This is a genomic window from Saprospira sp. CCB-QB6 (assembly GCF_028464065.1).
Lineage (GTDB): Bacteria > Bacteroidota > Bacteroidia > Chitinophagales > Saprospiraceae > Saprospira.
The window spans coordinates 2,223,527-2,281,197 of record NZ_CP116808.1 but is presented as its reverse complement, the minus strand read 5'-3'; the positions used below and the strand labels follow the sequence as shown (position 1 = coordinate 2,281,197).

At 45.5% G+C, this 57,671-nt stretch carries 42 protein-coding genes and 5 tRNA genes (2 of these 47 running past the window's edge); 14 read left to right on the top strand and 33 right to left on the bottom strand.

Features of this window, described 5'->3' with window-relative positions:
* Positions 1 to 1,239, top strand: the 3' portion of a protein-coding gene (locus tag PPO43_RS08875; protein ID WP_272616970.1) for a thioredoxin domain-containing protein. 1,068 nt of this gene lie to the left of the window's left edge; only the last 1,239 of its 2,307 coding nucleotides appear in the window; the start codon falls outside the window, past its left edge; the stop codon is at positions 1,237 to 1,239.
* A 1,396-nt stretch (positions 1,240 to 2,635) separates the two neighbouring features.
* On the opposite strand, the gene PPO43_RS08870 is transcribed toward PPO43_RS08875, so the two are convergent.
* Positions 2,636 to 3,547, bottom strand: a complete 912-nt coding sequence (locus PPO43_RS08870; protein WP_272616968.1) for a DMT family transporter — start codon at positions 3,545 to 3,547, stop codon at positions 2,636 to 2,638.
* A 75-nt stretch (positions 3,548 to 3,622) separates the two neighbouring features.
* On the opposite strand from PPO43_RS08870, the gene PPO43_RS08865 reads away from it, so the two are divergent.
* Both PPO43_RS08865 and PPO43_RS08860 read left to right on the top strand, forming a co-directional pair.
* A complete protein-coding gene (locus tag PPO43_RS08865; RefSeq protein WP_272616966.1) occupies positions 3,623 to 4,426 on the top strand; it encodes a CDP-alcohol phosphatidyltransferase family protein in 804 nt (267 codons plus the stop codon).
* Positions 4,427 to 4,561: 135 nt separating this feature from the next.
* On the top strand, positions 4,562 to 8,065 hold the full coding sequence (locus tag PPO43_RS08860; RefSeq protein WP_272616964.1) for a hypothetical protein: 3,504 nt from the start codon (positions 4,562 to 4,564) through the stop codon (positions 8,063 to 8,065).
* On the opposite strand, the gene PPO43_RS08855 is transcribed toward PPO43_RS08860, so the two are convergent.
* Positions 8,062 to 9,006: a CIS tube protein gene (locus PPO43_RS08855; RefSeq protein WP_272616962.1), complete on the bottom strand. Its 945-nt coding sequence runs from the start codon at positions 9,004 to 9,006 to the stop codon at positions 8,062 to 8,064. The genes PPO43_RS08860 and PPO43_RS08855 overlap by 4 nt on opposite strands.
* A 275-nt stretch (positions 9,007 to 9,281) precedes the next feature.
* On the opposite strand from PPO43_RS08855, the gene PPO43_RS08850 reads away from it, so the two are divergent.
* Both PPO43_RS08850 and PPO43_RS08845 read left to right on the top strand, forming a co-directional pair.
* Positions 9,282 to 9,965 carry a hypothetical protein gene (locus PPO43_RS08850; protein WP_272616960.1) on the top strand — a complete coding sequence of 228 codons (684 nt, stop codon included), beginning with the start codon at positions 9,282 to 9,284 and terminating at the stop codon, positions 9,963 to 9,965.
* 169 nt (positions 9,966 to 10,134) lie between these two features.
* Positions 10,135 to 10,461: a hypothetical protein gene (locus tag PPO43_RS08845; protein ID WP_272616958.1), complete on the top strand. Its 327-nt coding sequence runs from the start codon at positions 10,135 to 10,137 to the stop codon at positions 10,459 to 10,461.
* Here the strand turns inward: PPO43_RS08845 and PPO43_RS08840 are convergent.
* Positions 10,393 to 11,610 (bottom strand): NRAMP family divalent metal transporter, encoded by a 1,218-nt coding sequence (locus PPO43_RS08840; protein WP_272616956.1) that lies wholly within the window; start codon positions 11,608 to 11,610, stop codon positions 10,393 to 10,395. The genes PPO43_RS08845 and PPO43_RS08840 overlap by 69 nt on opposite strands.
* Before the next feature lie 81 nt (positions 11,611 to 11,691).
* Here PPO43_RS08840 and PPO43_RS08835 point away from each other — a divergent pair, with 81 nt between their 5' ends.
* The gene (locus PPO43_RS08835; protein ID WP_272616954.1) at positions 11,692 to 12,600 is read left to right on the top strand and encodes a DUF3137 domain-containing protein; all 909 of its coding nucleotides are present in this window, start codon (positions 11,692 to 11,694) and stop codon (positions 12,598 to 12,600) included.
* 229 nt (positions 12,601 to 12,829) lie between these two features.
* On the opposite strand, the gene PPO43_RS08830 is transcribed toward PPO43_RS08835, so the two are convergent.
* Entirely contained in the window at positions 12,830 to 14,263 is a 1,434-nt protein-coding gene (locus PPO43_RS08830; protein ID WP_272616952.1) for a glucosaminidase domain-containing protein, read from the bottom strand.
* A 285-nt stretch (positions 14,264 to 14,548) separates the two neighbouring features.
* On the opposite strand from PPO43_RS08830, the gene PPO43_RS08825 reads away from it, so the two are divergent.
* Positions 14,549 to 14,893 (top strand): hypothetical protein, encoded by a 345-nt coding sequence (locus tag PPO43_RS08825; RefSeq protein ID WP_272616950.1) that lies wholly within the window; start codon positions 14,549 to 14,551, stop codon positions 14,891 to 14,893.
* A 301-nt stretch (positions 14,894 to 15,194) separates the two neighbouring features.
* Here the strand turns inward: PPO43_RS08825 and PPO43_RS08820 are convergent, their stop codons facing one another.
* The gene (locus tag PPO43_RS08820; protein WP_272616948.1) at positions 15,195 to 15,608 is read right to left on the bottom strand and encodes a DUF1573 domain-containing protein; all 414 of its coding nucleotides are present in this window, start codon (positions 15,606 to 15,608) and stop codon (positions 15,195 to 15,197) included.
* 391 nt (positions 15,609 to 15,999) lie between these two features.
* Between PPO43_RS08820 and PPO43_RS08815 the strand changes: the two genes are divergently transcribed.
* The gene (locus PPO43_RS08815) at positions 16,000 to 18,411 is read left to right on the top strand and encodes an alpha-ketoacid dehydrogenase subunit alpha/beta (RefSeq protein WP_272616947.1); all 2,412 of its coding nucleotides are present in this window, start codon (positions 16,000 to 16,002) and stop codon (positions 18,409 to 18,411) included.
* Between the two features lie 292 nt (positions 18,412 to 18,703).
* Here the strand turns inward: PPO43_RS08815 and rpoC are convergent, their stop codons facing one another.
* From rpoC to panC, 20 genes are all read right to left on the bottom strand, one after another.
* Positions 18,704 to 22,966: a DNA-directed RNA polymerase subunit beta' gene (rpoC, locus tag PPO43_RS08810; RefSeq protein ID WP_272616945.1), complete on the bottom strand. Its 4,263-nt coding sequence runs from the start codon at positions 22,964 to 22,966 to the stop codon at positions 18,704 to 18,706.
* 440 nt (positions 22,967 to 23,406) lie between these two features.
* The gene (gene rpoB / locus PPO43_RS08805) at positions 23,407 to 27,237 is read right to left on the bottom strand and encodes a DNA-directed RNA polymerase subunit beta (RefSeq protein ID WP_272616943.1); all 3,831 of its coding nucleotides are present in this window, start codon (positions 27,235 to 27,237) and stop codon (positions 23,407 to 23,409) included.
* A gap of 165 nt (positions 27,238 to 27,402) precedes the next feature.
* Positions 27,403 to 27,777, bottom strand: a complete 375-nt coding sequence (gene rplL, locus PPO43_RS08800) for a 50S ribosomal protein L7/L12 (protein ID WP_272616941.1) — start codon at positions 27,775 to 27,777, stop codon at positions 27,403 to 27,405.
* Between the two features lie 73 nt (positions 27,778 to 27,850).
* The gene (rplJ, locus tag PPO43_RS08795) at positions 27,851 to 28,387 is read right to left on the bottom strand and encodes a 50S ribosomal protein L10 (RefSeq protein WP_272616939.1); all 537 of its coding nucleotides are present in this window, start codon (positions 28,385 to 28,387) and stop codon (positions 27,851 to 27,853) included.
* A 42-nt stretch (positions 28,388 to 28,429) separates the two neighbouring features.
* Positions 28,430 to 29,122 carry a 50S ribosomal protein L1 gene (gene rplA, locus PPO43_RS08790; RefSeq protein ID WP_272616937.1) on the bottom strand — a complete coding sequence of 231 codons (693 nt, stop codon included), beginning with the start codon at positions 29,120 to 29,122 and terminating at the stop codon, positions 28,430 to 28,432.
* A gap of 73 nt (positions 29,123 to 29,195) precedes the next feature.
* Complete coding sequence (gene rplK / locus PPO43_RS08785; protein WP_272616935.1) at positions 29,196 to 29,654, bottom strand: 50S ribosomal protein L11; 459 nt, start codon at positions 29,652 to 29,654, stop codon at positions 29,196 to 29,198.
* A 2-nt stretch (positions 29,655 to 29,656) separates the two neighbouring features.
* Positions 29,657 to 30,199, bottom strand: coding sequence for a transcription termination/antitermination protein NusG (nusG, locus tag PPO43_RS08780; RefSeq protein WP_272616933.1), 543 nt, complete (start codon positions 30,197 to 30,199; stop codon positions 29,657 to 29,659).
* A 56-nt stretch (positions 30,200 to 30,255) separates the two neighbouring features.
* Positions 30,256 to 30,450: a preprotein translocase subunit SecE gene (secE, locus tag PPO43_RS08775; RefSeq protein WP_015692648.1), complete on the bottom strand. Its 195-nt coding sequence runs from the start codon at positions 30,448 to 30,450 to the stop codon at positions 30,256 to 30,258.
* A gap of 24 nt (positions 30,451 to 30,474) precedes the next feature.
* Positions 30,475 to 30,547, bottom strand: a tRNA-Trp gene (locus PPO43_RS08770).
* Between the two features lie 56 nt (positions 30,548 to 30,603).
* Positions 30,604 to 31,791 carry an elongation factor Tu gene (gene tuf / locus PPO43_RS08765; RefSeq protein ID WP_272616929.1) on the bottom strand — a complete coding sequence of 396 codons (1,188 nt, stop codon included), beginning with the start codon at positions 31,789 to 31,791 and terminating at the stop codon, positions 30,604 to 30,606.
* A gap of 102 nt (positions 31,792 to 31,893) precedes the next feature.
* A tRNA-Thr gene (locus PPO43_RS08760) sits at positions 31,894 to 31,968 on the bottom strand.
* Positions 31,969 to 32,016: 48 nt separating this feature from the next.
* Positions 32,017 to 32,089: transfer RNA gene (locus PPO43_RS08755), tRNA-Gly, on the bottom strand.
* A 27-nt stretch (positions 32,090 to 32,116) separates the two neighbouring features.
* Positions 32,117 to 32,199, bottom strand: a tRNA-Tyr gene (locus PPO43_RS08750).
* A 21-nt stretch (positions 32,200 to 32,220) separates the two neighbouring features.
* Positions 32,221 to 32,297, bottom strand: a tRNA-Thr gene (locus PPO43_RS08745).
* Between the two features lie 168 nt (positions 32,298 to 32,465).
* Positions 32,466 to 32,768: a ribosome hibernation-promoting factor, HPF/YfiA family gene (hpf, locus tag PPO43_RS08740; protein WP_272616927.1), complete on the bottom strand. Its 303-nt coding sequence runs from the start codon at positions 32,766 to 32,768 to the stop codon at positions 32,466 to 32,468.
* A 526-nt stretch (positions 32,769 to 33,294) separates the two neighbouring features.
* The gene (gene kdsA / locus PPO43_RS08735) at positions 33,295 to 34,098 is read right to left on the bottom strand and encodes a 3-deoxy-8-phosphooctulonate synthase (RefSeq protein WP_272616925.1); all 804 of its coding nucleotides are present in this window, start codon (positions 34,096 to 34,098) and stop codon (positions 33,295 to 33,297) included.
* 12 nt (positions 34,099 to 34,110) lie between these two features.
* Positions 34,111 to 36,018, bottom strand: a complete 1,908-nt coding sequence (asnB, locus tag PPO43_RS08730; protein ID WP_272616923.1) for an asparagine synthase (glutamine-hydrolyzing) — start codon at positions 36,016 to 36,018, stop codon at positions 34,111 to 34,113.
* 425 nt (positions 36,019 to 36,443) lie between these two features.
* Positions 36,444 to 36,836, bottom strand: coding sequence for a hypothetical protein (locus PPO43_RS08725; RefSeq protein WP_272616921.1), 393 nt, complete (start codon positions 36,834 to 36,836; stop codon positions 36,444 to 36,446).
* Between the two features lie 13 nt (positions 36,837 to 36,849).
* The gene (locus PPO43_RS08720) at positions 36,850 to 37,479 is read right to left on the bottom strand and encodes an inorganic pyrophosphatase (protein WP_272616919.1); all 630 of its coding nucleotides are present in this window, start codon (positions 37,477 to 37,479) and stop codon (positions 36,850 to 36,852) included.
* A 44-nt stretch (positions 37,480 to 37,523) separates the two neighbouring features.
* Entirely contained in the window at positions 37,524 to 38,378 is an 855-nt protein-coding gene (gene panC, locus PPO43_RS08715) for a pantoate--beta-alanine ligase (RefSeq protein ID WP_272616917.1), read from the bottom strand.
* Positions 38,379 to 38,541: 163 nt separating this feature from the next.
* Between panC and PPO43_RS08710 the strand changes: the two genes are divergently transcribed.
* The 4 genes from PPO43_RS08710 (at position 38,542) to PPO43_RS08695 (ending at position 43,795) form a co-directional block, all read left to right on the top strand.
* Positions 38,542 to 39,357: a glycogen/starch synthase gene (locus PPO43_RS08710; RefSeq protein WP_272616916.1), complete on the top strand. Its 816-nt coding sequence runs from the start codon at positions 38,542 to 38,544 to the stop codon at positions 39,355 to 39,357.
* 423 nt (positions 39,358 to 39,780) lie between these two features.
* The gene (locus tag PPO43_RS08705) at positions 39,781 to 41,070 is read left to right on the top strand and encodes a DUF4270 family protein (protein WP_272616914.1); all 1,290 of its coding nucleotides are present in this window, start codon (positions 39,781 to 39,783) and stop codon (positions 41,068 to 41,070) included.
* Positions 41,071 to 41,073: 3 nt separating this feature from the next.
* A complete protein-coding gene (gene glmS / locus PPO43_RS08700) occupies positions 41,074 to 42,930 on the top strand; it encodes a glutamine--fructose-6-phosphate transaminase (isomerizing) (protein ID WP_272616912.1) in 1,857 nt (618 codons plus the stop codon).
* 235 nt (positions 42,931 to 43,165) lie between these two features.
* On the top strand, positions 43,166 to 43,795 hold the full coding sequence (locus PPO43_RS08695; protein WP_272616910.1) for a DUF4290 domain-containing protein: 630 nt from the start codon (positions 43,166 to 43,168) through the stop codon (positions 43,793 to 43,795).
* A gap of 286 nt (positions 43,796 to 44,081) precedes the next feature.
* Here PPO43_RS08695 and PPO43_RS08690 read toward each other — a convergent pair whose 3' ends face one another.
* The 6 genes from PPO43_RS08690 to PPO43_RS08665 all read right to left on the bottom strand — a co-directional run bounded on the left by PPO43_RS08690 (position 44,082) and on the right by PPO43_RS08665 (position 51,376).
* A complete protein-coding gene (locus PPO43_RS08690) occupies positions 44,082 to 45,974 on the bottom strand; it encodes a TaqI-like C-terminal specificity domain-containing protein (protein ID WP_272616908.1) in 1,893 nt (630 codons plus the stop codon).
* Positions 45,964 to 46,500, bottom strand: coding sequence for a DUF1697 domain-containing protein (locus PPO43_RS08685; protein WP_272616906.1), 537 nt, complete (start codon positions 46,498 to 46,500; stop codon positions 45,964 to 45,966). Before PPO43_RS08685 ends, PPO43_RS08690 begins: the two co-directional genes overlap by 11 nt.
* A gap of 304 nt (positions 46,501 to 46,804) precedes the next feature.
* Positions 46,805 to 47,956, bottom strand: coding sequence for a hypothetical protein (locus PPO43_RS08680; protein WP_272616904.1), 1,152 nt, complete (start codon positions 47,954 to 47,956; stop codon positions 46,805 to 46,807).
* Between the two features lie 14 nt (positions 47,957 to 47,970).
* Positions 47,971 to 49,683 carry an ABC transporter ATP-binding protein gene (locus PPO43_RS08675; RefSeq protein ID WP_272616902.1) on the bottom strand — a complete coding sequence of 571 codons (1,713 nt, stop codon included), beginning with the start codon at positions 49,681 to 49,683 and terminating at the stop codon, positions 47,971 to 47,973.
* A gap of 284 nt (positions 49,684 to 49,967) precedes the next feature.
* Positions 49,968 to 50,747, bottom strand: coding sequence for a hypothetical protein (locus PPO43_RS08670; protein ID WP_272616900.1), 780 nt, complete (start codon positions 50,745 to 50,747; stop codon positions 49,968 to 49,970).
* Between the two features lie 41 nt (positions 50,748 to 50,788).
* The gene (locus tag PPO43_RS08665; RefSeq protein WP_272616898.1) at positions 50,789 to 51,376 is read right to left on the bottom strand and encodes an RNA polymerase sigma factor; all 588 of its coding nucleotides are present in this window, start codon (positions 51,374 to 51,376) and stop codon (positions 50,789 to 50,791) included.
* 555 nt (positions 51,377 to 51,931) lie between these two features.
* Here PPO43_RS08665 and PPO43_RS08660 point away from each other — a divergent pair.
* Entirely contained in the window at positions 51,932 to 54,892 is a 2,961-nt protein-coding gene (locus PPO43_RS08660; protein ID WP_272616896.1) for a M16 family metallopeptidase, read from the top strand.
* A gap of 101 nt (positions 54,893 to 54,993) precedes the next feature.
* The gene (locus PPO43_RS08655; protein ID WP_272616894.1) at positions 54,994 to 55,638 is read left to right on the top strand and encodes an acetyltransferase; all 645 of its coding nucleotides are present in this window, start codon (positions 54,994 to 54,996) and stop codon (positions 55,636 to 55,638) included.
* A 1,015-nt stretch (positions 55,639 to 56,653) separates the two neighbouring features.
* On the opposite strand, the gene PPO43_RS08650 is transcribed toward PPO43_RS08655, so the two are convergent.
* Together PPO43_RS08650 and PPO43_RS08645 are read right to left on the bottom strand one after the other, a co-directional pair.
* On the bottom strand, positions 56,654 to 57,061 hold the full coding sequence (locus PPO43_RS08650) for a thiol-disulfide oxidoreductase DCC family protein (RefSeq protein ID WP_272616892.1): 408 nt from the start codon (positions 57,059 to 57,061) through the stop codon (positions 56,654 to 56,656).
* On the bottom strand, positions 57,045 to 57,671 hold the end of the coding sequence (locus PPO43_RS08645; RefSeq protein WP_272616890.1) for a GH3 family domain-containing protein. It continues 927 nt past the right edge of the window; 627 of the gene's 1,554 nt are visible here — the last part of the coding sequence; the start codon falls outside the window, past its right edge; it ends in the stop codon at positions 57,045 to 57,047. The genes PPO43_RS08650 and PPO43_RS08645 overlap by 17 nt, the downstream gene beginning before the upstream one ends.

The window sequence follows — 57,671 nt, the reverse complement described above, 5'->3', positions numbered from 1 at the left end:
CGTTACGGAGAGGCCAAAAAGGCCGCCGAGAAGTCTATTGCCCTAGGCAAAGAAAATGGCGATGATGTCAGCGAGACTGAAGCCCTGCTCAAAAAGATTGAGGAAAAAATGCCCAAATCTGCCAATGGGATCAGCTTTACCGAAGGCAGCTGGGAGGAGATCAAAGCCCTTGCCCTCAAAGAAAACAAAATGATCTTTGTCGATGCCTATGCCGTTTGGTGCGGCCCCTGCAAATGGTTGAGCAAAACGGTATTTACCCAGCCACAAGTAGGCCAGCACTTCGATGCAAATTATATTAGCTACAAGTTAGATATGGAAAAAGGCGAGGGACTAGAGTTTGCCGAAAAACATGGGGTTAAAGCCTACCCCACTCTTCTATTCTTCTCTGCCGATGGCGAACTTCTCCACAAATCAGTGGGTGCACCCGATGCCCAACAGCTCATTGCCGAAAGCCAAACGGCTTTGGACCCCAACAAACAGCTCTTTAGCCTCAAAAAACGCTATGAGAAAGGCGACCGCCAACCCGAGTTTTTACGCAATTATATCCTGGCCCTTTCTGCTGCCTATGAAAACAATAGCGAAGAGGCCCGCACTTATCTAGACCTTATTAAGGAAGAAGACTGGAAGCAAAGCGAAAACTTCGAGATTATCAGCATGACTGAAGTGGGCTATGAGCAAAAGTACTTTGACTATGTTCTGGCCCACAAAAAAGAGTTTGTCATACAAAATGGGGCCGAGACAGTTGAGGAATACCTAGAAAAAGGCCTCATGACTAAAATTCATTCGCTTGGAGAACGCCTCAATGGACAAGGTACCAAAGACGAAGAGTATAAGCAGCTAGTCGAACAACTCAATACTACCCTTTCTGAGAAATCAGCCGCTTATTATATCGCTACGCTCAATAATATTATTTATAGCGGGACCAAGAAAGAGTTTAAGTATCTCAATATTCTGTTACTCGATCATACAGACAACTGGGCAGAGCTTAATGAAGTCGCTTGGGCCTATTACCTAGCGAATAGCTCTAAAAAAGAACTCAAAGCAGCCCTCAAATGGATTGATAAATCTATTGCCCTAGAGGAAAACTACTATAATCTAGATACCAAAGCCAATCTGCTCTATGAATTGGGCAAGAAGAAAGAGGCCCTTGCCACTGCCGAAAAGGCCATAAGTTTTGCCAAATCCGCAGATATGGAAACCACGGAAACAGAGGCCTTGATTGAAAAAATTAAGGGCTAAATTATCTGCCTTTTACGCTACTGAGCAGCTTTCCCATTATGGGGAAGCTGCTTTTTTTATGTGTTTTTCCAATGATTTGGGGCTGCCCCTCCCTTCGGTCGGGTCGGGCTGTGCGCGGGCTCGCTATTCGCTCGGCCCTGCGCTTTTTCGCTGCGCTCAAAAGCTTGGTCTGGCCTTCGGCCACCCGCTACCATCCCTCAGCCGATAGGCTGGGGTTCCCCCAGCCTTGGAAGCGGTATTGCTGCTCTATCCCCTCCAATAATGACTAAAAACAAAAGAGCATTGCCGCTTTGCTGCTGATTTGGACCAAAGTTTAGCTTCCCATCTCCTCTAAGGATTTCCCCATGGCAATCGGAGGCGGCAAATTAGCGTGGGGAAATTCCCCAAGGCGTTTGGATTTTTCCGATTAGCGTGGGGAAATCCCCCATGGCGTTTGGATTTTTCCGATTAGCTTGGGGAAATTCCCCAAGGCGTTTGGATTTTTCCGATTAACGTGGGGAAATTCCCCAGGCCGTTTGGATTTTTCCGATTAGCTTGGGGAAATTCCCCAGGCCGTTTGGATTTTTCCGATTAGCTTGGGGAAATCCCCCATGGCGATTGGATTTTTCCGATTAACGTGGGGAAATTCCCCAGGCCGTTTGGATTTTTCCGATTAGCTTGGGGAAATTCCCCAGGCCGTTTGGATTTTTCCGATTAACGTGGGGAAATTCCCCAGGCCGTTTGGATTTTTCCGATTAACGTGGGGAAATTCCCCAGGCCGTTTGGATTTTTCCGATTAGCTTGGGATAGCTGTATAAGGCCCTATCTTTTTTTTCTGGACCGACCCTACAACAGTTTAGCTAAAAGGGCTTAAAAACAACATATTGAAAACCCTTGTATTTAAGCGCTTGTCATTTTACCCTAGGGGCAAGCCCCTAGGCTAATAGTAGTAGTCGCCCCCTCCTTGGAGGGGGCTTTTTGTTTGGCTCTATTGGTCAATTAGGCCCAGACATAATTTTGTGTATTGGCCCTTAGGGGCAAAGTTTCTATCCTATAGGCCTGTGGGTTAAAACCCACAGCAAAAAGGGAGGCCATGCTGGACCTAATAAAATGGGCCGAAGGTTAAAACCTTCAGCCCATAACTAGATGAAAACAGCCAGTTCTAAGGCCAAAAGATTTAAATCAATGAGGGTTTTAACCCTCATTCCATAAAACATTGCGAAGCAATAGCATCCTTGCTGTGGGTTTCAACCCACAGTATCGGCCTAGCGATGCGAAAGGGGGCGGCGAAGCCGCAGACCAAGGCCGTCAGGCCGCAGGGCCGAGCGACCCGACCAACGGGAGCCGACGCAGCGAAGCAAGTAACAGCGAGCCCTGAAGCGTAGCGCCCGCCGAAGGCGGGAGGCCCCGAAAAACACTAAGTCGCTTCCTGATTTAATTTAGGCTTCTTCTTATAAGAGATCAGGAAGAGGCCAGAGAAGATAAAGGCAGCCGAGATAAAAAGGGCGGGCCGCAGCTCGTCGGCACCGAGGAGGATAGCGATCAAGGCGGCTAGTAGGGGTTGCAAATAAATATAGCTACTCACCACCGAAGCGGGCAGGCGTTGTAGGGCCCAAGCATTGAGTAGATAGGCAAAGAAAGTCACGCCAATGAGGACAAAAGCCAGCACCGCCCATATTTCGGCAGACAACTCATGATAATCAATGGCCCAAGCGCCGGGGCCGCCAAAGGGCAAGACATAAAAACAGCCAAAGAGGAAAACCCATTTGAGCAGCGTAATGGCTTGGTATTTTTGGGCCAAGGGTTTAATCATAATCAGGTAAATCGAGTAGGCAATAGCATTGCCGCCGATAAACAAATTGCCCAGCATAGGGTTTGTCGCCTTGAAAGCCGTAGAGCTGCCCGTGTTGAGGATCAGGTAAGCCGCGCCGATAATGCCCAGGGCGATTCCGCTTATTTTCAAGCTATTGAGGCGCTCATTCAAGAAGAAAACCGAGAATAAAAGGACCACAATAGGGACCGTCAGCATAATGAGCGATGCGCTAATGGGGCTAGTCATTTCTAATCCCTTAAAAAAGAGCAACTGATTGCAAGCCACGCCAAAGGCAGAGGCGATAGCTAGACGCAGAATATCGGCCTTAGCGACCTTTTCCTTGAGCCAAAAGCTAGCGATCCAAAACAGCAGGCTAGCGGCTAGGGCCCTAAGCATAATAAAGGCGGCGGGAGGAATCGGCTCGGGCATAGCGATTTTGGCAATAGAGTAATTTGCACCATACAACAGGGCCACTGTAAAGAGGGCCAAATGGGCGGCAAAAAGGCGATTAGGCATAGACAGTCGTTTTGAGTGCGGCAAAAAATTGCGCAAAGCTAGATTTTTTTTTCTGCTATCTTTGCCTAACAGCTAATGATTAGAATTCTCTTAAAGGCCGATACCTTTTTGGGAAAAACAAAACATCAATTTATGTGGACAAGCATCAAGCAACAAATCCCCAATTCGGTCACCTTATTGAATGCCTGGGCGGGGGCGGCGGCCATCATCAGTCTATTTTCTGGACAATGGGAGGTTTTGCCCTACTGCCTCTTGGTTTCCCTAATGGCTGACTTTGGAGATGGCTTATTGGCGCGTTTGCTCAAAGCGCAATCGCCTTTGGGCAAAGAGCTCGACTCTTTAGCGGATCTGATTTCCTTTGGTTTTTTTCCGGCCGCCATGTTGTATCAGCTCTTCATGCAAGCCTTGGAGCTGCCAGAGGGATTGCAATGGGGGCAGCGGGAGAGCTACCTGCTCTTGTTGCCTTTTTTGTTGCTCTTGTTTTCGGCCCTGCGTTTGGCCAAATTCAATACGGATAGTCGGCAATCGGAAAGCTTTATTGGTTTGAACACCCCGGCCACCACCCTCTTTGTCTTTGGTTACTTTTGGACCGTACAGCAGCAGCTCTATGGATTGGAGCAATACTTACTTTGGCCGCCCTTGCTTTATGGCTTGCTGGCTTTGCTTTGCTACCTCCTCATTGCGGAGATTCCCTTGCTCAGCTTCAAGTTTAAGTCCTTGGCGTGGCAGCCCAACCGTTGGCGTTTTCTGCTCATCTTGGGCATCTTACCCTTGCTGATCTTTTTGCCCTTGGGCTTAGCCCTGCCTGCGGGGATTCTGCTCTACTTGTTGTTGTCGGTGGTGGCTATTGTGGTGGGGGACTTGCGTTTGGGGGAGTAGGGATGTGGGAAGGTAGGTTTTTAAACAGCGTCCACCCCAGGGAAGAAGCCCCGCAGCTTCTTCCCTTTCTCTTTCCCCCACCAGCCAAAAGCAGTAGTTTAGCGTTATCTTAAAGAACACCAAAACGCCATACTTTTGCGCTTACTGCTTTTATTTTGCGGTCTTTTCTTTTTTGGGCAGCTTGGGGCGCAGACATTGTCCCAGCTAGATAGTTTGCAACAGCAGCAGTTGCGGCAGTCGGACTGTTATGTCTTGGCGGATAGTATACTGCTTGATAGTTTATGGGTCTTGCCAGGCAGTTTACATTGGCGGGGGCAACCTTTAGCGGACAGTTTATATCGGCTGCAGGGCAGTTATTTTTTCCCCAAGGGAGCCTTATTGCAGCAAGATAGTCTCTGTTTGAGCTATAAGCGGTTGCCCTTGCCCATTCACCGCAGGCGGGAGCGAAAAGATCGGCGATTGTTGCAGCCTCAAATGCAGTTGGGGGAAGATATCGTTTTGGGCCAATCCTATGGCTATCAGGTACAGCGGCAGGGCGGCAAAGAAGGCGATCTGAAGGGATTGGATTATAATGGCAGCTTTGCGAGAGGGATTTCCTTGGGGAATCAGCAAGACCTCATCCTTAATTCTAGCTTCAATCTACAATTGGCGGGAGAAGTTGGGGGCGTAGAGATTACGGGGGCTTTATCGGATAATAACATTCCAGTCCAACCTGAGGGCAATAGCCAAGAGCTGCAAGATTTTGATCGGGTTTTCATTCAATTCAAGGTAGATGAACATTACCTTTTGGCTGGGGATTATGATTTGGAGCAGCCCAAAAACAGCTACTTCCTCAATCATTTCAAGCGCTTGCAGGGGGGCCAATTTGGAAGTTCGGGCCAACTGAAATCGGGGGCAAAATGGGGGGGACAAGGCAGTTTTGCCATTTCTAGAGGAACCTTTGCCCGCAATAGCTTTATGGGCCAAGAGGGCAACCAAGGTCCCTATCGTTTAGAGGGCAATGATGGCGAGCAATTACTGATTATACTGGCGGGAAGTGAGCGCGTATTTATTGATGGGCAGCAACTAGAAAGGGGCTCCGATAAAGATTATACGATTGACTATAACTTAGGGGAAATCCAATTTACCAATAAGGTCCTCATCACAAAAGACAAGCGCATACAGGTTGAATTTAGCTATTCGGACCTAGAGTATCTCCGCAGCATTTCCGCCATTAATGGCCATTATGAAGACAAAAAATGGGGGCTGCGCTTTTTTCACTATCAAGAACAAGATGCCAAAAACCAACCGACCAATCCCCTAAGTGATTCGGCCCAAGCCAGCTTGAGTCGAGCAGGGGATCAAACCGCCCAGATATGGGGCGGCCAAAGCATTAATGAAGCAGATGGATTATCGGGCTTGGTGGCTTACCAACTTATTGATAGTATTGTTAATGGAATCAACTATGATTCAGTTTTGGTTTATGCTAGCAGCAATGCCAGTGATAGCAATTTCTATTCGGTCAGTTTTAGGGCAGTGAGCCAGGGCGGCGATTATATTCGGGAAGAGGGACAAATTAATGGCAGTGTATATATTTGGATTGCTCCTGATCCCATAACTGGGCAGAGTCGCGGGCAATATGCCCCCCTTAGGCTACTCAAGGCGCCAGAGAAAAAGCAGCTATCGGAAATTAGTAGCTATTATAACTTTGGAAAAACAGGACAATTAATGGCCAATCTAGCGATTAGTCAAGAGGACCTCAACCGCTTTTCTAATATAGACAATGAAGATAATCAGGGCGTAGCTCTGCGGCTAAGCTATCAGCAGGAATTGAGCTTGGGCTATCGGTTAAAAGTAGATAGCCAGAGGGTGGACACCCTCCGAAGGAGCCTAGGCATCAACGCCCATTATGAGCAGCTCAGCGCTAATTTTAAAACCATAGAACCCTATCGGAATCGAGAATTTAGTCGAGATTGGGGACTAGATAGCAGCAGTAGCCAAGAACAACTCTTTTGGCTGGGCCTAAATGCCCAACAGCAGGGACTAGGAAATATTAGCTACAAACTAAGTGGCCTGCTCAGAGATAGCAGCCAAAACTGGCAACAGAGCGCAAACCTGCAGCTTCAGCATAAGGGCTGGGAACTAACGGGCCAAGGCAGTTACCTTTCTCAATCCAATAGCCAGTTTTGGCGCCCTCGTTTACAATTGGGCTACCGCTTCCAAAAAGGCTTGCGCATTTCGGCCTACTATGAAGAAGAAAACAAACAACAACGGATTAATACAGATAGCTTAGCCGCCAATAGTTTTCAGTATCAGCTCTATCGCTTTAGTGCGGAGCTGCCTACTACAGAGCAGTTTTCGCTGAAGCTCTCGGCTAGTCAACGACTAGACCGCCTGCCTTTGGGGGAAAATCTATTGGATGTGACCCTAGCTCAAGAAGCTCAATTACAGGGACATTGGCAATTGGGGGCCAAAGAAAACCTGAGCTTCAACCTCAATTATCGTAAATTAATGGTCTTAGATAGCAGCCTGAGCAGCCAAGACCCCAAAAACACTTATCTAGGCCGCATTGCCTATGATGCCCAATGGAGAAAGGGCCTGATTAAATGGCAAACGATTTATGAGTTGGGGGCTGGACAAGAGCAAAAATATGCCTACAACTATTTAGAGGTAGATATTGGACAAGGCACGCATGTTTGGATCGATCGCAACGAAAATAGCATCCAAGAACAAGATGAATTTGAAGAGGCCCCCTTTCAAGATCAAGCTAATTTTATTCAATTACGAGTGCTCACTGGCGAGTTTGTCCGCGCCAACCAATTGGCCTTCAACCAAAGTATAGAAATTGATCCCGCCCGCCTTTGGCGGGCCGCCAAAACAGGCCCCAAAAGCTGGCTCAAAAAAATCTCTAGCCGATCTATCTTCAAGCTAGAACGCAAAACGCTAGCCCAAGAAGAACTGGCCGCCTTCAATCCCTTTGAACTCGATATTGCCGATAGTAGCCTGCTTTCTATCTCTTCCAATATGAGCAATGCCCTTTATTGGGACCGAAGAGGACGCAAGTTTCGCCTCATTTTACAACAAAGCGATAGCCGAAGCAAACGCCTTTTAAATCTCGGCTTCGATAGCCAACGAAAAACAAGCTATAGCTTTTCGAGCTGGTGGCAAATTAAGCCTTTTCTCCGCTTTGAAACGGAGAGCAATCTGGCCCAAAATGAAAATCGCTCCGATTTTTATAGCCAACGCAATTATTTACTCGATTCTTGGGAGCTTATTCCCAAACTGAGCTACCTAAGAGGAAGCGACCTCCGTCTAAGCCTCAATTATCGCCAAAAAGATAGCGAGAACCGCCTAGGCATAGAAAAGGCCCAACTCCAAGAGTTGGGCCTAGAAGGCAAATGGTTTAGCAGCAAGGGAAAACGCAGAAACATCCGCCTGAAACTCAGTTGGGTCGAGCTTCAATATGAGGGCGAACAAAATAGCCCTAGCCAATTTGCCTTGACGGAAGGCCTGCAAGCGGGAAGTAATTTTTTATGGACCCTGGAGGTCCAACAAGCGCTTAGCAAGTTTTTGCAACTCTCCCTCAGCTATGAAGGCCGTAAAACAGGCGAAGCCCAAATGGTCCACCTCGGCCGAATGCAGTTGCGAGCCATTTTCTAAAATAACCGCCTACTCGCCCGACGCATAGCCTCCGATATCTCTCGACGCAAACGCGCCTTGCCTTCTTCTCTAGCCGTTTTGCGCAGCTTACGCCCTATTCGCTTCCGCTTTTGTTGCCTCATTTTAGACCAATTTAACAACACTCTTTTGGGCGGAATCATTAAGCGCTGCCCAACGGGCAACTGATATAAACTCGTCAAACCATTGTATTGCGCCAACAATAAATAATAAGCTAAACTGCCAAAATAACGCATTGAAATCTTGCCCAAATTATCCCCCTGCTGAATGTCGTGATACTCATATTTGACCAATTCTTGCCGCACTGCCGACTGATCCCATTTTTGCTGCTGCCGAAATGGCGAACGCCCCCAAAAGGATAAACTTAATTCCGCCCGAATGGGCAAACCCTCAAAGGAAAATAAAGAGTAGTTGATGTCCATGGACGAAATAATACAGTTGAAAGTATGCGCACTGGCCTCCTTCCGAGAATCATTGCTGGGCAAAATCTCCCCCCACTCCAATTTCAAATAAGCGGGCCCATTCGCCTGCTCATTATAATCGTAAATCAAAGCTTTCAAGGCCTTAATATATGGCGCCACCGAAGGCTTGTTATTTTTGTTCTTCAACAAGGCCTTATCCTGCTGACTCCCCTGATGATAGGCCCCCGTCGCATCCACCAAAATATTCCCAAACTTGATTTCTGGAATCAAATACTCAGGACGATGCGCCAAAGTTTCTTTGCTCGCCTGTGGCTTTTCCTCCGATTGCGCCACATTCGCCAACTCCTCCGTACTCTTCACCTTATAGGAAATATCAAAACTAGCCGGATTGATCGCCAAATAAATTTGCCCAATATAACTGCGCTCATCATAATCCGCCAAAGCATAGGCCTTAATGCACAGTTTACTCATGGCGGTCCCCGCCGGAAATGGTTGCTGCATAATCTTTTGTCTTTAGTTAAAAATGTTTACACTAAAGATATAACTACAAGTTTACAAAATCAACCCTTACCGTATGTTTTTTTCTTTTATTATTTTTGGGCCTCCGCCTCGCTCTGCTCGTCGGCGCTACGTTTCGGGGCTCGCTGCTCGCTCGGCCCTGCGGCGGCTTTGCCGCCTGGGTCTGGCCTTCGGCCACCCCTGCACATCGCTAGGCCAGGCGGGCTGCGCCCGCCTTCTGGACCAGAAAATTGCGTTTTCCGCCAAAACCTTTATCTATGAATCATTATGCTTTTTTTCTTCTTGCCTTCTTTTCTTTGGGCCTTTTTAGTTGCTCAGACCAACTAGCCAAAAGCTATACGGTAGCCGAGCTCTTAGACAATCCGCAAAATCAATTGCAGTTGCCCGTCGAGCAAGATCCCGATCTTCTTTTGCTCTGCCAAGAATTAGATGAAACAGATATTACAGGCATCAAAACACGCTTAGAGCGGCCAGGAATTCAAGCCCTAGAAGCTTCTTTTGGCCTTTATTTTTTGGGCCAAAAATACTTTCAGCAAGATTCTTTTGATTTGGGCTTAAACATCATGGAAAAAGTAGCGGACAATTATCTCAATCCCTTGGCACTTACTCGCTTGATGCTGCTCCATAAAACCGATCCTAGCCGCTTTGCCCAATTGCCTGCGGGCCAGGGCCAAGGATTCCAACCCGAAATCGAGAAAGCCCATTATTATTTGCATGCCGCCCTTAATTCCGCCATCTTTATGATGGAACGCTTTAATGAGCGGGCCCCCGTAGATGATGTCAATCGCTATGCTCAGGGTTTTATCCAAATTTTGGAAGAAGGCGATAGCAGCCAGCTTCGCGGCCTAGACCTAGAAGCTGCAGAGGCCAAAATGAAAGCCGAATTGCCGCAGTTGCAAGCTAAATTTGAAACCCTCTACCCTGCTCCACCCGCCAGCTAACTGCGGCCTTGGCCGCAGCTTTGTCGAGCCGGCCTAGCGATGTGTAGCAGTGGCCGCAGGCCAGACCAAAGCGCGTAGCGCTGCAGGGCCGAGCGAACAGCGAGCTGCGAAACGTAGCGCCTGCCGAAGGCAGGAGGCCCCTAAAAAAAATCATTAGAAAAATAGAAGCGTGAAGTACAACAAAACCACCTTAAAAAAATTAGAAGAGCTGCTCAAGGCGGCGGATTATCGGATTCGCTATGAAAAGGGCCAATTTCAGTCGGGTTATTGCTTGGTCAAGCAGCAGCGGCAAATTGTGATGAATAAATTTTATACGACCGAGGCGCGTATTCAGTCTTTGCTTGATATTTTGGCCCAAGTCGGTTTATCTGAAGAGGTAGAGCTTTCAGAAAATTTGCAAAAATTTTGGACCGAATTGCTGCCCATTTTAGCCCAACAAAGAGAACAAATAGAGGCCGCAAAAGAGCAGGAGGAAGCCCCCAGCGAAATAGGCTAAATAGCGAAATTTTGGGCTGGGTGCATCTTCTTTGGGCAGACTGAAAGCTAGGCGGCTATTGGCCCAGGCAAAAAATGGCGTACTGAGAAAAGAGAGCGCGGTAGCGATAAAAATCAGCTGTCCCATAGCTTGTAAAAAGGCAAAAATGATGAGCAAAGCGCCTCCAATTAAGACGGCGATCCAGAGTCCCTGCCGATGCCAAAAAGACGAGTTTGGGAAAGCTAATTCCATAGCTTGGCCCATCGTTCGGCTCAGGGCATCTAGGCAAGTAATCAGGGTACTAAACATGCAGATAAAGGCGGCCCAGCTTACCCAAATGGCGGCCCAAGGGCCTAGCGCCTCCTCATATACCTTGAGCAATTGTTGGGCAAAAGCGAGCGCCTTTTGGGGAAAGTCGCTACCAGCTAATAAAATAGCGCCCAAAGCCATAAAACAACAGGCCAAAAAAATGCTCACGCCATAGCCCAATTGGAAATCAAACTGGGCTTCTTTCCAGCCAAAATCTGCTTGATTTTTCTTCTTTTCTAGGGTCCAGATCGATTGCCAGACCGAAAGATCTAGGGGCGCGGGCATCCAGCCTGCAAAGGCAATAATAAAGGCCAAATGGCTAGCTTCTAAAGAGAAAAAAGGCATATAATCTATCTCTGGCAAAGGCCGAAAAAGTAGGCGAAGTAGGGCCAAAAGCGTCAAAATGGAGAGGGAAAAGACCATATATTTCATCAGCTGGTCCAACAGTTTATATTGGCCCCATAAGAGAATGACAGCGGCAAAAACTAAGAGTCCAGCCGACATATAAAGCGGTTGATTCAGGCCCAAAATGGGGCCCGCCAAAGCGGCAGAGACAAAACTGACTGCAGCCTGCACGCTAAACATGGTCCCTAAAGTAAGCCCAATAAAAAGCAAAAGCACCCATTGGCCCAGCTCCTGATAACCTTGCAAAAGCGTTTTTCCCGTTTTTTGGGCATAGCGCAGGGCAAATTCAAAAAAGGGATATTTGGCCAAATGGGCCAAAATGAGTAGCCAAAACAACCCAAATCCATATTGTCCCCCCGCTTGAGTAGAAAGGACCAAATGCGAAACGCCAATGGCCGCTGCGGCAAAGAGCAAACCAGGGCCTAAGCGTGCCCAACGTTGAGATAGATTTTGCATAAAATAGAGCGGAATATCAAAATAAAACTGGAAGATACTTATTTTTGACTGATTCCAGCAAGCCTTTTATTTCCTAGCCTCATGCAAGAGCTCCAAGAATTTCGTCGCTACTACAACAATCATCTGCATGCTGATTTGCAAGCATTTGAGCGGCAGCGTTGGGCCCTCATCATTAGTATTGGATTAGCGATATTGACTGGATTGGGTTTGGTTTTGGCGGTTTTGGCCTTTGAGCTTTTCCCCATTATTTTCCTGCTCATTTTGCCCTATTGGTTTATCTACAACTTTTTTCTGCGTTGGATCGATCGCTTCAAATCTCGTTTTAAGCCCTTAGTGGTGCAGTCTATTTTGCAATTTATTGATCCTCGTTTGCGCTATTATCATAAGGATTTCATTCCCAAGGATAGCTTTAATCGAGCGCATATATTCCCCTTCAATCCGCATATTTATAGCGGAGAAGATTATATCATGGGCAAAATTGGGGAGGTTTATTTTGAGATGTGTGAGCTCAAAGTCATGCATACTTCTGATGTAACAGACCGTTTGGAAACTTGGCTCAATGGGGTCTTTTTTCACACCAAATTCAACTTTCGGGCAGAGGGCCAAATGGTCATTATCCCTAGAGTACAAGCCCAAAAATTCATTCGGACCTTCAAGCGGCTCACGCGTTATGGCGGTTATGAGCTCAAGGATACGGGCAACCCTCGCTTTGATGAGGACTTTCTGGTTTATATTGACCGAAAAATGAAATATGAGGACATTTTAACCCCTGACTTGCTCAATACCCTCAACAGCTATCACGAACGTTCGGGCCAAGAAATTTACGCCTCTTTTATGGGAAGCCATTTTTATTTGGCGGTAGCCGAACCCTATGAATTATTGGATGCCCATCTATTTAGCACCAATGTCGATTTTGAGTTGATTTCAGCCTATTATGAGGAGCTTTTTGTCTTTACCCAATTGGTAGAAGACTTTGATTTGCGTCACTAATTTTTTTTTGGGGCTGCCCCGCCCACAGGGCGGGTCGGGCTGTTTCGCAGCTCGCTATTCGCTCGGCCCTGCAGCGCTACGCGCTTTGGTCTGGCCTTCGGCCACTGCTGTCCATCCCTCAGCCGAGGCGCTACGCGCCTTTGCGGCGGCTTCGCCGCCTTTTTCTTGGACCAAAAAAGCGCCTTTCTTATAAAAAGAAAGGCGCTTTTCATTTTGGGCTTGGGGCCAATTATTTTTTAGCTCCTCCCCCACCAAAAAGATCAACATTCGGTTGGGTTTCTCCTACTTGATAAGGATTAGCTCCACGCAAAGCGGGTTTATTATCGCAGGTTTCATTGAGGAAAATAAACTCATTCACTGCGGGTTCTTCGCCTTCTTCTAGGCGATTTCGCTTATATAGCTTAGATAATTTAATTCCGTAAAGCTGAGAGATCGTGTACATGCTTTCTCCTTCATTTACTTTATGTGGACCTTGTGCATCTTCCACCATATTCCCTTTGGCCTCCAAATAGATATAGCAATTGGGAGGTAGATTATCTTCTTCTCCCATAGAAAGATCATTGTAGCGGCGTAAATTTTTGAGCTCCACTTGATGTTCTTCAGCAATATCATCTAAGGTCATGCCTTCTCGTAAGGTGGTGGCTCTACGGCTATTCTTATAAAAAACGCCCTTTTGATTATGATGTTGAGTAGGAAAAATGACCAATTGTTTTTTCATCCCTGTTTCTGGATCAAAGAGATCGCGGAAAGGATCAAGAGTCAACATTTGGCGCTGAATACTACTCACGGTGTTAAGTTCAACTTGTAGTTCTTCAATCACCGTTTTTTGGTTTTCTAAAGCGGTACCAACATAGTTAATCTTACCATTGAGGCGATCATCTCGCTGAGCCATTTGATTAAGCTGACGATTCATCTCCTTTAGCTCTATTTGTAACTCTACTTGATGGGCTAGTGCTTGTTGCAAACTATTTTCTAGGCGTTCTACTCTATTGCGGACCGTAGAAAGGTCTTCGCCCATATCGAGATTTGGATCTGCTCGATAGGCACTTAAATCTGTATTGGAAGGAAGTTGATACTGTGTAGAGACTCTATCATATTGTGCTAAATCAAATTTTTCAATTACATCAATCAGCTTATGTGCGTAATTGACATCTGTGGCGTAGTTGGCTTCTTTTAGACCTTTGGCCCAAAAGCGATAATCCATATTTCTTGCGGCAAAAAGATCGCGATAGGGTTTGCGAGAGTACAAAAAGTTAGTGTGATCCTTATAGGACTCTTCCACAGTTTCATAAGAGCGGAAACAAGCCATTTCTGTACGTTCTGTGCCGTATGCTGTTTGTTCTAGCGTTTGCTTATAGTAAGTATCACTAGACCAATCTTTGCCGCATTTAATTCCGAAATGATTATTTGCCTGATTAGCTAGTTCACTACGACCGTAGTTAGATTCCAGCATCCCTTGAGCCAAAGTAATACTAGCCGGGATGCCACTTCGGTTCATTTCCTCAATGGCGATAGCTAAATAACTGCGGATATAAGCTTGGGCTTTTAAGTTTTCCTCTTCTTGCAGCTCTAGGGGCAAAAGAGGGTCACTTCCCTCTGCCGCAGAGAGTTGAGGGGCTATACAAAGCAAGCCTAAACCAAGTAGTAGGGGTCTGAAAATCATATGCGAAACTTTAAGAAAGAGCCCTTTTTATAAACGAAGCAGACTCTCTCTATCGTTAGAGAGTAGGTCAATCACTTGATAGTGAATGTGATCTTGCGGTAAATGGTAGTTGATTTTTCTGTCTGGACCTCGTAAAAGTAGCATTTTTTTGCTGCTTCTTAAAAATATAGTTAGTTTAATTTTAGTCACTTAGCTTTAGTAAAGAGGATTTTCCTCTTCAAAATTTTTTGTTAAATTTGGTATAAGCTTTGCCCAATGGAGGGCACACTATAAAACTTTTCGATTATGCAGTACATCCAAATTTTCTTTTTCTTTTTTGTAGCTCAATTAGCGCTACAGGCCCAAACTGCAGAACAACTTGAATTTAAAATCAATTTGGCCAAAAAAACAATTGAGGCTATTGATAAAGGGAGCAAGCAAGTGCTCAATGATAAACTAGAGCTCATTTCGGCTCAAATTGACATTTTTGATGCTAGTGGTGAGTATGCTGGCTCTATAGAAGTGAAAAGCTGGAGTATTCCCGTAGATGAATTTGCGCCTAATGAGCAGCTAAAAATTAGTCAGGCCAAAATTAAAGTTAAGGCTTCTGCGGAGACTTTAGCGATTAGTAATGCGCCCTTAAGTAGGTAAGCTCAACTAATCGGAAAATAGTAAAATGCGTTGTACAACTTTGTATGACGCATTTTTTTGTGGTCCAAAACAGCTTTGGGCAAAATGGTCCATTGGCCCAGCGCTGCGGAGGGGTGGCCGCAGGCCAGACCCAGCCGGCGCAGCCGGCGCAGGGCCGAACAGACCTGCGAGCCCCGCAGCATAGCGGCGGCCGACCGAGGCGAAGCCGAGCCGGCCGCGGGCCCCAAAAAATATATCTGGATAAAAAAAAAGCCCCTATCTAAAGATAGGAGCTACTATTATTTCGACTTTGTTCAGCAGTTTAGTGGTTGAACATATTGTCTTTGCTCTTAGGAGTAGGAGCTGCTTCGCGCTTCACTTCACCAAAGATTTTCAAGCGAGTAGTGCTTTCATTTTTGGCATTCGTAGTCAAAGTAACATATTTAGTAAAAGGACCTTGGCGGTTAGTGTCATACTTTACCTTAATCTCGGCACTTTCACCAGGCATGATCGGCTCTTTGGGGTAAGTAGGTACCGTACAACCACAGCTTCCTTTAGCTTGGCTAATAATCAAAGGTGCATCGCCAGAGTTGGTAAACTTGAATAAGCGGACACCGTTGGCACCTTTCTCGATGCTGCCATAATTAACTTCTTTGGTCTCGAAATCAATGTTTTGTGCAAATGAGCTAGTAGCAAATAGAGCAACAAAGGCGAGACAAGCGAATAAGGTTCTCATATAATTCTCGATTTTAATTTAAGATGAGCAGAATGTTCTATACAATAGTAGGCTTTTTTTAGCAATTTTGAAAATTAGACCAACTAAAAGTTTAGTTAATAATCAATAAAACGGTAATAGCCATTGATTACTAGCATTTCCAACTGCCGTGCCAAAGCCTTTTTTTTTGTAAACTCATTATTAAACTTATTGTTTGTCTATGCGAAAAATGCAGTGGAATAGCTGCCTGCCTCCTTTTTTTTGTATTTTAAGGCCCAAACAACATCTTAATACAGATGTCCTATTTTTTGGCTAACCCAACTTTTAGGATGTCACAAAACAGGCAAAAAAACTACATTTAACAGCGGTAGTTCTTCTGCTTGATTTTAGCATATTAAATAGACAACTATATATGACTGAAGTTCATTTGAAAACACCCCCTAGCAAGGAATTTTTAGAAGAGGCCTTGCAAGATTTTCGGTTGGCTTGCATGAGCCGCGAAGCCAGCCTTAATGGCCGCCGCGAAGTGCTTTCTGGCAAGGCCAAGTTTGGTATTTTTGGTGCGGGTAAAGAATTGGCTCAATTAGCGATGGCTCGAGTTTTCCAAAAGGGAGATTTTCGTTCGGGTTATTATCGCGATCAAACCTTTGCCTTGGCTACAGGATTAGCTACTGTAGAGCAACTTTATGCCCAGCTTTATGCAGATCCTGAAAATGATCCTTTTTCTGCTGGTCGACAAATGAACTCGCATTTTGCCTCTCCATTAATCAATGCTCAGGGCGAATGGCTCAATCATACAGAACTCAAGAACATTAGTGCCGATATTTCGCCTACTGGCGGCCAAATGGCTAGAGCTTTGGGCTTGGCCTTGGCTTCTAAAAAATATCGCGAATGCGCCGATCAGATTGGTGATTTGGCCAATAATTTCTCTGTCCATGGAAATGAAGTAAGCTTTTGTACAATTGGCGATGCCTCTACTTCTGAGGGTGTTTTTTGGGAAACCTTGAATGCTGCTGGCGTACAGCAGCTCCCCTTAGCTGTTTTTGTTTGGGATGATGGTTATGGTATTTCGGTACCCAGAGAGTACCAAACGACGAAGGGCAGCATTTCTGAGGCGCTAAAGGGATTCCACCCCACAGCAGAAGGCCAAAATGGCGTTCGCATTATTAAAGTAAAAGGTTGGGATTATTTGGGCATGCGCCAAGCTTTTGCCGAAGCGATTGCGCTTTGCCGAGAAGCTCATAGTCCCTGCCTCATTCATGTAGAAGAATGCACGCAACCCCAAGGCCACTCGACTTCTGGCTCTCATGAACGCTATAAGGACGAAAATCGCCTAATTTGGGAAAAAGAACAGGATGGCATTGAAAAATTGCAGGCTTGGTTAATCGAAATGGACGTAGCCACAGAAGAAGAACTCAAAGCCATTCGCAAAGAAATCAAAAAAGAAGTGAAAGCCGCTATTCGCAAGGCTTGGAACAACTTTAATGATCCTATTCAACAAGAACTCAAGCAAGCCCAAGAACTTTTGCGCCAGGCTGCCGCTTCTGCTAACCAAAAAGCAAAAATAGAAGCTCTAGCTAATGCTTTGGGCTCGGCCTACAATCCCGTTCGCAAAGATATTTTGCAAGCGATGCGCAAGGCGCTCCGCCTAATGCGTGGCGAACAATCAGCCGCAAAGAATAGCCTAGCTCAAGCCCTAGAGGAAAAAATAGCCCTGCAAAACGAACGCTATACCTCTAAGCTTTATAGTGAAGGGCCAAAATCAGCCCTCAAACAAACTGGCGTTCCCGCTCAATACGCAGAAGATGCCGAGCTCAAAAGCGGCTATGAAATCCTCAATGCCTGCTTTGATTTACACCTCCAAAATAACCCTCAATTCTTTGCTTTTGGCGAAGACGTAGGCCAAATTGGCGATGTGAACCAAGGCTTCATGAATATGCAAGAGAAGTATGGAGAAGCCCGTGTTTTTGATACGGGAATCCGCGAGTGGACCATTATCGGTCAAGCTATCGGGATGGCCATGCGCGGCCTTCGCCCCTTAGCCGAAATCCAATATCTCGATTACCTCATTTATGCCATTTCGGCCCTTTCTGATGATTTGGCTACCCTGCAATACCGCTCCAATGGCCAACAAAAAGCCCCCGCCATTATCCGTACCCGTGGCCACCGCCTAGAGGGAATTTGGCACTCGGGCTCCCCCATTGGCCTCTTGCTCAATAGCCTCCGAGGAATCTATATTCTTACGCCCCGCAATATGACGCAGGCCGTAGGTTTCTACAATACGATGCTCGATAGCGACGATCCCTGCCTCATGATCGAATGCCTTAACGGCTACCGCCTCAAAGAGAAAATGCCTAGCAATTTAGCCGAATTCAAACTGCCTTTGGGTATTCCTGAGGTCCTTGAAGAAGGCCAAGATGTTACGCTGCTCACTTACGGCTCATCGGTCCGCATTGCCGAAGAAGCCATGGAGGAACTCAAAGAAATGGGCATTTCAGTAGAATTAATCGATGCCCAAACTTTACTTCCTTTTGATATTAACCAGATGGTCGTCGAATCTGTAAAGAAAACTAACCGCCTGGTCATTCTAGATGAAGACCTGCCCGGCGGCGCTTCTGCTTATTTGTTGCAACAGCTTATGGTGGAACAAAAAGCTTATTATCACCTAGATTCAGAGCCTCTCACGATTAGCGCCAAAGCAGTGCGCCCAGGCTATGGCTCCGATGCCGATTATAGCATCAAACCCTCGGCAGATGATGTGGTAGAGCAAATTTATGCACTCATGCGCGAGGCTCGCCCCTCAGACTTCCCCGCTATTTATTAGGCCAATAAGTCTTTAGCTTAACGCAAAACAGGAGGAGCGATTCTAGTCGTTCTTCCTGTTTTTATTTTGGGGCTGCCCCTCGCTTCGCTCAGGTCGGGCTGTTTCGCAGCTCGCTATTCGCTCGGCCCTGCGCCAGCAAGCTGGCTAGGTCTGGCCTTCGGCCACTGCTGCCCATCCCTCAGCCGCGTCGCTTCGCTCCTTTGCGGCGGCTTCGCCCCCTCTAAAATGCACAAAAAAAGGCCCACTTCTTAAAGAAGTGGACCTCTATATAGTTAAGTAGTCAAGATACTGCCTACTTTTCTTTCACGATCAAATCGTCATAGATACGGAGACCTGTACCTGCAGGAATGCGTTTACCAACAATTACGTTCTCTTTCAAGCCCATGAGGTTATCGCTAGAAGCCGAAATAGCCGCTGTGCTCAATACCTTAGTGGTCTCTTGGAAAGACGCAGCTGAAATCCAGCTGTCAGTACCCAATGAAGATTTAGTAATCCCCTGCAAAACAGGTTTAGATGTCGCTGCAATTGAAGGACGAGCTGACATGATTTTCTTGTCATCACGACGAAGCGCCGAGTTTTCCTCACGCAATTGACGCTCAGTAATGAACTGCCCTGCGAAGTACTTGCTAGATTCTCCAGCATCCTCAACCAACAACTTATCATAGATACGGTCATTCTCTTCCAAGAAGTCAAACTTGTTCACCGCTTCTTTTTCCAAGAATTTAGTATCTCCAGCATCCATAATTTGGACCTTACGCATCATTTGACGAACGATTACCTCAATATGCTTATCATTAATCGTAATACCCTGTGCGCGATATACCTCTTGGATACCATTGAGCACGTACTGTTGTACCGCTCCAGTTCCCATAATAGAGAGAATATCCTGTGGAGAAGTTGCTCCGTTAGAGAGTTGTGTACCCGCACGAACAAAGTCACCCTCTTGTACAAGAATGTGCTTAGATAGACCAATGAGGTAGCGACGTTTCTGACCATCCTTGGCCTCTACAATCACCTCACGGTTACCCCGCTTGATTCGTCCGTAGCTTACAATACCATCAATCTCGGCAACAACTGCAGGGTTAGAAGGACGACGAGCCTCGAAAAGCTCAGTTACACGAGGGAGACCCCCAGTAATATCCTGAATCTTACCCATTGTACGAGGAATCTTAACCAGTGTCATACCCTTAGTCACTTCCTGCGCATCATTTACACTAATGTAAGCGCCCACAGGAATAGAGTAAGCACGAAGCACCTCTCCCTTGTTGTCTACTACCTTGATCGTAGGTACTTGTTTTTTGTTTTTAGACTCTACAACTACCTTTTGCTCGAAACCAGTTTGTTCGTCACGCTCAATGCGGTAAGTAAAGCCTTCCTCAATGTTTTCGAATTCTAGTGTACCATCAAATTCTGTAATGATTGAGGCGTTATAAGCATCCCATTCAGAGATCTTATCTCCTTTCTTGATTTCTTGGCCATCTTTCACAAAGAGAGAAGAACCATACATCAAGTGGGCAGTAGAAAGGACACGGTTGGTCTTATCATCGATGATGCGAAGTTCACCAGTACGAGAAATTACCACATCGCGTTTTTCATCTTTCTCCTTATCATAAAGTTCAACGGTAGTTACAGAGTCAAACTCTAGGCGACCTTCAAACTTAGAGCGAAGTTCAGATTCTTCCGCAGTATATGAAGCTACACCCCCTACGTGGAAGGTACGCAGTGTGAGCTGAGTACCCGGTTCACCAATAGACTGGGCAGCGATAATACCCACAGCATCCCCTTGCTCTGAAGCACGTCCTGTGGCCGTATTTTTACCATAGCACATAGCACAACAACCTCGGCGAGCTTCGCAGGTAAGTACCGAACGAACTTCTACGGCTTCTACTTCTGCTTCTTCAATTTCCTTAGCCAATTCAGGAGTAATCACTTCTTCTGCTGAAGCAATCAACTCTTCTGTTTCAGGATGGAAGATATCATAAAGTGGGAAGCGACCTTCAATGCGCTCAGAAAGGGGTTGAACGATTTTGTCATTTTCTACCAAGGCGCTAACTTCAACACCACGGAGTGTTCCACAATCGTAAATATTAACCACCACATCTTGAGCCACATCAACAAGACGACGAGTCAAGTAACCCGCATCCGCTGTTTTAAGGGCCGTATCCGCCAAACCTTTACGGGCACCGTGGGTAGAGATAAAGTACTCTAGTACCGAAAGTCCCGCTACAAAGTTTGAAAGAATCGGGTTTTCAATAATTGCCCCTCCAGTATCACCAGATTTACGAGGCTTGGCCATTAGACCACGAAGACCACAAAGCTGCTTAATCTGCTGTTTAGAACCACGAGCTCCAGAATCAAGCATCATGTATACTGAGTTAAACCCTTGCTTGTGTTCTGCCATCTCCTTCATCAAAGTATTGGTGATGTAGTTATCCGCCTGGGTCCATTCATCAATGATCTGGTTATAGCGCTCGTTATTGGTAATCAATCCCATGTTGTAGTTATCCCAAATACCATCTACTACTTCATGAGCAGCTTGTAGGCGTTCGGCACGAACAGTAGGCGTGATCAAATCGGGAAGGTTGAAAGACAAACCACCACGATAAGCCCAGTAGAATCCCATATCCTTAATATCATCCAAGAACTTGGCCGCCGTAGGCACGTTTGTTCTTTTCAAGATATCTGCAATTACGCGCTTCAAATTCTTCTTAGAAAGTAGCTCATCCATATAGGGCAAGCTCTTAGGACGAACTTGATTGAAGAGTACGCGACCAGTTGTTGTCTCTGTAAGACGGATAACCAAGTTTCCTTCTTCATCCTCTACAGGAACACGAACTTTAATGATTGCGTGTAGGTCCAAACGACCTTCATTGTAAGCAATGATTACCTCTTCTGGAGAATAGAATCTACTTCCCTCCCCTTTTACAGGGTTTTCTGGAATATGCTTACGCTCCTTTGTAATATAATAGAGACCCAAAACCATATCCTGAGAAGGCAGCGTGATCGGCGTACCATTCTGAGGGTTGAGCATATTGTGTGCAGAAAGCATCAAAATCTGGGCTTCCAAAATAGCTTGATTGCTCAAGGGTACGTGTACCGCCATTTGGTCACCATCAAAATCCGCATTAAAGGCCGAACAAACAAGAGGGTGAAGCTGAATCGCTTTTCCTTCAATTAGTGTAGGCTGGAACGACTGAATTGACAAACGGTGAAGTGTGGGAGCCCGGTTGAGGAGAACTGGATGCCCTTTAAGCACATTCTCCAAAATGTCCCAAATAATTGGATCTTTACGATCAACCAATTTCTTGGCTGATTTTACAGTTTTCACGATACCTCGCTCAATCAATTTGCGAATCACAAATGGCTTGAAGAGCTCAGCTGCCATGTTTTTAGGTAATCCACACTCATGCAATTTGAGCGTAGGCCCTACCACGATAACCGAACGACCAGAGTAGTCAACACGCTTACCCAAAAGGTTCTGACGGAAACGTCCCTGCTTACCTTTGAGTACATCACTCAATGACTTGAGGGCGCGACCACCTTCTGCCTTAACCGCATTAGACTTACGAGAGTTATCGAAAAGTGAATCCACCGCCTCTTGCAACATCCGCTTTTCATTGCGAAGAATTACCTCAGGCGCCTTGATTTCAAGTAGACGCTTCAAACGGTTGTTACGAATGATCACACGACGATAAAGGTCATTGAGATCTGAAGAAGCAAAACGACCACCATCTAGAGGCACTAGAGGACGGAGTTCTGGTGGAATAACGGGCAGATAGTCAATAACCATCCACTCGGGCTTGTTTTCAATATTTTTTTGGCCCTCACGGAACGCCTCTACAACGCGAAGACGCTTAAGCGCTTCTGATTTACGCTGCTGAGAGTTTTCTGTGGCGGCTTTATGGCGTAGATCATAAGATAATTTCTCCAAATCTACACGAGAAAGAAGATGACGAACACCTTCTGCACCCATTTTAGCAATGAACTTATTGGGATCATCATCGGGCAACATTTGGTTTTCGCGAGGAAGTGACTCCAAAATATCGAGATACTCTTCTTCTGTGAGCAAATCACGCTCTTCACTACCTGTAATTCCTCTTTCTGCTACGGCACCAGGCTGAATCACCACATAGCGCTCGTAGTAAATAATAGACTCCAGTTTCTTAGAAGAGAAACCGAGTAGGTAACCAATTTTATTGGGCAAAGACTTGAAGTACCAAATATGTACCACAGGAACAACTAGGCGGATATGCCCCATGCGTTCACGGCGCACTTTCTTTTCGGTCACTTCTACTCCACAGCGGTCACAAACGATTCCTTTATAACGGATACGCTTGTATTTTCCACAAAAACATTCATAATCCTTGACAGGGCCAAAGATACGTTCGCAGAAAAGACCATCGCGCTCGGGCTTATACGAGCGGTAGTTGATGGTTTCTGGCTTGAGGACTTCCCCGTAAGAACGCTCCAAAATCAAATCTGGAGAGGCCAAACTTAGCGTGATGCTATCGAAGTCGTTTTTAATTTTGTTGGTACTATTTTTCTTAAATGGCATAAGAAGACAAATTTAGGCTGGCTAGGGGCCAGCAAGAGGCATTTAATAGGATAGACTTTTATATTCTTTTGGGGCCTCCGCCTCGCTGCGCTCGTCGGCGCTATGTTGCGGGGCTCGCAGGTCTGCTCGGCCCTGCGCCGCTAAAGCGGCTGGGTCGGCGGCTTTGCCGCCCCCCTCCACAGCGCTAGGCCAAGGGGCTTCTGGCCCATTAGCTAGCTAAACAAGGAAGAGCAATTAAAAGAAGATAAAAGCAAGGCTCTGCTTTTTATAAGGAGGCCTAGCGATGTGCAGCAGTGGCGCGAAGCGCCAGACCTAGCCAGCTTGCTGGCGCAGGGCCGAGCGAACAGCGAGCTGCGGAACGTAGCGCCTGCCCGTCTTGGCCAAAGGCCAAGTTGGGCAGGAGGCCCCAAATAAAAAGCAGAGTGAACAAAAAGGAAGGCTTAGTCAAATTTGACTTCTAGGGCCAAACCTCTAAGTTCGTGTACCAGTACATTGAATGATTCCGGAATACCGGGAGTAGGTAAGTTATCGCCTTTAACGATTGTTTCGTAAGCTTTGGCGCGTCCGATAATATCGTCAGATTTGATCGTCAAGATTTCTTGTAGGATATGCGAGGCGCCAAATGCTTCTAGGGCCCAAACCTCCATTTCACCAAAACGCTGACCACCAAACTGGGCTTTACCACCGAGGGGCTGTTGCGTAATGAGTGAGTAAGGACCGATAGAACGGGCATGCATCTTATCGTCTACCATGTGAGAAAGTTTCAACATGTAGATCACACCGACTGTTGCTTTTTGGTGGAAGCGATCGCCAGTTTCTCCGTCATAGAGATAAGTTTCACCATAGCTAGGCAAGCCAGCTTTTTGTACGTATTCCTCAATTTGGTGCACCTTTGCCTCATCGAATACGGGAGTAGCGAAAGTCATGTTGAGTTTTTCGCCCGCCCAACCTAGAACAGTTTCAAAGATCTGTCCGAGGTTCATACGAGAGGGTACCCCTAGGGGGTTAAGGACGATGTCCATGGGTGTTCCATCTTCGAGGAAAGGCATATCTTCATCACGAACGATGCGGGCCACAATACCTTTGTTACCGTGACGACCGGCCAACTTATCCCCTACTTTCAGCTTGCGCTTTTTGGCCATATATACTTTAGCCAATTTGAGGACACCAGCGGGTAGTTCATCACCGATATTGATGGCAAACTTCTTACGCTTATACACACTAATCTTCTTATTGAGCTTAATGGTATAATTGTGCAAGAGCGTGCGGACCTGTTTGTTTACGGTATCGTCTTCTGTCCAGTTCGAGTAATCTACGGCGCTATAATCGATATCCTTAAGTGCTCTTTGCGTGAAAGGTGCACCTTGAGGGATAAGCAATTCGGCATAAATACTACGTACACCAGCAGAATTTTGACCTTCTAGGACCTGCATCAATTTCTCTACGAGAACTTGAGTATGGTCTTTTACCTCTTGGTTGTGCTCCTGCTCTAGTTTGTCGAGCATTTGCTTGTCTTTTGCCTTTTGGACCTTATCCTTTTTGGCGCGGACGAAGAGGCGAGAGCCAATGATAACTCCTTTAGCAGAGGGTGACATTTTCAGCGAGGCATCTTTTACGTCGCCAGCTTTGTCGCCAAAAATTGCGCGGAGCAATTTTTCTTCTGGAGTAGGATCAGATTCTCCTTTAGGAGTAATTTTACCGATGATAATATCGCCATCGCGGACCCATGCGCCGGTGCGCACGATACCGTTTTCATCCAAGTCTTTAGTGGCCTCTTCAGAAACGTTGGGGATATCGTTGGTAAATTCTTCTTCACCTAGTTTTGTGTCGCGGACATCGAGTTCAAACTCTTCGATATGAAGAGAAGTAAAGATATCTTCACGAACTACACGTTGAGAAAGTACGATTGCATCCTCAAAGTTATATCCTTTCCAGGGCATAAAGGCCACTTTAAGGTTTTGGCCGAGGGCGAGTTCGCCATTATCGGTAGCATAACCTTCACAAAGAATTTTGCCTTTGTGGACCTTTTCGCCTTTGCGGACGATAGGTTTGATATTGATACAAGTACTCTGGTTAGTTCTGCGGAACTTCACCAAGTTATATGTTGTCAAATCGTCATCGAAAGAAGTGAGACGTTGCTCATCGGTTCTGTCGTATCGGATAACAATTTTGCGTGCATCTACATATTCGACTACTCCAGATCCTTCTGCATTGATAAGCATACGAGAATCTTGAGCTACTTTAGCTTCTAGGCCAGTTCCCACGGTAGGGGCTGAAGGACGAAGAAGAGGCACCGCTTGGCGCTGCATGTTAGAGCCCATGAGTGCACGGTTCGCATCATCATGAGAGAGGAAAGGAATCATAGAGGCAGAGACCCCTACAATTTGGTTAGGAGCGATATCGATAAATTCGATTTCGTCTTCATTAGGATCAAGAACGGGGAAATCGCCATGGTTACGACATTTCACGCGATCTGTATCGAAAACACCTTTCTTGTTAATAGCTGTATTGGCCTGGGCGATCGTTTTAAAATCCTCCTCTTCTGCAGAGAGATAAACGGGATCATTTTTGAGATCGACCTTACCTCCTTTAGCTACGCTACGGTAGGGAGTTTCGATAAAGCCCATTTTATTGATCTTGGCGTGTACACATAGTGTAGAGATTAGACCAATGTTAGGACCTTCAGGAGTTTCAATAGTACAAAGGCGGCCATAGTGAGAGTAGTGAACGTCACGTACCTCAAAGCCTGCTCTTTCTCTAGAGAGACCACCTGGACCGAGTGCAGAAATTCTACGTTTGTGTGTAATTTCTGAAAGCGGGTTAGTTTGGTCGAGGAACTGAGAAAGTTGGCTAGTACCAAAGAAAGAGTTGATTACAGAAGAAAGCGTTCTTGCATTGATAAGATCTACCGGAGTAAACACTTCATTATCGCGAACATTCATTCTTTCACGGATCGTGCGAGCCATACGGGCAAGACCTACACCAAACTGGGCATAAAGTTGTTCGCCTACAGTACGGACACGACGATTGCTGAGGTGGTCGATATCATCGATCTCAGCTTTTTGGTTGATCAACTTTACTAGATACTTCACGATAGCGATAATATCCTCTTTTGTGAGGACAGAAGTATCGTTACTTTCGTCAAGTTCTAGTTTGCGGTTAATTTTATATCGACCGACTTCACCTAGGCTATAGCGCTTATCAGAGAAGAAGAGTTTGTCGATAATACCGCGAGCAGTTTCGTCATCGGGTGGATCAGATCCACGCAATTGGCGATAGATATGTTGAACGGCTTCGATTTCAGAGTTAGAAGTATCTTTTTGTAGAGTATTGTAGATAATGCTATAATCATCTTCTACATTTTCTCTTTGGAGGATCACTTTATCTACTCCGATGTCGATAACCTCTTGAATATTATCTTCATCAAGGATTACGTCACGTTCGAGGATTACCTCATTACGTTCGATAGACACCACTTCGCCAGTATCTTCATCTACGAAGTCTTCTACCCAAGAGCGGAGTACGCGGGCAGCGAGTTTACGGCCTAGGTGTTGTTCTAATGCTTCCTGAGTAGCTTCTACTTCATCAGCAAGGCCAAAGAGGCCAAGAATATCGCGGTCGCCATCATATCCGATAGCGCGGAGAAGAGTAGTTACAGGAAACTTCTTTTTACGGTCAATGTAGGCATACATAACCGAGTTAATATCGGTAGCAAATTCCATCCATGCTCCTTTGAAAGGAATAACACGAGCAGAATAAATTTTTGTACCGTTAGGGTGGCGGCTTTGGCCAAAAAATACACCTGGAGATCGGTGCAGTTGAGAAACGATTACACGTTCAGCGCCATTGATTACGAATGTACCTTTAGGCGTCATGTAAGGAATATTGCCTAAGAATACATCTTGTACAGTTTGCTCAAAGTCGACATGTTCTTCATCATTACAAGACAGGCGAAGTTTTGCTTTGAGTGGGACGCTATAGGTAAGTCCTCTCTCCATACATTCATCGATAGTATAGCGAGGAGGATCAATAAAATAGTTGAGGAATTCCAGAACAAAGATGTTGCGTGCATCTGTGATTGGAAAATTTTCTTGGAACACCTGATAGAGTCCCTCATTAAAGCGACTTTCAGGGGTGGTCTCTAACTGAAAAAACTCCTCAAAAGACTTGACTTGAATTTCGAGAAAATCCGGATAATGAGAATCATGTTGGATTTTACCGAAACTAAAGCGTTCTGGTCTTTTGGGAGTAAGAGTTGTACTTTTTGCCATTTAGCCTTTTAAATTTAGGTCGACTACTTATTGTCTGATTTCGAGCAAAGTAGCAAGATTTATAGAAGGTAGTATAATAGCTGAATAGGCTTAGTTACAGCAAGCTGTAACTAAGCCTTAAATATAGATACGAGCGCATGCTAATTATGCGAACGCAGTATGTACTTACTTCACTTCTACTTCAGCACCGGCGCCTTCTAGTTCAGCTTTGATTTGCTCAGCTTCTTCTTTAGAGGCTTTCTCTTTTACAGGAGCGGGAGCACCGTCAACGATAGCTTTAGCTTCTTTTAGGCCTACACCAAGAAGAGTTTTAACAGCCTTAACTACTTGTAGTTTAGCAGCACCAGCAGACTTAAGAATTACGTCAAATTCAGTTTGCTCAGCAGCAGCAGCTTCGCCACCAGCAGCAGGGCCAGCAACAGCAACAGCGGCAGCAGCAGGTTCGATACCATACTCATCCTTAAGGATGTCAGCCAAGTCTTTTACTTCTTTAACGGTTAGGTTAACTAGTTGTTCTGCTAGTTGATTTAGATCAGCCATTTTATTAGCTTTTAGAGATTGTTGTTAAAAGGAATGTTGGATATATGGGTGATGTTGGTGGAAGCCAAAATCTTTAGGCAGACTCACGCTCTTCAAGCGCTTTGAGGAGTCCTGTAATGGTATTGCCTCCAGATTGGAGAGCGCCCATAACATTTTTGATAGGAGATTCGAGTAAACCGATGAGTTCACCAAGAAGTTCTTCTTTAGATTTAATCTGAGTGAGTGCTTCTACTTGATCGTCTCCGATATATACTGAAGAGTCGATAAAAGCTGCTTTTAGTAGCGGCTTATCATTCTCTTTACGGAACTCTTTAATGAGTTTAGCGGGAACGTTTCCAGTCTCAGTAAACATCACAGCAGAGAAGCCTTTAAGGGCAGAGTAAATCTCTGTATAGTTTTCTTCATTAGCATCGGCAGCACGTTCTAAAGCTTTACGAATGAGGGTATTTTTAACTACCTTCATTTGGATGCCGCTTTCGAAGCACTTACGACGGAGCTGGTTTGTTTTTTCAACAGTTAGCTCAGAAGTATCTGTGATATAGAAATACTTAGAATCTTGGAATTGGCTAGCTAGCTCTTCGATCACCGCAGTTTTCTGTTCGCGTGTCATTATATTGCTATTTTAAAGACCTTACCAATAGTTGAATTTAAATTATCGAGCCGACTTAGGGTCGATTTTGATACCGGGGCTCATAGTAGAGGCCACAGTAATGCTTTTGAAGTAAGTACCTTTTGCAGAAGAAGGCTTCATGCGAGAAAGGGTTTCGATTACTTCTTGAGCATTTTCTACAAGTTGATTGGGTTGAAATTCTACGCGTCCAACAGAAGTGTGAACGATACCGTACTTATCTACCCGGAAGGAGGTCTTTCCTTTTTTAATTTCGCGAACAGCATCACCAACATTAGGTGTTACAGTTCCTGTTTTAGGGTTAGGCATGAGGCCACGGGGACCTAGAACACGACCTAAACGACCTACTTGAGCCATCACACTAGGCATTGCCACTACTACATCAACATCGGTCCAACCTTCTTGGATTTTAGTGATGTATTCCTGTAAACCAGCGTAGTCTGCGCCCGCCTCTAGAGCCTCCTGTTCTTTATCAGGTGTACAGAAAACAAGAACCTTCTTTTCTTTACCTGTACCGTTAGGGAGAGAGATGGTACCTCGTAGATTCTGATCAGCTTTACGAGGGTCAACCCCGAGTCTGATGTGCAAATCTACAGAAGCATTAAACTTCGCATAGTTCACTTCTTGGAGAAGTGTCATTGCTTCCTCTAGTGTGTACAATTTTTCGGCATCAACTTTTTTAAGCGCTTCGGCTTTTTTCTTACTCAATCGAGCCATTTGATAAATTGTGTTTGAATAGTTATCTCTACTTAGAGGTTCAAATAGAGACTTAAATAATTTTGTTTACTGCTTACGCCTGAGCCTCTTCCCAGGGTGCGGTGCCTTCTACTGTAAGACCCATAGAGCGAGCAGTACCTGCGACCATGCGCATACCTGATTCTACTGTGAAGCAGTTAAGGTCAGCCATTTTGTCTTCTGCGATTGCACGGACTTGGTCCCATGTTACAGATCCAACTTTCATCAAGTTGGGCTGTGAAGAACCGGGCTTACCCTTAAGGCCAGCGGCCTCTTTTAGCTGAACAGCAGCAGGGGCTGTTTTAATTACAAATGTAAAGGACTTGTCTTTGAAGACTGTGATAATCACAGGACAAACTTGGCCCATTTTATCTTGGGTTTCTGCATTAAAACGCTTGCAGAACTCCATGATGTTCACTCCTTTGGCACCTAAAGCGGGACCTACGGGAGGAGCTGGGTTGGCTTGTCCGCCTTTCACCTGCAATTTAATGAGGGTTTCGACTTCTTTCGCCATTATTAAGATTGTTTTTCAACTTGCATAAAATTCAATTCAACTTCTGTTCCCCGGCCAAAGACTTTAATAATTAGCTTTAGCTTTTTCTTCTCTTCATTCACTTCTTGGATAGTACCAATAAAGTTTTGGAATGGTCCTTCAATCACTTTTACATCCTCTCCAATAATAAATGGATCTGCTAGTGACTCACCTTCTTCCTCTGAAGAATCTACCTGAGAAAGCATTCGTTTTACTTCATGCTCTTTCATAGGCTCTGGATTATCTCGGCCCAAAAAATGAATAACATCCTTGCTATTAGCAATAGCTTGGATGATTTCAACAGTAAAACGATGTGGATCCGCTTCTACCATAATGTAACCAGGAGTTAATGTACGTTCCTGAATTACTTTCTTTCCATTGCGGATCTTATAAATTTTTTCAGTGGGAACAATAATGTGGGGGACAATCTCCCTCCAGTTAGAACGTTCAATATGCGCATCTAAACGCTCTTTGATTTTTCGTTCTTTATTTGAAATTACTCTAAGGCAATACCAATTTGTAGACATGACAGCTTTAATTCTCTTGATTTGTAGTCGTAGCTTTTCCTAAGGATAAATCTAAGCTAGCCACCGAGGCTATAAAAGACTTCCAGAACAAAGACTACAAGTTTGTCCATACCATATAATAGCAATGCCAAAAGAATGGAGGCAACAATTACTACCACAGTGGTTTGTTCTAACTCGTTCCATGCTGGCCAAGTCACCTTATGCTTCAGCTCATTATAACTGTCGCGGAAATATTGTACGATATCATTCATTTTGCCTCCTATTTAAGGATTTTGCACGGGCGGAGGGACTCGAACCCCCAACCTGCGGTTTTGGAGACCGCTGCTCTACCAATTGAGCCACACCCGTGTATAAAAGTTGGGTGCTTTTAGCACCCAACTTTGTATATTCAAAGTAAGTTATTCTTACTCGATGATTTCAGTAACCTGACCAGCACCTACAGTACGTCCACCTTCACGGATAGCGAAACGAAGACCTTTTTCCATAGCGATAGGAGCAATCAACTCAACAGTTAGTGTCAAGTTATCACCAGGCATTACCATTTCTACGTTCTCAGGAAGAGAGATAGATCCAGTAACGTCAGTCGTGCGGAAGTAGAACTGAGGACGGTATCCGTTGAAGAAAGGCTTGTGACGTCCACCCTCGTCCTTAGAAAGTACGTATACTTCACATTTGAACTTAGTGTGAGGAGTTACAGAACCAGGCTTACAGATAACCATACCACGCTTAAGCGCTTTTTTATCTACACCACGGAGAAGGATACCAGCGTTATCACCAGCTTCACCGCGATCTAGGATCTTACGGAACATCTCTACTCCAGTTACAGTAGAAGTCAATTTTTCTTCTTGTAGACCGATGATTTCTACAGCTTCACCAACGTTTACTACACCGCGCTCAATACGACCAGTAGCAACAGTTCCACGACCTGTGATAGAGAATACATCCTCGATAGGCATCAAGAAAGGCTTATCTACAGCACGCTCGGGCTCAGGAATTTCAGCATCAACAGCAGCCATCAAAGCTTCGATAGCAGCAACGCCTTCAGCATCTCCCTCAAGAGCTTTCAAAGCAGAACCTTGAATAACAGAAATGTTATCGCCATCAAACTCATATGAGCTCAACAATTCGCGAACTTCCATTTCTACTAATTCTAGCATTTCCTCATCATCAACAAGGTCAACCTTGTTCATGAAAACTACGATCTGAGGTACACCTACCTGACGAGCCAACAAGATGTGCTCGCGAGTTTGAGGCATAGGACCATCAGTAGCAGCTACTACTAGGATAGCACCGTCCATTTGGGCAGCACCAGTAACCATGTTTTTCACATAGTCGGCGTGACCGGGACAGTCTACGTGAGCGTAGTGACGGTTGTCAGTTTCATACTCTACGTGAGCAGTGTTAATAGTAATACCACGCTCTTTTTCCTCAGGAGCTGAGTCAATAGAAGAGTAGTCTTTCTTCTCTGCAGTACCTTTGTCAGACAAAACAGTGGTAATTGCAGCAGTAAGAGTAGTTTTACCGTGATCCACGTGTCCGATAGTACCAATATTCACGTGGGGCTTGGTGCGAACAAACGTATCCTTAGCCATTGTTTAAATAGGTGTTAAATGATTTTATAAATATATAACTTACTCGTAAACTCGGCTAAGATGAATTAAATACACCCCCAACCGCGTTATTTACACAGAGACTGGAGCCAACGATGAGATTTGAACTCACGACCTCTTCCTTACCAAGGAAGTGCTCTACCCCTGAGCTACGTTGGCTTGTCATAAAAAAGACAAAAAGGGAACTAACTCCCTTTTCGTCTGTAGAGCGGGAGACGAGACTCGAACCCGCGACCGTTAGCTTGGAAGGCTAATGCTCTACCAACTGAGCTACTCCCGCTTGATACTGTGTAATCATTAAAATCTGTGGGGATGGAGGGACTCGAACCCCCTCAGCTATAAGCAACAGATTTACAGTCTGCCCCGACTCTCCAACTTCGGCGCATCCCCAAACATCTTGAAAAGAAAAAATGGAGCCGGCAGAGGGATTCGAACCCACGACCCCGAGATTACAAATCACGTGCTCTGGCCAACTGAGCTATGCCGGCTTCTTTTCGAGATGCAAATATAAGTTAAAAAACTTAAGTATCAAAATTTATCAAGAAACTTTTTTTCTTGTCGCTTTTTTTTAAAGCAGCACTCCCTCAGAAGCGCATGCAAATATAGCAGCTATTTTTGTATTTCAAAACTTTTTCAAAAAAAAAGTGAAGTTTTTTTTAGTGGCGGTCTAAAACCTTGCCTTTATACTTCAACAGCTGACGCCTTAGCGATTCGGCGCACAAATCTATAGCTTCTTCAAAACTTTTGCAAGTTTCTTTAGCTAAAAGTATGTTTCCAGGTACATTTAATTTAATCTCAACGACCTTATCCTGAACTTGTCCCGTTTTTTCGAGCTTCATGATAACATCAGCACTGACGATACGGTCCAAAAACGTACTCAATTTGCCTACCTTTTTGTCAATAAAGTCTAACAACTTGACGTCTGCATCAAAGTGAATTGATTGCGATCTGATATCCATAGGCGTTTCTATTTTCAAAGTTTATAATGAAAAAGGTGGCTCCCTTTTGAAACCAACTTCTTTTGCTTCCTTTTACGGCCTTTCGGCTATTGAAAGTTGCAAATTCAATCAGGATTTTCCAAATTTTACTCTCTTTATTTTAACAATAAGTTTCCTTTTAGTTTACTTTGGTCCTTTAGCCACTTATTATCAAGTCATTGCGATTTGAGTAGGCGAAGATTAACTTATTTTGCGGTAGACAGGCGGCGAAGCCGCCGCAGGCTTAGGGATGGATAGCAGTGGCCGTTAGGCCAGACCAAGGCGCTGCAAGCGCCGCAGGGCCGAGCAGACCTGCGAGCTGCGAAACGTAGCGCCTGCCGCAGGCAGGAGGCCCCAAAACAACAGCGAGCTGCGACAACAAGGTCTTTAGACCGCAGTTCGATGACCGAAGGGAATAAACGTAGCGCCGACGAGCGTAGCGAGGCCAAGGCCCCAAATAGAAAAAGAGGAGCATTTGCCCCTCTCCTACTCTATTATATAGATGACTTTAAAAAGTTTGCACGAGTTGATGCAAAGCCAAAAGTTGCTGCAAAAGCGTTTCTAGCTCAGCTAGAGGGACCATATTGGGCCCATCGGATAAGGCTTGGCTAGGATTGGGATGGGTTTCGATGAAAAAAGCGCCGACCCCAATAGCGGCTGCAGCCTTGGCCATATAGGGAGCATAAGCGCCATTTCCGCCACTTTTGCCATTAGCTGCGCCAGGTTTTTGAACCGAATGGGTGGCATCCATGACCACGGGATAGCCTAAATCTTGCATTTCTAAGATGCCGGTATAATCCACCACCAAATTATTGTAGCCAAAAGAAGTTCCTCGCTCCGTTAGCAACAACTGTTTATTGCCAGCAGCCTCTAGTTTGCCGAGCACATGTTTCATATCGGGACCAGAAAGAAACTGAGCCTTTTTGACATTGACAATTTTATTGGTTTCGGCGGCGGCAACCAACAAATCGGTTTGGCGGCAGAGGAAAGCCGGAATTTGCAAAATGTCGAGTACTTCCGCAGCGGGAGCAGCTTGGCTAGGCAAATGAATATCGCTAAGGAGGGGCAGACCAAACTCCTCTTTGATTTCGGCTAGCATCTGCAAGCCTTTTTCTAGGCCTGGGCCACGAAAAGAGCCAATTGAGCTGCGATTGGCCTTATCAAAAGAAGCCTTAAAGACAATTTGTACGGGATATTTCTCTTGCAAGCGAACCAACTCTGTGGCTACTTCCTGCAGTAATTCTTTAGATTCGATCACGCAAGGGCCTGCAATCAAAAGCAAGCGCTCGCCAATTTTATGATAATCAATCATTGTAGTAATAATTTAGAACCAGCGCTTGTACCATTGCCGAAGCACATACAAGAACCAGATGAAATGAGGGTTGATATAAGCTTTGCGGTCTAAAAACTGCCGCAAAATATGTTGTAAGACCGTTTGTTGCAGCCCAAAGCAATCGGCAAAGGCTTTATCTTGGGCCAAAGCCTCTAGATCGGGGCGGAGTAAGCCGCGCAGCCATTGCTCAATGGGGATAGAAAATCCCTGCTTGGGGCGTTCAATTAACTCTTTGGGGACATAATCATACAAAAGCTGTCGCAACAAATATTTTCCTTGGCCCGAACGAATTTTCAGCTCATCGGGCAAAGAAAGCGCAAAATCGAGTAGTTGATGGTCCAATAAAGGCTCTCGGCCCTCCAATGCTACAGCCATGGTTGCCCGATCCACCTTAACCATAATATCGCCTTCTAGGTAAGTGAGCAAATCTAAACTGCCCAAATACCCAATATAGCGTCCCGCTTGAGGCTTGAGCTCTCCTTGATAGCGAGGCGTGGGGGATCCAAATAAAGCCTGATGCTTTTCGGGCGAAATATAAGAGGAAGATTGATGGAAAAAAGCCTCTTGATCTTTGGCGCCCAAAGCGGCCACCAATTTCGGCCATTTGTTGCTAATATTTTTATAGCCTTTGAGAATGGGCAATTTACTGGCATTGCGCTCTAACCAAAAGGGGTTAATTTGGCCCATTAATGCTGCTGCCAAAGGGCGAATTGGGCCCAATTTCTTTATTTTCGGATAAAAGCGTTGGCAAATCTCATATTTAGTGTAGCCGCCAAAAAGTTCATCGCCACCATCAGCCGAAAGACTCACTTTGACCGATTGCTTGGCCATTTGGGCCACCAAATAAGTGGGGATACCTGAGCTATCGCCAAAAGGTTCATCATATAGTTCGGCCCAATTGGGAATCAATTGCTCAAAATCTTCTGGCCCACAATAGAGCTCTTCATGTTGGCTGCCAATATGCTCCGCCACGGCCTTGGCCTGATTGGCCTCATTATATTCTTTATCCTTAAAACCAATGGTAAACGTGCGCAGCTGTTGGGCCGATTGATCTTGTAGCAAAGCCGCCACAATCGAAGAATCTACTCCACCCGACAAAAATACGCCCACGGGCACATCAGCCACCATCCGCAAAGCAAATGATTTTCGCAGCTCTTTCTCCAAAGCCGATTTGAGTTCCGCTTCTGAGGCATCCGGAATTTCCGCCGCCGCATAGCGCTCGGCCAAAGACCAATACGGATAAGTTTGCAGCTCGCCTTTTTGGTTGAGCTTCAAAAAATGTCCTCCTTTTAACTTTTGGCAACCCTTAAAAATGCAATAGGGCGCAGGAATATAGCCCTGTTGCAAATAGAGCGAAACCGCCTGAGGCGAAATTTCTTTGCGAAAACGAGGATGTTGATGGAAAGCTTTGAGCTCCGAGGCAAACAAAAAGAGCCCATCTTGATAATAATAGTAGAGCGGCTTTACCCCCAAACGATCTCGGCAAATTAATAGCTCCTTATTGACCTTGTCCCAAACCGCAAAGGCAAACATACCATGAAAGCGGTTTACGGCTGCCTCTCCCCATTCTTCTAGGGCCTGAAAAAGCACCTCTGTATCCGATTCTGTTTGAAAAGCACGGCCCAAAAGCTCTAATTCCTTGCGAATTTCCTGATAATTATAAATCTCGCCATTAAAAATCAGGGCCTTCTCTTTATAACATAGCGGCTGGTTGCCTGCTGGGCTCAAATCAATAATAGACAAGCGACGATGGCCTAGGGCTAGTCCTGTTTCGGCATCTAAAAAAGCGCCGCCATAATCGGGACCACCATGTTCCAAGCTATCTCGCATCTTTTGCAGGACCGCCTGAGGGTCATAAGTAGGGCTAGAAAAATCCCAAAATCCGCTAAGTCTACACATATATATAAGGGGCTATTTTTTTGGGGCTTCCCCTTCGCTTTGCTCGGGTCGGGCTGTGCCGCAGCTCGCAGGTCTGCTCGGCCCTGCAGGCTTTTTCGCTGCGCTCAAAAAGCTTGGGTCTGCCGCCTTCGGCGGCCACTGCTATCCATCCCTAAGCCTGCGGCGGCTTCGCCGCCTGTCTGACCTAAAATTGGTCCAAAACATTCTAAAATTGGGGTAAAAAATAGCCTCTTTTAGCAAAAGAAAAGGCCGAGCGGCTGTTGGCCTAGCGCTGCGCAGCCGTGGCCCGAAGGGCCAGACCCAAGCCGCCGAAGGCGGCTGCAGGGCCGAGCAGGCTTGCGAGCGGCGCAGCATAGCGGCGGCCAAGCCAGGCAATGCCTGGCTTGGCCGCAGGCCCCAAATCCATCTAAAAGAGGCTAAAAAATTTAGAGGTCGATTCCTTCGAGTAGGAACTGGCCATCTTCGCGGAGATGCACTTCAAACTCGCGACCATTTTTGGTAGAAGTGAGTTCAAACTCAAAGCTAAGATCGCCATTGCTGTAATGCACCCAAGTGCAGGCATCAACGCTATGCTCTGGATAGAGTTCGGCGAGGATATCCAAGATTGATTTTGGTGCTTCGGGACCTTCAATTTCGGTAAGGAGGTGGTGGCCCGTTACAGTAATTTCCACCTCATATTCATGGCCATTAAGTTCAAAATCGGCTTCATAGATTTTGCCAGGCACTTCCCAGCTCCATTCCACTTTGCAGAGGTCTACATTGGGGTAGAGGCCTCTGAATACGCGAAGGATATCATTTGGAACAAAAAAATCTTGCATGCTGCTATTAATTTTAGGCCATTTCTTTTTGGCCATAGTGCGTGAGATAATCTTTTTGGCCGGCTTTGATCACTTCAAAAGCTTCTTCTTGGCCATATTCCTGGGTAATTTCCACCTTAGGGGCTTGTTTGCCCAGGGTATCGGGATGCTCCTTATAGGTGAGGAAATAATGTTTGATGCGTTTGATGAGTTTTTCGGGTAGATCGCTCATCTCCTTAATATCGCCATAAGTAGAGTCTCCTTTAAGGACGGCAACAATTTTGTCATCGGCTTCGCCGCCGTCAATCATGCGGAAACCGCCTACGGGAATAGCTTCTAGGAGGAGATCGCCATGAGGGACTTTGCGGTCAGTGAGGACCACGATATCGATGGGATCGCCATCGCCTTCAATATTGCTTAGGCCAGATTGCTTCATGCAATAATTGGCGCAAGCTTCGGCAGAATAAGTTTGAGGAATAAAGCCGTATAGGGCGGGCAGAATATTAGAAAACTTATTGGGGCGGTCGATCATGAGATAGCCGCTTTCCTTATCTACTTCATACTTCATTTCGTCTCCGGGTACTACTTCGATAAAGCAGGTAACCAATTTGGGAGCTTTCTTACCGGCAGAGATGCCATGCCATGGGTGGGCTTTGTATTTCATTTTCTCTATAAGTTATAATAATTGCCTTGTGGCTGGGCCACAAATTAAATTTTCTTCAGAATTTGGTTATCGAGCAGGCGCACACCATCAATACGGATAGTAGCGCAGGCCACCGCAAAGTTAGTATTTTCTAGGGACTTTAGGGGCTGCAAATTATAGCCATCTACAATTTCGAAATAGTCAATTTCTTGGATGCCTGCTGCTTGCAAGCTTTTTTGGGCTTGGTGGAGCAGATTTTGGGCTTCATTTTCTTGTTCGCTAGCGGATTGCATAGCTTGTAGAGATTGGTAAAGGGCTGGGGCGAGGGCTCGGCCTTGGGGGCTAAGGCGTATATTTCGGGAGCTCATGGCTAGGCCATCTTTTTCGCGGACAATAGGAGCACAGTGCAAATCTACAGGCAATTGCAGTTCTCTGATCATTTTGCCGACAATAGCGTACTGTTGAAAATCTTTTTGGCCCATATAGAGGGCTTTAGGTTGGCAGAGTTCTAGTAGGCGGTAGACTACTTCTACCACACCTTTAAAGTGGCCGGGGCGCTGTGCGCCTTCCATGGGTAGATCAAGGCCATCTAAGGGAACGACAGGTGCTTGCCAATTGCTGGGATAGACCTCTTCTACAGGGGGTAAAAAAAGGAGATCGCAACCAATAGATTCTAGGGCGGCAATATCTTTTTCTATGGGGCGGGGATAAGCTTCTAGATCTTTTGGATCGTTGAATTGGGTGGGATTGACAAAGATAGAACAAATAGTTAGGTCTTGTTCTTCTTTGGCTTGTTGGAGCAGGCTAAGGTGTCCTTGGTGCAGAGCGCCCATAGTGGGAACAAAGCCCCAACTTTTATTTGCGGCCTTCCAACTGTTTAGAGCTGCTTGCAAGGCAGATCGACTTTTACAAACCAGCATAATTCTCTTGCTTAAAAAACTTACAAACTCCTATGTACAAAGCGCTTGAAGGATAGGAATCTGCTAATAAATTCGGAAAAGTCGGTTTTTTTTTGTAATTTTGCAAACGCTTTGAACTCGATTTCAAAGAAAATTTTCTTTTAACTATATACATATAAGGTCTATGGCTGATAAAAAAAGAATCTTGGTTGTGAGCCAGGCGTTCAAGCCCTACACAACTGCGTCGGAGATTGCGGATATTGCTCGTCAGTACACTCAATACATTCAGGAGCAGGGTGCGGAACTGCGCATCTTGATGCCTCGATATGGTTTGATTAACGAGCGTCGCCACCGTTTGCACGAGGTGGTCCGTCTATCTGGCATGAACATTAACGTCAGTGATGAAGACTACCCTCTATTAATTAAAGTAGCCTCTTTGCCTGGTACTCGTATGCAGGTATATTTTTTGGATAATGATGACTTTTTCAAGCGCAAGCAATTGTTTTTGGACAAAGACGAGCAGCCTTTTGAGGATAACATGAGCCGTATGACCTTCTTTTGTAAGGGAGTAATTGAGACGGTAAAGAAATTTGGTTGGGCACCTGACCTTATTCATTGTCATGGTTGGATGAGCAGTTTGTTGCCTTCTTACCTTAAGAATCATTATAAGAACGAGCCTATTTTCCAAGATAGCCAATTAGTTTATTCGGCTTATCCTGTAGATGAGACGATACAGACGGCTCTATCGGAGCAATTTGTAAAGGTAGCTACAGACAATCAGTTGAGTGAGGCGGAGCAAGCGGCTTATATGCCTGCTGGTCAGTTGGACCTTAATGCGGGAGCGATTGCTTATGCGGATGCCTTTACTGCTCCTGAAGATTTGATGACAGAAAGTGGAAAAGCTAGTTTTTGCTGTGGGGTAGAAAAAGATGCAGATGCTTGGGGCAAGCAATGGGATTTCTTCCAAGAATTGCTTAATCCGGTAGAAGAGAACGCTTAGTATTTTCTTTGAGCCAAGTCGACTTATAAAAAGCGCTTATCAATATGTTGATAAGCGCTTTTTTTGTTTTTGGCCCCACACTTTTTGTTTTGGGGGCGTTGCTAAGGGGGAACTGGTCCTTTTGGCGTTCTACAGGCGGCGGAGCCGCCGCAGGCTTAGCTGCCCGCAACAGTGCCGCGCAGCGGCAGACCAAGGCAGCTTTGCTGCCGCAGGGCCGAGCGAAGAGCGAGCTGTGTAGGGGAGCGGCCCGACCGAAGGGAGGGAAAGCCCCTAAAAATCAGTTAATTGATCGCAATAAGCCGTCCAGTTATATAAAAGCTAGAGAAAGCTAAAGACTATTTTGTACCTTTGTGACCGCTTTCTGGCTTTGGCCTCTCTAGCATTGAATCACCGCCCGACATGGGCCTTGTACTCTAAATGTTTATGCAAATTAGAACCCTCTTTTTTTGGAGCAGCCTCCTTCTTATTGCTGCCTGTAGCAAACCTAGTGAATTAGGTCTTTCTTTGGTAGAGCAAGATCCTGCTGATATTATGTATACCGATACATTAAGTTTAGATATGCAGACGGTATTGACTGATCCTTTGATTAGTTCGGCACGGACGCGTTGGATTTGTGGGAGTTATGTAGATCCTATTTTTGGAAAGTCGACTGCAGGTATTTATGCTAATTTTCGTTTAACGAGCAGCAATGCGAGTTTTCCCGATGCCATTTTTGATTCTTTAGTGCTTAGTTTGGCCTATGATTCAGTTGGGCATTATGGGGGAAATATTAGTCAATTGGGTGTTCAGGAATGGCAGGTTTATCGTTTATTGGAAGATCTTGATCCGGATGAAAGTTACGCTTCTGATGTTAATTTTTTGACGGGTGACTTATTGGCTGACTTCAGTTTTACGCCCAAGGTCAACGAGCCTGTTAGTGTAGATGATGCGGCTCGTTCGCCTCAGCTTCGGATTCGTTTGGCTGATTCTTTGGGCCAATATCTCATGCAGCCAGATTCGGCAATTTACAGCAGTAACAGTGTATTTAAAGAAGCGTTTAAGGGGGTTTATATTCGCCCCAAAACAAATGGGCAGCAATCTGCAATGCTTCGTTTCCTATCAGAAAGTGCTTATTCTAAACTAACGCTCTATTACACGGACTCTGCGGGGGTAGCTCAAAGCTATGAATACCTAATGGACGATGATGCAGAATCGGTATTGAATATTAGCCATGACTATAGCAATACGGGAATTCTTCAAAATAATAGTACAGACAGTATCGTTTACCTACAAGGAATGAATGGGGTAGGCGTACGCCTTGCCTTCCCGCATTTGGCTAACTTAGGCGCTATTATTGTGAACAAAGCGGAATTAGTCATACAAGTAGCTGAAGAGCAAGATCGAAACTTTTTAGCCCCAGATCAACTTTTTTGTTTAGAGAAAACAAGCTCTGATGGTTACCTTCTTATTGATGATGTAACCAGCTCTGTTAATCGCAATCCCAGCGATCCTTTCCGCCTTTTTGGGGGACTCATACAGTATGATGACAATCAAGCGTATTTTGCGATGAACCTTTCTGAATACCTACAACGTATTGTTGATCAAGAGACAGAAGAAGCAGCCGTATATATTCAAACAGCTGCAGTTACTGATACAGAGCGTATGCGTATTGGAAATGGGCAGGCGAACAGCCTTCAGGCCAAACTCTTCTTAACCTACACCAAAATCGATTAAACTATGTGTGGAATTGTTGCCTACATTGGAGAGCGTCAGGCTTTCCCTATCCTTATTAAAGGGCTCCAACGTCTAGAATATCGTGGCTATGATAGCGCTGGCGTTGCTCTTTTTAATCCTGAAGAAGGGGAAACCGATATTAAGGTTTATAAACGGCAGGGAAAGGTCAAAGAACTGCTTGATTTTACCCAAGGAAAAAATACCAAGGCAAATATTGGTATTGGACATACGCGTTGGGCTACACATGGTGCGCCGAATCATATCAATGCTCACCCTCATGTTTCTGGCAACAAACAATTGGCCATCATTCACAACGGTATTATTGAAAACTACGATAGTCTCCGCCTTGCGCTAGAGCGAGAAGGACACGAGTTTGAATCTGAAACAGATACGGAGATTCTTATTCACCTGATCGAAGAGATTCAGAAAAAAGAAGCTGTTTCTATTGAAGAAGCTGTACGAATGTCTCTTAGCCGAGTTATTGGCGCCTATGCTATCGTCATTATTGATAAAACGGCTCCCGACCGCATTATTGCGGCCCGAAAAGGCAGCCCTATGGTTCTCGGATTAGGCGAATCTGGAGAGTTTTTTATCGCCTCTGATGCCTCTCCTATTGTAGAATATACCAAGAATGTGGTCTACCTTAATGATGAGGAAATTCTCATTGCTCGTGATAATGGCGAGTTTGTGATCAAAACAATTGGCAACGAAATCCAAACGCCTTTTATCCAATATCTCGAAATGGAAATTGATACCATCGAGAAGGGCGGTTTTGACCACTATATGCTCAAAGAGATTTACCAACAACCCAAAACTATTGCCGACGCTATGCGCGGCCGCATCAATGCCAAACAAGGCATTATTACTTTGGGCGGAATCAGCGAATTTGAAAATCGCTTTATCAATGCCGATCGCATTATTATTGCCGCCTGTGGTACTTCTTGGATTGCTGGCCTGATTGGCGAACATCTTTTTGAAGACTTGGCCCGAATTCCCACTGAGGTAGAATACGCCTCGGAGTTCCGCTACCGCAACCCCATTATCAAAAATACAGATATCGTTTTGGCCATTTCTCAATCTGGAGAAACTGCCGATACTATTGCCGCTCTAGAATTGGCCCGCGATCGCGATGCCCTGCTCTACGGTATTTGTAATGTGGTGGGCTCTTCGATTGCACGAATGACAGATGCCGGCTCTTATATCCATGCTGGTCCAGAAATCGGCGTGGCCTCTACCAAAGCTTTTACGGGCCAACTCGTATTGCTTACGCTGATGGCCCTCCAATTGGCCCGTAAGAAGGGGACGATCTCTAGCTCTTACTTTTTCCAACTGCTCAATGAACTGGAAAATATCCCCGCTAAAGTGGAAAGCCTGCTACAAAATGACGCCAAAATCAAATATGTGGCCCAAGAAATTAAAGATGCCAATAACGCCCTTTATCTAGGTCGTGGCTACAATTTCCCCGTGGCCCTAGAAGGCGCTCTCAAACTCAAAGAAATTTCTTATATTCACGCTGAGGGCTATCCCGCTGCCGAAATGAAGCACGGTCCTATCGCCCTAATCGATGAAAATATGCCCGTAATTGTGGTGGCTTCCAATGACAGCACCCGCGAAAAGGTCATTAGCAATATCCAAGAGGTTAAGGCCCGCAAAGGGAAAGTCATCGCCATTATCAAAGAAGGTGATCAAGCCATTGAGAAATTGGTCGATTATGCCATTGAAATTCCAGATACCGAGGAGCCCCTATCTCCCCTGCTTTCTGTAATTCCACTCCAATTGTTGGCTTATCATATTGCCATTTTGCGCGATTGTAATGTAGACCAGCCCCGCAACCTTGCAAAATCTGTTACTGTAGAATAGTTCCATTTTTTGGGGCCTCCCGCAGCCCTTATCAGAGGGGCTGCGGGCGCTACCTTTCGCAGCTCGCTATTCGCTCGGCCCTGCGGCAGCAAAGCTGCCTAGGTCTGCCGCCTATGGCGGCCCTGCTGCAGATCGCTAGTCCATTCGGCCTAAGGCCGTGGCGGCTTCGCCGCCCCATTCTACTGCAAAGGACCTATTTGGTCCCTTGCTTTCGTTTGTTCACACAACACTATTTATGCAACATCATTCTACTTATCATACCGAAAAAGATCCTATCCTTGTTCGTGAATTTGGCCGAAATATGCAAGCCATGATTCTCTACGCCAAAGCTATTGAAGATGCGGAAGAGAGACAGGCCGCTATTGAGCATATTGTTAAACTCATTATCAATATGTATCCCGATCCACAAAGAAGTACTGATGATTATCGCATCAAAATTTGGTCGCATATTCTACAAATTTGCAACTATGAGCTAGATGTCAATATTCCTGAAGAGGTTCCGCGCAAAAAGGAAAAGATCAAACCCGATCCTATCCCCTATCCAGAGAGTAACCTCCGCTATCGTCAATATGGCCGCGGCATTCCTCAAATGATTGAGAAAGCCATAGCGATGGAGGATGAAGAGAAAAAAGCAGAGTTTACCCGAATTATTGCGGCTTTTATGAAGCAGGCCTACAATAAATTCAATCAAGGACATGCCACCAATGAGCTCATTGCTGAGGAGTTAGATCGACTAAGTGAGGGAAAACTCAGTATTTCGCCCAAAACCTATTTGGATTTCCTCAAGCCGAAGTATCGCCGCAATAATTATTATAAGAAGAACAATAACTATAACAACAAAAGGCAATATAACAACCGCCGATAAGGCCAAAGGCCGAAATAGCAAAGGGCCTCGCTAGATCTAGCGAGGCCCTTTTTAGGTCCTACAGGCGGCGAAGCCGCCGCAGGCTGAGGGATGGACAGCAGGGCCGCCGCAGGCGGCAGACCCAGGCGCTGCAAGCGCCGCAGGGCCGAGCGATCAGCGAGCTGCGACACAGCCCGACCCGACCGATAACTCATGAGGGGTTTAGCCCTCATTTTGTATTGCTTCGCAAAGCGATACCGCTTTGCGCTGGCTTTCAACTCGGCGGAAGGGGCAGCCCCAAAAAAGCTTAAAGATCTTCTCCGCCCATAGTTTTCCAGAGGACCTCTGTTTCTAGGTCATCTAGGCCATACATTTTGGCGGTGAGTACATGTAATTCCCAGCGGCCTTCATTGCCTTCCACCTGCCAATCGTGTAGATTTTCTAGGGCGGGGCTATACTCTTTGAATGCTTGTGGGATAGGAAAATGTTCTATTTGGCGACGTAAAACCTTGATAGAATTAAAGAGTCGTTGATAGAGAAAACTAGCCACAGGCGAGTTGAGAAATGCGCAAAGGGCCTTAATAGACAGGCGGCGATCGGGCACAATAAAATTGATACTATTGAGGAGCAAGCTCCCTTTAAAATCGGCTACAACCTTAAGTTCTTTAGAAATAAAGCGGTAGCAAATTTTGGGTTGGCGGTATAGTTGAAGGGGGGCCACCTGCTGCAATTTTGCGGGTTCAAAGCGGATGAACTTGCGGGGGGCATCAAAGGCAAAGGGTTGTAATTCTTTGCCGGTATAAATGGGTTCGAGGCCAGGGCCAGGTTCATTTTGAAGGTGGGCCTTATTATTTCCGGTAACGATTCCCAAGCCAAAAGTGCTATCGCCTTGGGCCAGCGTAAAGAACGGGCGGTCCAAAATCTTTTGAAGAATTTGGAGTTCTGCCTTAGTTTCTAGGGCTGGTGGGCGGAAATAATTTTGGGCGAGGAGTTCAAAGGGGATATCCATAGACTGGCCCTCTCTTTCGAGTTGGAGTTGGCGGTTTCCTCTTTGGAGTTCTAGGCGAATCACGCTAGACATAACCCCTTTAAAGGCTTTACCAAAAAAGCGAATTGCAATTTTGTATTGGCGTTCGAAGAGGATTTCGCGGATGCCTTTATGGGCATCTACATAGAGTAGTGATTCGGGTAAGATAAAAATCAGGCGGCTATCTTGGCGGATGCCGGGTTGGCTTCCTCTTTTGAGCTTGCGTAAGGCGTTAAAAAGGGCGATACTGAAAGACTCTGGGCTTTTGAGTTCGGGATAAGTTTTGCGCAATTCCTTCTTGCGTTTTTTATCCAATTTGGCGCCCCAGGGTGGGTTCGTAATAATATAGTCGAAGCGTTCTTGGGGTTGTTCTTCTAGAACATCCATTACTTCGGTATGGACTAAGTCGTCAATTCGTTGAAAAAAGAGGGCAAAATTCACCTTAGCGATGCGGAGTGCGAGGCTATCTACATCACGGAGGTGGATAAGGGAAGGAGCATGAGCACGGTCCAGCACATGCAGTAAAATAGTTCCTGTTCCGCTACAGGGGTCGAGGACGCTAGCGCTAGCGGGCAGCACGATATCCTCTACTAATTCGGGGGGAGTAAAAAAAGCGCCCAACTTTGCTTTTTCGCTTAGGCTGCGCATAGATTCGTAGATCACCCCCATAAAGTCGGGTTCTTTTTCGGGCACACTAAGGCCGAGTAGATCTCTTTGGAGGGGGGCTAAATTTTTGGGCAGGGTTTGTTCGTCTAGCCAAGTTTGTAGAAAGTGGGTAAACTCTTCTGAGGTAGAGTAGAGTTGGCTATTGGCCCAATCCATTTCGATCAGTTCGGCATCATCTAGGGCTTTGAGCGAGAGGCAGCACATGAGGGCATCCACCGAAAGCTGATGGCGTTCGGAGAGTTGGAGTAGCCATTCGACCAGAAGCTTACTTTCAGCATAGCTTAGGGTTCCGGTTACGATTTGCAATTCGTGTTTATGGCTGCGGTTCACTCTACTTCTCAGTTTGTTTGTGGCTTGTATTTGGCTCATGATTTCCTCTATCGTTCTGGGGCTATATCCTTCTTGGCCCTTTTGGTAATCGGGCAATAATCCGGTTCTAATCCAGTTGCTAATGGTTGAGTTACAGACGCCAAGGGAAGAACTCAACTCTTGTTTGCTAATCAACATAAGTGCTTTTGGCTAAGGCGAGTAAATGTAGACAAGTTTTATAGTTGCGGCTACTACAGGGCATTTTCAGTTGTCGTTCCCAATAGTTGTTGGCTCGTTTTGAGCGGCCGTAGCCATTGGGGTAATAGAGAAATAACATTCCTTTTCGCCACTCCCATTCTTCTACTTCATCGCCGGGCTGTTGCTGCCCCTGATAATCAGCAGATTTGAGAAGACAAAGATAAGATTTTTCTAAGGCCTGTTCTTGAAATGGCCGATTTTCTATAGCAGAAATATAATCTTCTACGGTTCGGGCCAGAACAGCGGGGGCGTCTTGCATTTTGCTTTGGAGCAATTCTTCTAGTTCGGTTTCTAGTGCTTGGGGTGATTTTGCTTCAGTTTTGAGCAAAATATTTCCGGTTTGCAAATAGCTTTTGACGGCTTCATATTTTCCGATTTCGGCTAACCAGCTTTGGAGCAACTTCATTGGAAGTTTGCGTTTGCCGCCGACATTGATTCCTCTTAGAAAGACGATATAGCTCTTCAATGCTTGCTAATTTATTAATTCTCAATTAATTACACAGGTGGCATAACTTTTTTATTATCAGTCAGTTAACTGCGGTCGGCAATATATTAATTGTTTTTTGATTCTACCTAATTTTTTTAGGCCTTTGCTTGAATTTTCTATTTCGGCTGGGCGTTATTTGGCCCAGCGCTGCGCAGCGGTGGCCGTAGGCCAGACCCAGCGGGCGAAGCCCGCGCAGGGCCGAGCAGACCTGCGAGCCGCGCAGCATAGCGGCGGCCGACCTAGGCAAAGCCTAGCCGGCCGCGGGCCCCAAAAAGGGAATAATTTAATCGAGCAGGCGTACAATGAGTCCACCAAATCGACCTTCATGTAGCAGGCAAAGTTGGTTATTGATATAGCAGTGATATTGGCTTCGGCCTTGGTCTCTGTTTAGCACTTCTCCTGTTTCGCTCAGGGTTTCTAGGAGTAAGCCGCCTGTTAGGCCTTGGTTATAGAAGCGAAGGGATTGGCCAAATTCGTTTTTGGCTTTAGTTTGGCATTTTTCGCAAATTCTTTTGGGGTATCGGGGATTATAGGGCATTTCGCTTCCGCAAGTTGGGCAAAATTGTTCAAAGCAATTGGGGGATAAGATGGGATCATAGCAGAGATTTTCCCATTGTTGAAGGAGAAAATAGTCGCTACTGTGTAAGCTTTGGCTGCGGCGGAGTTGGTTCCCTAATTCAACGATCCATTTGCTCAAAGGCAGTGGACGTTCGATATAATCTAGGCAATGATGGCAGGGGCGATAATAGAGGAAAAAGAGGCCTGCGGCGTTCCAGAACCACCAAAAGTCGGTCAAGTTTTCAAATTCTTGGATAGTTTGTCCCTCTTCATCATGCAGTTGTAGTTCGCCTTTTTTAGCCCAGAGTCGAAAAATGGCATTAGCTTCGTCTACATAGCTCAGCAACAACAACTCGGGAGTCTGCGCTATTTTGGCTTGTTGTTTTTGCCAAAGTTCATCTAGATTGAGTTTTCTGAGGGACTCTTTTTGTAGGCGTACCTTACGCAGTTGTTTGAGGAGTAAGCTTTCGGCTTGTTTCTCTTCAAAAGCTAAGCGTTTTCGTTGCGTCAGCAGCTTTTTTTCGGGCAATTCGAAGAGTTCTTCTTTATAATAATCTCCATCTTGGGACCAAATTCGTTGAATTTTCAAAATGAACTGTCCTTTGGGATCTTGCATTTCCTTAGCTTCATAATCAAACAAAGGGCGCCAGTCTTCGGCCTGAAGCAATTCTATTGGGTTGGGGTTTATGAGATAAATCTTGGTGGGTAAGGGACGACTAAGGCCCGCTAGTACAAGAACGCAAAGGCCAGAATGGGCATCAATAAACTCGTCTGCAATCTGCCAGTGTTCATCCTCACTTAAATCGTAGGCCCAATTATTACATTTAGACTTTACTGCATTAGGTGGGTAAGGTGGCTGAGCGATCAGTTCAATCATTTTTTAAAATTTAGCTAGCCTTTTGGAATGGCGGCAATGAGTTCTTGTGTATAAACTTCTTTGGGGGTTTCATAAATTTGTTGACTGCTACCTCTCTCTACAATCTGGCCATTTTGCATTACGATAAGGCGATCGGCCATAAATTTGACCACCGAAAGATCGTGGGAAATAAAGATATAGCTTAGTCCATACTGTTCTTTGAGGTCGAGTAATAAATTAAGGACCTGAGCTTGAACCGATACATCCAAAGCCGAAACGGACTCATCACAAACGATGAGGCGGGGACGCAAGGCCAAGGCTCTGGCAATACAAATTCGCTGTCGTTGCCCACCAGAAAACTCATGAGGATAGCGACTGTATTGATCGGCAGATAAACCGACTTGTTCTAGTAATTCTTCTACTCGTTTTCGACGTTCCAACTTTGAGGGCAAAATACCATGTAATCGCATGGGCTCTTCAATAGCCTGTCCTATTTTTTGCCTAGGATTAAGTGCTGCCAAAGGATCTTGAAAAATAATTTGCATTTGCGGTCGAAGTTTACGCAACTTTTGAGGCGATAGATTTAGTAGGTCATGCCCATCAAAACAGAGTTTGTCCGCTTGACAAGCTTGTAATCGCAATAAGCTACGCCCCAAAGTAGTTTTGCCTGAGCCCGACTCCCCAACTAGGCCTAAAACCTCTCCAGGATAAAGCGAAAAAGAAACGCCATCTACCGCCTTGAGATAGCTCTTTGGCTGCCCAAAAAAATTCCGCTCTTTAGGAAAATAGGTGCTTAGGTTCTCCACCTCCAAAAGCGGCTTTCCTTCTGGCGGCTGATAAACAGGTACAGGCTTAGCCAAAGCCTTTCGGGCAGCTTGGGCCGAGCTATACTTGGGCGCATCTCCCATAAAATCAGGCACTGTGGGCAAGCGATTAAGCCAAGTATCTAAGGGGGGATGACAGGCCAGTAAACTTCGAGTATATGGCGATTTGGGAGACTGGTAAATTTCCTCAATAGGCCCCTCTTCCATTCGTTTTGCCTGATACATCACCAAAACCCGATCCGCAATTTCTGCTAATACGGCCAAATCATGCGTTACAAAAATCACCGCCATATCTAGCTCCTTTTGCAACTGCTTAATAAGTTCGAGAATAGACTTTTGCACGGATACATCTAGGGCCGTAGTCGGTTCATCTGCAATCAATATTTTAGGCCGGCCAGCTAAGGCCATCGCAATCATCACTCGCTGCTTTTGACCACCAGAAAGCTGATGTGGATAAGCCGAAAAAATACGCTCGCTATCCGCTAAACGCACCTTTTCTAACAAAGCCAAAGCTCTAGCCTTCGCTTGCTGAGGATTCTTTTTTTCTTCTCTAGGAATCGCTTCTACTAGCTGCTCACCACAAGACAATACAGGATTAAGCGAACTCATTGGTTCCTGAAAAATCATTGCAATTTCCTTTCCCCTCACTTTGCGCATATCTGCATCCTTAAGCTGCAATAGGTCCAACTCCTGCTCCCCTTTTCGATAAATAATTTGCCCTGAAATATACTGCGCTGCTGGCCGAGCCAAAAGTCGCAAAGCCGCTAAACAACTCACAGATTTTCCAGAGCCCGACTCCCCCACAATTCCCAATAACTCTCCAGAACGCAACTGAAAACTCAGCTGGTCTACTGCCCGAACAGCAGGGCCCTCTCCCTGCTGAAAATCAATCGTCAAGCCTTTATACTCTAACAAAATGGCCATAATATGCAACTAATTTTATTGCTTAACTTACGGTTGTTATCTAAGTTAAACAAACTTATTTTTTAGATTTTTTGGGGCTTTCCCTCCCTTCGGTCGGCCGCCGCTACGCTTCGGGGCTCGCAGGTCTGCTCGGCCCTGCGGGCTTCACTTCGTTCTGCCCTTGGTCTGCGGCTTCGCCGCCCCCCTTCGCATCGCTAAGCCAATATGCCCCAACAAAAAAGGCCAGCCCCACGATAGGACCAGCCAGTTGAATTCTATTTAGGTGTATTCATCACTAACACTTTTTATTGAGGTAACCCAAGACCTTTTTTCTCATAGAACTCTTTAACTTGATGATAGTGCTCATGCCGTTGATTACTCAATATTTTTTTGCCTAAACGATCCATAACCTCTTCCTTACCCAAGCGATAACTCAATAAAAAGAGTTGGAAGTCTTTTAGCTGATGTAAACGGGGTTTCTCTTCATCTTCAGGAAAAGAGAGGAGCAAAGCCTCAGCCTTTTCCAATTCTTGGCCTGTTTTGAGACTACTAAAAGAAAAAATCAATTGCAGTTTGGCATCTTTCGTTTGTAAATCTTCTAAAGCAAATCCTCCCATTTCTTGCATAATGAGTTTATAGTTTCCTTTAGCATATTCATTAACTACAAAAGTCTGATTAACGTCTACAGCATCACCCCGAGTTACAGTATACAAAGGAACAGCCTCTAATGCAGAGAAATATCGGTCCTCTGAAGGAAATAATTGATGCATACCATAACCTAAGCCAAAAACTAAGAATATACTTGCAGCAGCATGCCAAAGCCTAAAATTAGACAAGAAGCGAACTGTTTTAGCAGATGTATTCAACACTACTTTGGGCGCCTCTTCATCCCATTTTTTCATATCGGCAATAAGACTCTCTGCGGCTAAACCATCTAATCCTTGAAAGAGCATTTTATAGTCTTCATACTCCTCTCTAAATTCTGTTTTTGTTAACTGGTGAGCTAATTCACGCTCTTGACTACTCATGGCATGTTTAAGCGCCATTTTTTCTAGTAACTCTAACTTTCTTTCTTCTGTGATCATTTTGGGGAAATTTTTTCTACTAGCATTAGGGGGGCTAGCAGCTAGTGAAGCTTATCCTCAAATGTTCTGGCAATCTCCCTAAGCTGCTTCAAGCAAACAGATTTTCGTTTGCGCGCTACACGCTCATCAGAGTATTCCATAATTTCCACAATTTCAGGAAGCTGATAGTTTTTATAAAAAATAAGGGCAAGCAACTTCTGGCAAGAAGGACTAATTTTTTTAAGTAAACTCCTTACCGCTTTTTTACGATGCTCATCCTCATAATGGTCCAAGACAGAAGTATCGACAACAATAGCCTCATTTTTTTCCCAGAAAACTTCATCTTTTGTTGATGATTTTTCTCTCTTCTTATTGCGAAATTCTTCCTTCCGAAGGAGCTTAGAAACCCCTGCCAGATAAGTACTTATTTTACAATTCAAAGTGGTTAATTTGCCTTTGCGTAGATTATCTACAAAAACGAGAAAAGACTCATGATAAAGCTCATTTACCTGCTCTTCGCTTTGTTGAAAATGCTTACAAGCCCAAGAAATAAATCCGGCTCTATTATCCTGATAGACCTGCTTGATTACTCTGTTGTTCCCAAGCCGAATCTCCTCAAGTGTGTTCTCTAAACTTAGATCTTTAGACATTTATGCCAAAATTTTGGTTTTTGTTACCTCAAAATTCAAAAAAAATTACTCCTTTCTCTTCTCTCTAGCCTCTATAGTCTCAAAACACTCATTATCAATAATCTAAATCAAAGTGTTTTGCACAAAAAGAAAAATCCTTGATGGTAACTCATAAAAATTAAAGGATTATCGTCCCCCACTCTTCGTCCTTTATCTGTTGAAAACAATATAAAAATACTTCAGTCCACTCAAACTCATTAAAAAATGACGCTCTTAAAACGCCTAAATAATAATTTTGGGCTGTTTCCAAGCATTTTTTGACAGCATAGCAGCACTGAGGTAAATTAAGAATTAGCACAGCGCAGCCCCCCCTCAGCACTCAAACAAAGGACAGTTAATTCATTAGAGGCCTTAATACAAAATAGCAAAAACTAAATTTAACTGTTTTTATGGCCTATAAAGGCATATCAGTCGAAAAAAATTCAGTTTCTAATTTCAAATTTTATTTTTGCTTAGAACGTACAGTAAAATACAACCATTAAATACATACATTTCATTTCTTAATCGATATATCTCATGATGAAGCTAAAGCAATGGGCCTTTGCCCTAGGCTTGTTGCTCATGGGAGTAGCCGCCTGCAAAACTTCTACTAAAGTAAAAGGTGGTCTCTCCTCTAATGACGAGCAACAAAATAGCCCAGCCAAAGATACAAGCTCTCCCTTGAGCGGACTGGGCGGTATCTCTGCTAATACCACTACTGTTGAAGAAAAAGCAAGTGGTATGGAAGCAGCCCTTCCCTTTGACGAAAGTATCCGTACCGGCCAGCTCGAAAATGGTATGCGCTACTACCTCCGTAAAAATGCTAAACCCGAAAACCGCATCGAACTGCGCCTAGCTATTGATGCAGGCTCTATGCAAGAGGAAGAGAGCCAAAGAGGCCTAGCCCACTTTGTAGAACATATGTGCTTTAACGGTACCGCCAATTTTAAAAAGAATGAATTGGTCGACTTCCTCGAAAAAACAGGGGTGCGCTTCGGCGCCGACCTTAACGCCTATACCTCTTTCGATGAAACAGTCTATATGCTCCAATTACCTACCGATAAGGAAGGCCTTGTAGATAAAGGACTAGTCGTTATGCAAGATTGGGCCTCTGCCGTTTCTTTCGAAGAAGAAGAAATTGATAAAGAAAGAGGGGTTATCCTCTCTGAATGGAGAACCCGCCTTGGCGCCAACGAACGTATGCGTCAAGTCTACTGGCCCAAACTATTCTACAACTCTCGCTATGCCGATCGTCTGCCTATCGGAACAACGGACGTGATCCAAAACGCTCCCTATGAGCGGCTCACAACCTTCTACAAAGATTGGTACCGCCCCGACCTTATGGCGCTTATCGTTGTTGGCGATATTGACCTTGACGAGATCGAAGCCAAAATCAAAACGAATTTCTCCAAAATGGAGAATCCCGAAAAACCTAAAGCAAAAAAACTCTTCGAGGTCCCCGGACATAAAGAAACTTTCGTCGCTGTAGCTACCGATAAAGAAGCCACTAACGTAAGCTTCCAAATGATCCACAAACATGCCCCAAAAAGCATCAAAACACTGGATGATTTCCGGACCTCTATTACGCACCAACTCTATAATATCATGCTTAATGCTCGCTACGATGAGCTAAGCCAAGACCCCAAAGCCCCCTTCCTCTACGCAGGATCTGGCTACGGAAATTATGTGCGTAATTGCGATGCCTACTTTATCCAAGCTGGCGCCAAAGAAAATAGTATCGAAGAGGCTATCACCCTGGTCCTACGCGAACAAAAACGCGTACTAGAACACGGCTTTACCGATACAGAACTAGAACGCGCTAAAGCCGAATATCTCAATTATGTAGAACAAGCCTACCGCAAACGCGATAAGGTGACCTCTGCCTCTATCGCTGGCGAATGCGTGAGCCACTTCCTCCAAGATGCCCCCCTATTCGGCATCGAAAAGGAACTACAATTGGTTAAGGAGTTTCTCCCTAGCATTAAGCTCAAGGAAATGAACGCCCTGCCCAAAGCTTGGATCACTAAGGAAAACCGTACGGCTATCCTTACTGCCCCCGAAAAAGAAGGCCTCAAAATCCCTACTGAAGACCGCATCCGCGAACTTCTAGCCGAAAGCGAAAAGATTGAAGTAGAAGCCTATAAGGATAAATTCCTCGATCTACCTCTGCTCGAAAAAGTCCCCACCGCAGGTAAGGTGACCACCCAAAAAGAAGTAACCGAAAAAGAACTCAATATCACAGAATGGACCCTCTCTAACGGGGCCAAAGTGATCTTGAAACCTACCGACTTTGAAGGCGACCAAATTATGCTGCAAGCTTATAGCCCTGGTGGACACTCTATCTATGACCTCAAGGATTTCCTTAGCGCCTCTAGCGCCGCCGAATTGGTAGACCGCTCTGGCGTTGGCCAATTTGACCGCATCGCCCTAGAGAAAAAATTGACCGCCAAAACGGTAAGCCTTAGCCCCTATATCAGCGAACTTAGCGAGGGCTTCTCTGGCCGCTCTTCTACCGCCGATTTCGAAACTATGCTCAAATTGCTTTATCTCTACGCTACGCAAAGCCGCCTAGATGAAAAAGCCTATAAAGCTTTCCTCGAAGAAGCTGTAGAACAAAGCCGCAATGCCCTCTCTAACCCTCAACAGTATTTCTTCAACGAATACCAAAAAGCCCTTAGCCAAAATCACCCGCGCCGCCAAGGTATCCTTTCTGAGGAGCAAATCCGCAGCATCGATATGAAACGCGCACACGAGATTTATAAGGAGCGCTTTGCCGATTTTAGCGATTTTACTTTTGTCCTCGTCGGTAACTTTAAACCCGAAGACATTAAAGGACAGGTGGAGCAATATATCGCTAGCCTCCCTAGCACAAACCGCAAAGAGAATTATCGCGATCCTGAGGTGAAATTCCCCACAGAAGGAATGACCAAAAACCTTAAAAAAGGCCTCGCCCCTCAATCCAATGTAATTCTCTCTTTCGCCCAAGAGGTGGAATGGTCTGCCCAAGAAGCCTTTAAATTAGATGCCGCTATTAGCGTCCTTAGCATCATGGTCCGCGAAAACCTACGCGAAGATAAAGGTGGCGTGTATAGCCCATTCGTCGGCGGTGGCATGAGCCGCGAACCCAACGGAAGTAGCCAAATTATTGTCTTCTTCCAATGCGCCCCCGAAGATGTGGAGGTCCTTGTAGAAGCCGTTAAAGAAGAAGTAGCCAAACTCCAAAAAGATGGCCCCTCTGAGGAAAATCTCGAAAAGGTCCGCGAAACTAAACGCCGCGGCCTAGAAACTAACCTTAAAGAGAACCGCTTCTGGCTCGGTCAACTACTCAATAAGTACCGCTTCAATGAAAACCCCTTGAGCATTTTCAATAAAGAAAAAATGATCGAGGAACTCAAAGCAGAGGATATCAAAAAGGCCATTAACCAATATGCCGATATCGAAAAAGCACTGATCCTGACCATCAAACCCGAAAAAGAAAGCGTTCCAGAACGCCCTTAATCTTTTTTATTCCTACTTTACACTAAAGGTCTAACCCAGAGAGGGGTTAGACCTTTTTCTATAACACCCCAATCCTATTCTAAAACTTAACCCACCTATTTATGCAGCTGATTATCTATGGATGTGGCCGATTTGCCGCCTATGCCGCCTATGTCTTCCAACTAGATAGCCCCTACCAGCCTATTGCCCACTGTATCGAACAAAAATATCTAACCAAGGCAAAAGCAGATTACCCCATTATCCCCCTAGAAGAACTCCAACAGTCCTACCCCCCTACAACAACCGCCCTATTTATCGCTGTTGGCAATATCAAAGAACGAAAACGACTCTTCCTCTACTTTAAAGAAAAAGGCTACACTTTAGCCAGCTATTGCTCCTCTAAAGCCGACTTCTGGCCCAATCTCCAACTAGGCGAAAATGTCTTTGTCGGAGAAGGATCGGTCCTCCAACCCTTTACCCAATTAGCCGATAATTGTATCCTCTTCGGGGCCAGACTAGGCCACCACTGCCAAATCCAAGCCCACTCTCTCCTTAGCGGATCTACCCTAGCAGGCAATGTTGTCGTGGGCCAATGCTCTTTCCTCGGCCTCCAATCCGCTGTCCAACAAAATATCCAAATCGGCCAATACAATATTATCGGTATGGGCGCTATCATTACCCAAAACACTCCCGACTATGCCATCTATCAAGCCCCTCCTAGCCAAAAAAGAAACTTGCATAGCTCCAAATTAAAAGGCTTTCTCTAAGCTTATTTTCAAAATGATACTGTTTTGGGGCCTCCGCTGCGGCTTCGCCTTGCGGCGCTACGTTCCGCAGCTCGCTATTACTTGCTTTGCTGCGTCGGCTCCCTTTGGTCGGGTCACTCGGCCCTTCGCCGCCTAGGGCGGCTTGGTCTGGCCCTACGGGCCACTGCTGCACATCGCTAGGCCGATACTGTGGGTTGAAACCCACAGCAAGGATGCTATTGCTTCGCAATATTTTTATAGAATGAGGGTTAAAACCCTCATTGATTTAAATCTTTTGGCTTTAGAACTGTCTGTTTTCCTCTACGTATATGGGCTGAAGGTTTTAACCTTCGGCCTATTTCATTAGGTCTAGCATGGCCTCCCTTTTTGCTGTGGGTTTCAACCCACAGGCCAATATGATATAAATTTCACCCCTAGGGCCAAGGCCCTAGGCTATTAAATCTATCATCCCCTCCTCCGAGGGGATTCGTCTTTCCTCCTGAGCTTGAACAGTTAAGCGAGCAAGATCTTTAACGACCAACTATTCGCTTGCTCTTCAAACATAGACTTAGTACCTAAGGGCCAAGAAACAAAATTACGTCTGGGCCCAATTAACCAATAGAGCCAAACAAAAAGCCCCCTCCTTCGAGGGGGCGAATATGACTATTAGCCTAGGGGCTTACCCCTAGGGTAAAATGACAAGGGCTTAAATACAACTGCCTCCAATATTTCGCTGCTAAGCGAGCTTAGTTAATTTGTAGTAGGTCAAGTCCAGAAAAAAAGATAGAGCCTTAGACAGCTCCCCCTAGCTAAATGTATCGATGCAGATTAGATCTGGGGGTTTTCCAGTAGCTAGGCGGCTGCAAACAGCTGTTTAGGGCAAGGGAAAAAGATGAGCGGCCCAGCGCTGCGGAGGGGTGGCGCGCAGCGCCAGACCGAGCTGGCGAAGCCAGCGAAGGGCCGAACAGCCCTGTGAGCCCCACAGCATAGCGGCGGCCGCCGTTTTCTAGAAAAGGCGGCCGCGGGCCCCAAATAATTAGGATAAAAAACGATCTTGCCAATCAGGTTTGGGCAGCATACAGCTTTCTTTTTGGCCAAACCAACGATAGCGATTTTTGGAAATCCAGTAGTAGACAGGATCTCGCAAAAAGCGAGGCAGCCACAAAAAAACGCCAAAGAGCGGCCAGGGAAAAGGCAGCAGGCAGAGCAGGCGCAGAGCAGCCGTAGAGCCCAAATAGGCTTGGCCATTGTCTAGTAGCACCAGCGATTTAAAATCGCTTTTGGCCAGTTGGTGTTGGGCCAAAAGCGCTTGCCCAACCTCCGATTGTAAGGCCGCAAAATGGACCCGTCCTTTGGGGTCTCGGCGCAAGACAAACTGCACGCTTTTCTCGCAAAGTTGGCAAACCCCATCAAAAAGTAAAATGGCTTTAGTATCCTTTGGCATCTAAGAAATGTTTCCAGTCGGCAAATTGCTTGGCGGTCAGTACCCTTGGAAATTTGGACTGTCCGTCAATGCGTTTTTGCTGCCCCCACCATTCCCAAAACAGGGCATTAGGCAAGAGGCGCAGCTTCACCTTCTTCAACAAATTATCTTCTCTTTCGGTTTTGTAGTCATCGTTTAGGGCAGCCAGATATTGGTCCAGTTGCTGCGCCAGTAGCTCTTCGGACAAGCCTGCTAGAGGGGCCGTTTGCCCCAGGAACCAATGATGTTCAAAATGGTTACCTACCTTGACTGCTTGCAGATGAAACTCGCCAAATTGCAGGCCTGTTTGTTGTTCGCAAAGGGCCAGGGCGGCATTCATATTATCAATAGAGAGGTGTTCGCCGCAGATGCTCACAAAATGCTTAATGCGGCCCGTGATGCGGATTTCGGCTCGTTCTTTATTGAGTAAGCGGACCGTATCGCCCAGTAAATAGCGCCAAGCGCCTGAGCAAGTGCTAAGGACCAGTGCATACTCCTTGCCCTCCTTCAGCTCGCCAATATGCAGGGCTTTGGCTTGAGGCAGCAGCTGCCCTGTAGGGCTAAAGTTATCGGCATTAAAGGGGACAAACTC

What these genes read in the sequence shown, in the direction of transcription:
- PPO43_RS08720 (WP_272616919.1), bottom strand. Translation starts at nt 37,479, where the DNA reads ATGAAATACAAAGCCCACCCATGGCATGGCATCTCTGCCGGTAAGAAA.
- panC (WP_272616917.1), bottom strand. Translation starts at nt 38,378, where the DNA reads ATGCTGGTTTGTAAAAGTCGATCTGCCTTGCAAGCAGCTCTAAACAGT.
- PPO43_RS08650 (WP_272616892.1), bottom strand. Translation starts at nt 57,061, where the DNA reads ATGCCAAAGGATACTAAAGCCATTTTACTTTTTGATGGGGTTTGCCAA.
- PPO43_RS08670 (WP_272616900.1), bottom strand. Translation starts at nt 50,747, where the DNA reads ATGATCACAGAAGAAAGAAAGTTAGAGTTACTAGAAAAAATGGCGCTT.
- rpoB (WP_272616943.1), bottom strand. Translation starts at nt 27,237, where the DNA reads ATGGCAAAAAGTACAACTCTTACTCCCAAAAGACCAGAACGCTTTAGT.
- rplK (WP_272616935.1), bottom strand. Translation starts at nt 29,654, where the DNA reads ATGGCGAAAGAAGTCGAAACCCTCATTAAATTGCAGGTGAAAGGCGGA.
- PPO43_RS08855 (WP_272616962.1), bottom strand. Translation starts at nt 9,006, where the DNA reads ATGCAGCAACCATTTCCGGCGGGGACCGCCATGAGTAAACTGTGCATT.
- asnB (WP_272616923.1), bottom strand. Translation starts at nt 36,018, where the DNA reads ATGTGTAGACTTAGCGGATTTTGGGATTTTTCTAGCCCTACTTATGAC.
- PPO43_RS08705 (WP_272616914.1), top strand. Translation starts at nt 39,781, where the DNA reads ATGCAAATTAGAACCCTCTTTTTTTGGAGCAGCCTCCTTCTTATTGCT.
- PPO43_RS08690 (WP_272616908.1), bottom strand. Translation starts at nt 45,974, where the DNA reads ATGTTGATTAGCAAACAAGAGTTGAGTTCTTCCCTTGGCGTCTGTAAC.
- secE (WP_015692648.1), bottom strand. Translation starts at nt 30,450, where the DNA reads ATGAATGATATCGTACAATATTTCCGCGACAGTTATAATGAGCTGAAG.
- kdsA (WP_272616925.1), bottom strand. Translation starts at nt 34,098, where the DNA reads ATGATTGATTATCATAAAATTGGCGAGCGCTTGCTTTTGATTGCAGGC.
- PPO43_RS08835 (WP_272616954.1), top strand. Translation starts at nt 11,692, where the DNA reads ATGCAAGAGCTCCAAGAATTTCGTCGCTACTACAACAATCATCTGCAT.
- PPO43_RS08710 (WP_272616916.1), top strand. Translation starts at nt 38,542, where the DNA reads ATGGCTGATAAAAAAAGAATCTTGGTTGTGAGCCAGGCGTTCAAGCCC.
- rplJ (WP_272616939.1), bottom strand. Translation starts at nt 28,387, where the DNA reads ATGACACGCGAACAGAAAACTGCGGTGATCGAAGAGCTAGCTAGCCAA.
- rpoC (WP_272616945.1), bottom strand. Translation starts at nt 22,966, where the DNA reads ATGCCATTTAAGAAAAATAGTACCAACAAAATTAAAAACGACTTCGAT.
- rplL (WP_272616941.1), bottom strand. Translation starts at nt 27,777, where the DNA reads ATGGCTGATCTAAATCAACTAGCAGAACAACTAGTTAACCTAACCGTT.
- PPO43_RS08725 (WP_272616921.1), bottom strand. Translation starts at nt 36,836, where the DNA reads ATGCAAGATTTTTTTGTTCCAAATGATATCCTTCGCGTATTCAGAGGC.
- PPO43_RS08815 (WP_272616947.1), top strand. Translation starts at nt 16,000, where the DNA reads ATGACTGAAGTTCATTTGAAAACACCCCCTAGCAAGGAATTTTTAGAA.
- PPO43_RS08680 (WP_272616904.1), bottom strand. Translation starts at nt 47,956, where the DNA reads ATGATTGAACTGATCGCTCAGCCACCTTACCCACCTAATGCAGTAAAG.
- PPO43_RS08665 (WP_272616898.1), bottom strand. Translation starts at nt 51,376, where the DNA reads ATGTCTAAAGATCTAAGTTTAGAGAACACACTTGAGGAGATTCGGCTT.
- hpf (WP_272616927.1), bottom strand. Translation starts at nt 32,768, where the DNA reads ATGGATATCAGATCGCAATCAATTCACTTTGATGCAGACGTCAAGTTG.
- nusG (WP_272616933.1), bottom strand. Translation starts at nt 30,199, where the DNA reads ATGTCTACAAATTGGTATTGCCTTAGAGTAATTTCAAATAAAGAACGA.
- PPO43_RS08870 (WP_272616968.1), bottom strand. Translation starts at nt 3,547, where the DNA reads ATGCCTAATCGCCTTTTTGCCGCCCATTTGGCCCTCTTTACAGTGGCC.
- tuf (WP_272616929.1), bottom strand. Translation starts at nt 31,791, where the DNA reads ATGGCTAAGGATACGTTTGTTCGCACCAAGCCCCACGTGAATATTGGT.
- PPO43_RS08840 (WP_272616956.1), bottom strand. Translation starts at nt 11,610, where the DNA reads ATGCAAAATCTATCTCAACGTTGGGCACGCTTAGGCCCTGGTTTGCTC.
- glmS (WP_272616912.1), top strand. Translation starts at nt 41,074, where the DNA reads ATGTGTGGAATTGTTGCCTACATTGGAGAGCGTCAGGCTTTCCCTATC.
- PPO43_RS08655 (WP_272616894.1), top strand. Translation starts at nt 54,994, where the DNA reads ATGCAGCTGATTATCTATGGATGTGGCCGATTTGCCGCCTATGCCGCC.
- rplA (WP_272616937.1), bottom strand. Translation starts at nt 29,122, where the DNA reads ATGGCTCGATTGAGTAAGAAAAAAGCCGAAGCGCTTAAAAAAGTTGAT.
- PPO43_RS08695 (WP_272616910.1), top strand. Translation starts at nt 43,166, where the DNA reads ATGCAACATCATTCTACTTATCATACCGAAAAAGATCCTATCCTTGTT.
- PPO43_RS08850 (WP_272616960.1), top strand. Translation starts at nt 9,282, where the DNA reads ATGAATCATTATGCTTTTTTTCTTCTTGCCTTCTTTTCTTTGGGCCTT.
- PPO43_RS08675 (WP_272616902.1), bottom strand. Translation starts at nt 49,683, where the DNA reads ATGGCCATTTTGTTAGAGTATAAAGGCTTGACGATTGATTTTCAGCAG.
- PPO43_RS08825 (WP_272616950.1), top strand. Translation starts at nt 14,549, where the DNA reads ATGCAGTACATCCAAATTTTCTTTTTCTTTTTTGTAGCTCAATTAGCG.
- PPO43_RS08660 (WP_272616896.1), top strand. Translation starts at nt 51,932, where the DNA reads ATGATGAAGCTAAAGCAATGGGCCTTTGCCCTAGGCTTGTTGCTCATG.
- PPO43_RS08820 (WP_272616948.1), bottom strand. Translation starts at nt 15,608, where the DNA reads ATGAGAACCTTATTCGCTTGTCTCGCCTTTGTTGCTCTATTTGCTACT.
- PPO43_RS08830 (WP_272616952.1), bottom strand. Translation starts at nt 14,263, where the DNA reads ATGATTTTCAGACCCCTACTACTTGGTTTAGGCTTGCTTTGTATAGCC.
- PPO43_RS08865 (WP_272616966.1), top strand. Translation starts at nt 3,623, where the DNA reads ATGATTAGAATTCTCTTAAAGGCCGATACCTTTTTGGGAAAAACAAAA.